This window comes from Tardiphaga sp. P9-11 (assembly GCF_008329525.1).
Taxonomy (GTDB): Bacteria; Pseudomonadota; Alphaproteobacteria; order Rhizobiales; family Xanthobacteraceae; genus Tardiphaga.
The window spans coordinates 226,376-284,046 of the sequence record NZ_NPKQ01000006.1 but is presented as its reverse complement, the minus strand read 5'-3'; the positions used below and the strand labels follow the sequence as shown (position 1 = coordinate 284,046).

Genomic DNA, 57,671 nt, shown 5'->3' with positions numbered 1-57,671 from the left:
CAGCGACTTCACTTCCGATGCGACGACGGCGAAGCCGCGGCCGGCTTCGCCGGCGCGCGCCGCTTCGATGGTTGCATTCAGTGCCAGCAGGTTGGTTTGCGAGGCGATATCGTTGATCAATCCGACTACTTCGCCGATCCGGTTGGCAGTCGCGGCCAGACCCTGAACGGTGGTGTCGGTTTGCTGTGCCTGTCCGACTGCACGGCTGGCGATGCCTGCCGCATGCGTCGCCTGACGGCTGATGTCGTTGATCGAGGCACTCAGCTCCTCGGCCGCGGCGGCAACGTTCTGCACATTCTCTGAGGCTTCGCCGGAGGCGCGCGCAGCATCTTGCACGCGGGCATTGGTCTGGCTGGACACAGCGGCCATGCCATCGGATGTCGTGCTCATCTGATCGGAGGCGCTGCCCAGGGCGCCGAGCGTGTCGCGCATCTGGATCTCGAACATGCCGATATACTGTTCGACAGCCTGCTGGCGCTGGCTGGCATTGGTATTGCGGTGACGCTCCTGCGCCTCGATCTCGGCCTTTTCCATCGCCTGTTTCTTGAAAGTCTCCAAGGCGCTGGCCAAGCCCCCGATTTCGTCCTGGCGGTCGGCATAGCCGGCATCGACGGCAAGGTCGCCGCCGGCCACTTTCAGCATCGCGTCGCGGATGGTGAGCAGCGGTGTGGTGACACGGCGCGTAATGGTGATCATGGCGCCAACGGCCAGCATGATGGCGGTCCCCAGCAGCACCAGTTGCAGGATCAGTGAGCGTTGCGCGGCGGACCACTGCACGAGACCGTGGTTCTTGGCTTCTTCAAGCGCGCGCTCGGCAACGACCACGGCTGTGCTCATCTTGTCGACGGTGAGCGGCGTCCATGTTGTCGCCGGTATTTCCGGCTTTTCGCCGATTGCGACGGCTTGGATCAAACGGTCGCGCAGTGCCAGATACTGCGGATCGAAATAGGATGTCTTCGCTGCAGCGAGGGCCGAGACGACACCTTGCGGCAATTGAGTACTCGATGATGCGATCTCCAGGGCATTCCATCCGGTCTCGATGCCGCCCGTCAGCTTCACATAGCTCCGCTGCAGCTCTGGCGAGATCTTGTTGACCGCGAGTGCGTTGGACACGATGACGGAGGCGTCGCCCGATGTGTTGCGCATCAGCCAGGCCATCTGCTTGATCGACAGTAACTGATCGATTACGGGGTCGTTGTGGCTCACGGCGGCGGTGAGGGCGGAAGAGATCTTCTCGAGCATGGCCAGAACGGAATCGACGTTGTCCTGGAATTCCTTGGCAAGGCCGGCGCGACGCGAAGCCTTCGGCTTGCTCATCTGATCCCAGGATTCGGTCTGCAGTGCGATCAGCGCTTGCATCAAACGGTTGAACTCAGGGACCAGCGTTGCCTTGCCCGGGAACTCGGCGGTGACCAGCAATTCGCTTGCTGATTTCATCGCCGGCATTTCTGCGCCACGGATGCGGCGGAGATAGGCCTCGGTGTCCGGCTGCATCACAACATCGGCGTTCAAGGTACGAAACGTCGTGGAGCGGTCGGTGCGAAGATTATGCATGGCCTTGAACACATGCCCGGAGGCCTCGGCGACGGTTGCCATGCGCCCGGCAACATTGAGACGCCCCCATGATTCCCATGCGCTGAGAACGAGGAAGGTTACGACACAGGCGGCCATGATGGCGATAACGGACTTGAGCAAAGCGGAAACGGTCAATCGATTAAGCACAACGAATCCCCCAAAAATAATTGGGCTATCTAAGGCGGAAATTGGTAAATATTTACGGTTCCGCCCGCATCGCTGAAGGAGTTGGTGTCGATGCTACCTTAAGTAGTTCGCGTGTTGCGCGACTTTGCCATCAATGAAGAAGTGCCGGCGGTGGGCCGGGCTTTTGGTATTTCCAGTACTTGATGACGCGGCTGATGGGCCTTGCTTAAGCCGCGCGGATCTTTCCGAGGAAATAATCACCTGCGCGCCGCGGCTGACAGGTCTCCGTCGCCAGTGTCTTCGATGCCACCTTCACATACAGCACAACGGCATCGGCCGTATCAGTATCGGCGGTACGCCGGTGACGTTGTTCGACACATGATCATCAGGTTGCGAGGATCGAAACAACGCAGGCGGCTATCATTGAAATGATGGATCTAAGCAGGGCGGAAACGGGCAAACTCTTGGACATGGCACTTCCCGAGCCAATGTAGTCAGGTAGCCGCAGAAAGGCGAAATTTCCTGCGGTATAATATGCGGCTGTTCCACACGTGGAACCCGGAGAGGTCGAGCGCGTTGATTGGGCACACGCAAGCGGCGGTGGACGTCGTTCGCTTTATCTCAATCTGGCTGGGGGATTGCACATGCTCGTCGGCGCTCTCATTACCTTTCTCGTCGTCATTCTTATTCTGTACTTGATCAATCTGTTGCCGATCGACGGCCGTGCCAAGCAGATCTGCCGCGTCGTCGTGATCATCCTCGGTGTGATATCGCTGCTGAAATACATCGCGGTGTTCTAGTGCTGCGAACCAACAAAAAAAGCCCCGGCGGTTCGCCGGGGCTTTTTTTATTGATAGAGCCGCTTGCGATCAGGCCAGCGCCTTCGCCTCGCGGCGGCGCGCAGTGAGGATGTATTCGGTGTACCCGTTCGGTTGCGTGCGGCCCTCGAAGATCAGGTCGCAGGCGGCCTTGAAGGCGACGCCGTCGAACGAGGGTGCCATGTTCTGGTAGATTGCGTCGCCCTTGTTCTGGTCGTCGACAACGACCGCCATGCGCTTCAGCGACTCCATCACCTGATCCTTGGTAATGACGCCCTGATGCAGCCAGTTGGCGAGATGCTGCGCGGAGATGCGCAGCGTGGCGCGGTCTTCCATCAGGCCGACGCCGTGAATGTCCGGCACCTTGGAGCAACCGACACCCTGGTCGATCCAGCGTACGACATAGCCGAGAATGCCCTGGCAATTGTTGTCGATCTCCTGCTTCACATCATCGGGCGCCCAGTTCGATTGCGACACCGGAATGGTCAGGATGTCGGTGAGCTTGCCGCGCGGACCGCCTTTGGCGAGATCCTTCTGACGGGTGGCGACATCGATCTGGTGATAGTGCAAGGCATGCAGGGTCGCGGCGGTGGGCGAGGGCACCCATGCGGTGGTCGCGCCGGCCTGTGGATGACCGAGTTTCTGTGTGAGCATGTCGGCCATCTTGTCGGGCGCCGCCCACATGCCCTTGCCGATCTGGGCATGGCCGGGGAGTCCGTCGATCAGGCCGACATCGACGTTCCATTCTTCATAGGCCTTGATCCACGGCGTTGCCTTCATGTCGTTCTTGCGGATCATCGGACCCGCTTCCATCGACGTATGGATTTCGTCGCCGGTGCGGTCCAGGAAGCCGGTGTTGATGAACATGATGCGCTTGGACGCATTCTGGATGCAGGCCTTGAGGTTCACCGTGGTGCGGCGCTCCTCGTCCATGATGCCGACCTTCATGGTGTTCTCGGGCAGCGACAACAGCTTCTCGACGCGGGCGAAGATTTCACAGGTCAGCGCAACTTCGTCCGGGCCATGCATCTTCGGCTTGACGATATAGACCGAGCCGGTGCGGCTATTGCGGATCGGGCCTTTGCTCTTGAGATCGTGGATCGCGATCAGGCCGGCGACGGCAGCGTCGAGCAGGCCTTCCGGGATTTCTTCGCCGGCACTGTCGAGCACCGCATCAGTGAACATGTGGTGACCGACATTGCGCATCAGCATCAGGCTGCGGCCATGCAGTGTCAGGCTCCTGCCATCCACCGTCTTGTAGACACGGTCTTCGTTGAGCGAACGCTTCAGCGTCTTGCCGCCCTTTTCGAAATCCGCCGACAGCGTGCCGTTCATCAGGCCGAGCGTGTTGCGATAGACCAGCACCTTGTCGTCGGCGTCCACTGTTGCGACGCTGTCTTCCATGTCGAGAATGGTGGAGACGGCCGATTCCATGATCATGTCGGCGACGCCGGCGGAGTCATCCTTGCCGATGGGGCTGCTGCGATCGATCTTCACCTCGATATGCAGGCCGTTATTGACCAACAGGATCGAGTCAGGCGATGCGAAATCGCCGAGATAGCCGGCGAGCTGGGCTTCGTTCTTCAGCGCGGTGAGATTGCCGCTCTTGAGCTTGGCCGAGAGTTGACCCGCAATGATGCTGTAGGCGGTGACGTCGGTGTGGCTGCCGGTGGCGAGCGGCGCGGCCTGATCGAGGAAGGCCTTGGCCTTCGCGATGACCTTGTCGCCGCGGGCCTTATTATAGCCTTTGCCGGTCTCAGAAGCATCATAGGGGATCGCATCGGTGCCGTAGAAGGCATCGTAGAGGCTGCCCCAGCGCGCATTTGCGGCATTGAGTGCGTAGCGCGCATTGGTGAGCGGCACGACGAGCTGGGGGCCGCAGATCTGGCCGATCTCGATATCGACATTGGCGGTCTCGACCGTCTTGGTCGCGGGCTCCGGGAGGAGATACCCGATCTCCTTGAGGAACACCGTATAGGCGTTCATGTCGAAGGCGCCCTTGTTGGCGCGGTGCCAGGCGTCGATCTTCTCCTGAAGCGTATCGCGGACTTTCAGCAGCTCGCGGTTCTTCGGTCCCAAGTCCTTGATAAGACCGGCGACGCCGGCCCAGAACGCATCCGGCGCAATGGCGGTCCCGGGGGCGGCTTCCTTGGCGATGAAGTCGAACAGGACGGGGGCGATCTGCAGTCCGTGGGCGTCGATGCGTTTCATGGTGTCTTTCTCGCGAGAAGCGGCAATTCTGCTCTAATTTCAGGGAGTATATGCATAAACGGCGCCAAACCGCGGCGCCCAGGGGACCTTTTAGCGCCAAGGCTACCCGGTGAGAAGTCCCCTCAAGGGATCAGTGGCCCGGCAGCCGGGCAGAAGCCTGCGCGTGGTCGGGCGAGAGGCGCTCCAGCACCAGTTTGATGACGATGGTGAGCAGCGCCACGGCGGTCAGAACTGTCGCTGCGGCGAATGCGCCCGCGACATTGTAGTCCTGATACAAAAGTTCGATCTGCAGGGGGAGCGTCGTGGTTTGGCCGCGGACATTGCCTGAGACGACGGAGACCGCGCCGAATTCGCCCATCACGCGGGCATTGCACAGGATCGCGCCATAAAGCACGGCCCAGCGCACATTCGGCAGGGTGACGCGCAGGAACGTCGCAAACCCTGACGCGCCGAGCGTGACGGCGGCTTCTTCCTCGTCGGTGCCCTGCACCTGCATCAGCGGGATCAGCTCGCGCGCCACGAACGGCGCGGTGACGAACATCGAGGCCAGCACGATGGCCGGCAGCGCGAACATCACCTTGATGCCCATGAATTCGATGATCGGACCGAAAAGGCCCTGCGTGCCGTAGACGAATAAATAGGCGACGCCGGCCACGATCGGCGAGATTGAATAGGGCAGCTCAATCAGCGAGATCAGCAGCGTACGGCCGGGAAAGTTGAACTTGGTCACTGTCCAAGCGGCGGCGAGACCGAACATGATGTTGAACGGCACGGCTATCAGTGCGGTGATGACCGTTAGCCAGATCGCATGTTGCGTGCCGGGCTCGGTTAGGCTGCTGAAAAATGCACCGATGCCTTGAGAGAGTGCCGAACTGAAGATCAGCGCCAATGGAGCGATCAGAAACAGCAACGTCAGCAGTGCAACGACCCCGAGTACGACACGCCGCGTGACCGGACCGGCGCCAACAGGCGTTACCATCCATTCCGTATGGGCGCGTTCGCTTGTCGGGCGCACCGTTATGCGTCTCCCCGGCCGAGATAGCGCAGGTTCCAGGCCTGCACAGCATTGGTGATGATGAGCATCGCAAAGGCCATTGCCAGCATCACCACGGCGATCGCGGCTGCAGCTTCGTAATTATACTCCTCAAGCCGGATGTACGTGAGCAGCGCCACGATCTCGGTTTTCATCGGCTGGTTGCCGGCGATGAAGATCACCGCTCCGAACTCGCCGAGGCTGCGCGCGAATGACAGTGAGCAGCCGGCGAGGAAGGCCGGAAAGATTGCGGGAAAGATCACGCGCCAGAGGATCTGGAGATCATTGGCGCCGAGCGAGCGACCGGCTTCCTCGACATCCGAGCCGAGATCCTCGATCACGGGCTGCACTGTGCGTACCACGAAAGGAATGCTGGTGAAGGCCATGGCGATGGCAATGCCCAGCGGGGTATAGGCGACCTGAATGCCGAGCGCATCCAGCGGTGCACCGAACCAGCCGTTCTTCGAGAATAATGCAGTGAGCGCGAGACCGGCGACGGCAGTCGGCAGCGCGAAGGGCACATCGACCAGCGCATCGAGAATGCGCTTACCAGGAAACTCATAGCGTGCCAGCACCCATGCCAGCAGCAGGCCGTAGATTGCGTTGAAAGCGGTAGCTGCAAGCGCCATCGTGACCGTGACGCGGATTGCAGAGAGCGTGCGCGGCGACGACAGGATGCCCCACAATTGTGCGAGGCCGACATCCGATGCCTTCAGGATCAGCGCGCACAGCGGCAGCAGCACGATCGCTCCGAGATAGAGGAGCGTGATGCCGAGCGAGAGCCCGAAACCTGGAATGACGCTGCGTCGCAAGGGGATCGATCCGGTGATGAAAAAGCTTCGGAGCGCACGCGGCGCTCCGAAGGCATCTCTTAGACTATTCGCTTGGAAAAGAAATCAGCGTCCACCGCCGAACAGCTGATCCAGCTTCGCGCCGGGATTGAGGTGTTCTTTGTTCAGCTTGTCCCAGCCGCCAAACTCATCCTCGACGCGATAGAGCTTCACCTCGGGGAACTTGTCCTTGTATTTTGCCATCACGCCGGCATCGGTGACGCGGTTGTAGCCCTTCGCCTCGATATTCTGGCCCTCCGGCGAATACAGGAATTCGAGATAGGCGGTGGCCAGCGCTTTCGTGCGGTGTTTCTCCGCATATTTGTCGACCATAGTGACCGGGAATTCGGCGAGCACGCTGGTCGGCGGTACGACGACTTGGTACTTGTCCTTGCCCGCGATATCGCGGATCGACGAGGTTTCTGCCTCGAAGGTGATCAACACGTCGCCGGTGCCGCGCTCGACGAAGGTCGTGGTGGCGGCGCGGCCACCGGTGTCGAACACGGGGACATTGGCGAACAGCTTCTTGATGAAGTCGTCGGCCTTGTCGGTGCCGTACTTGTTCTTCGCGAAGGCATAAGCGGCCAGATAGGTGTAGCGCGCATTGCCTGAGGTCTTCGGGTTTGGGAAAATCACCTGGACGCCCGGTTTCACCAGGTCGTCCCAGTCCTTGATACCCTTCGGGTTACCTGCACGCACGAGGAAGGCCGGCAGCGAGTAATAGGGCGAGGAATTGTTAGGCAATCGCTTCGCCCAATCCGCCGGGATCAGCTTGCCACGGTCATAGAGCACCTGCACGTCGGTGACCTGGTTGAAGGTCACCACGTCGGCCTCCAGGCCTTCGAGGATCGAGCGCGCCTGCCGCGACGACCCGTTATGCGACTGGTTGATGGTCACGTCCTGGCCGGTCTTGGCCTTCCACTGCTTGGCGAAAGCAACATTGATCTCGGCATAGAGCTCGCGCGAGATGTCGTAGGAGACATTGAGCAGCGTGTTCGGCGTCTGGGCCTGCGCGCCAGGAGTGACGATGCCAAGGCTCGTAACAAGGCCTGCTGCGAGGGTGATAATGAAGCGGTTCACGTGTAGTCCCCTGTATGTGTGCGATTGAGCGGTCGGGAGCGGCGGCTGCGGCGTTTTGCCCGGCAAACGGTCCGGAATTTGCTGCGCAACGGAGTCATCCATAGGTGCAGTTCCGCGCAATGCCTGCATCAGACGACCGTTCCCGAGAAGAAGCATCTACGGCGCTAGGTGTTTGGAGGTAATAATTCTATAGTTAGAACGCTCAGAAGAAGTAAAAATCTTCTCTTTGCGCATCTTTATCGAGAGATATATAGAATATAATTCCAGTCAACCCCGAGTTTCGGGGCAGCGGAGTGTGCATGCGCTTTCTGCCTGTCTTCCTCGATCTGCAGACCGGTCCGATCCTTCTGATTGGGCAGGGCGAGCTCGTGCGCGCCAAGCTGCGGTTGCTGTTGGCGGCCGGCGCGCGGATTCGCTGGTATGCGACGGACGGCGATCGCAACACGTCCGGGCTCGATGCCAAGGACGTAGTGCGCATCGAACATGCCGAGGGCGATCCGCTGACCGCCGATCTTTCGGGTGTCATCGCGGTGCTTTGCGCTGGCGCTGGTGAACTTGGCCACGCGGTTGCCGCGCGCGTCAAGGCGAACGGCGTGCCCGTCAATGTGATGGACGAACTCGCGCATTCCACGTTCATCTTTCCGGCCATCGTCGATCGGGGCGATGTGGTCGTCGCCGTTGGCACTGGCGGCTCGTCGCCGGTTGTGGCGCGGCGTGTGCGCGAAAAGATCGAGGCAATGCTGCCTGCGCGGATCGGCGATCTCGCCGGCTTTATCGGGCGCTGGCGCAAACCGATCAACGACAAGATTGCCGAGGCTCCGTTGCGTCGCAGGTTCTGGGAGCGCATCGTCGATGGTCCGATCGGCGCGCTGGTGCTGGCGGGGCGCGGTACCGAGGCCGAGAAGGCGCTGGCGGAAATCGCCGATCTCTCGATTTATGCTGGTGCAGAGCAGGCCGGCGTTGTCGAAGGTCATGTCACGCTGGTGGGAGCAGGGCCGGGCGATCCGGATCTCCTGACCATCAAAGCGTTGCGCGCACTGCAAGACGCCGACGTTGTATTTTACGACGAGCTGGTGTCACCCGAAGTGCTCGATCGCATCCGCCGTGATGCATCGCGCATTCCGGTAGGTCGCCGGGTCGGCAAGCCTGGCATCGGTCAGGATGCGATCCACAAGCTGCTGATCGAAGCCGCGAAAGCTGGGCAACGCGCCGTGCGCCTCAAGGGTGGAGATCCCTTCATCTTCGGGCGCGGTGGCGAGGAGATCGAAGCGCTGCGCGAAGCTGGTGTTGCTTACTCCATTATCCCCGGCATCACAGCAGGCCTTGGCGCTGCGGCTATGTTCGAGGCGCCGCTGACCTATCGCCGCGAAGCGCTGCGCATCACCTTCCTGACGGCTCACAAGGAAAAGGATGCCGACAAGGTCGAATGGTCGACTCTCACCGACGAGAAGATGACCGTTGTTGTTTATATGGGTATGACCGCTGCGCCCACGATCCGTGCTGGATTGCTCGCTGCCGGGCGCTCGCCGCAAACGCCGGTTGGCGTGTTTGCGCGCGTGACGCGTCCGGACGCGCGAGCGGCGGTGGGTGTGCTCGACGATCTCTCGGCGCTGGTCGACCAGATCGATGGCGGTCCGGCCATTCTCATCATCGGTGACGTCGTGGTGCATTCCGCGCCATGGCGCGCCACTCAGATCAACAAACTCGTTTCAGATTTATTGGTGGCTGCCGAATGACATCTCCGCTGCAACAGAAAATCAAGATCAACGGCCCCTCGGTTGTCACGGCCAACCGCACTTGGGACGGCGTGGTCATCTATCGCGACGCCCATAAAGGCTGGACCACCGACTTGGCACAGGCTGCCATCGTGCACACCGCCGATGATGCGCGTGCGCTGCTTGCTGAATCCACAGCTGATGACGTTGGCGCCATCGGTCCCTACATTGCGCCTGTCGCAGTCAACGACAACGGCGTTGTCGAACCCGGCAACCTCCGCGAACAGATTCGTCGGCAGGGTGTCACCATCGACCTTCCGGTTTCGGCTTAAGGCACCTGAATCATGTATGCTTACGATGAAATCGATCGCACGCTGATCAACGAGCGGGTCGCGGAATTCCGCGATCAGGTGAAGCGCCGCCTCGCAGGTGAGCTCACCGAAGACGAATTCAAGATGCTGCGGTTAATGAACGGCGTCTATCTTCAGCTTCACGCCTATATGTTCCGCGTCGCCATTCCCTATGGCACGCTGTCATCGCCGCAACTGCGCAAGATGGCGCATGTGGCGCGACGCTATGACCGTGGCTATGGCCACTTCACCACGCGGCAGAACATCCAGTTCAATTGGATCAAGCTGGCCGATCTGCCGGATGCGCTGGAAGATCTCGCTTCGGTCGGCATTCATGCGATGCAGACCTCGGGCAATTGCACGCGCAATGTCACCACCGATCAATGGGCAGGTGTCGCGCCGGGCGAGGTGGAGGATCCGCGCATCTGGGCGGAGTTGCTGCGGCAGTATTCCACCATGCATCCGGAATTCTCGTTCCTGCCACGCAAGTTCAAGATTGCGATCACTGCGTCGGCCCATGATCGCGCGGCGATCAAGGTGCATGACATCGGTCTGCGAATTCACAAGAACGAGGCCGGCGAGACTGGCTTCGAAGTGTTGGTCGGAGGTGGCCTCGGTCGCACGCCATTCATCGGCAAGGTGATCAAGCCGTTCGTGCACGGCCGCGACATTCTGAGCTACGTCGAGTCCATCCTGCGCGTCTACAACCAGTATGGCCGCCGCGATAATATCTATAAAGCGCGCATCAAGATTCTGGTTCATGAGCTGGGCATCGAGAAATTCGCTGCCGAAGTTGAGGATGAGTGGCTGGCGATGCGCGACAGTGCGCTGACGCTGGACAACGAGGTTGTCGAGGATATCCGCTCGCGCTTCAGCTATCCGCACTATCAGAAGCTCTCTGACACGCCGGACGAGTTAACGGCCGCGTCGGCCGATCCGCATTTTGCGCGCTGGCTCAAGAACTCGGTCGCGCCACATCAGCGGACCGGCTACGCCATCGTGACATTGTCGTTGAAGCCGGTGGGCGGCCCGCCCGGCGATGCCACGGCTGAACAGATGGACGCGGTTGCCGATCTTGCCGACAAATACTCGTTCGGGGAAATCCGCGTGGGCCATGAGCAAAATCTGGCGCTGCCGAGTGTGGCCAAGCACGACCTGCCGGCGCTGTGGCGCCAGCTCGACAAGCTCGGTCTCGCAACGCCGAACGTCAATCTGGTCACTGACATCATCGCATGCCCTGGCCTCGACTACTGTTCGCTGGCCAATACGCGTTCGATCCCGATCGCGCAGGAACTGACGCGGCGTTTCGCCAATCACGATCTCGCGGAGCTGATCGGTCGGCTGCATATCAATATCTCCGGCTGCATCAATGCCTGCGGCCATCACCATGTCGGCCATATCGGCATTCTCGGCGTCGAGAAGAATGGCGAGGAGTTCTTCCAGATCACAATAGGGGGCCGTGCGGACGAGCATGCCGTGGTCGGCACGCTAATCGGACCGGCAGTGCCTTTTGCCGAGGTTGCTGACGTCATTGAGGATATCGTAGAAGCCTACCTGGCACTGCGTGCTCGGCCGGATGAATTGTTTGTCCAGACTGTTGAACGCCTCGGCGTCGAGCCGTTCAAGGAGCGCGTTTATGCCACTCGTTAAGCAAGGCAAGATCGTTGCCGACGGCTATATTCACGTGGCCGACGATGCGGAGATTCCGGTCGACGGGGCGGCATTGATTCCGGCCGCGCGTTTTCTCGCCGACCCGGAGGTGCTGCTAAAGCGGAGCAACCCGACCGGTGTGATCTGGCCGAACAACCGCGATCCGGAAGAGCTGGTGCCTTATCTCGACAAGCTCGCGGTGGTCGCGCTGGCGTTCCCGTCGTTCCGCGATGGCCGTGCCTACAGCCAGGCGCGTCTGCTGCGTGAGCGTTACAGGTACAAGGGCGAGTTGCGTGCCACCGGCCAGGTCTTGCGCGACCAATTTGTCATCATGTTGCGCGCCGGTTTCGACTCGTTCGAAGTGAAGAAGGATGCCGACGCGGAAGCCTTCGCGGCCACGGTGAAGCGCTACACGGTGTTCTATCAGCCTACCGGCGATGGCCGCATTACGGCGCTACATCAACGCATGCAATTGCGACATTCGGAAAGCGCGCGCTAATTCGCCGCATGACGATCGTTTTCGTGACGCTGGTTAATGACAAATGACCCGCTTGCGATACGATACCCATGCGAAGGCATATTCATAGCACATTGCTGCCGTCATACCGCCAACATTGGAATCTGGTTTCGTTGACTTGGCGGTGCTTCTTCAAGATTTTGCCCCCACCTTATGACGATCGTGTTGTCAGGTTGGATGGAGATCAAAATGGTCCGTCGTGTTCTTCCCGTCATCGCGGGTCTCTTAATTGCAGCATCGGCGCATGCGGCAGACATTTCGCTGCTCAACGTGTCGTACGATCCGACGCGCGAACTATATGTCGATTTCAACAAATCGTTTGCTGCTGCGTATCAGAAGGAAACCGGCAAGAGCGTCGAAATCAAGCAGTCGCATGGCGGCTCGGGGGCGCAGGCGCGCTCTGTGATCGATGGTCTGCAAGCCGATGTGGTCACCCTCGCGCTTGCTTATGACATTGACGCAATCGCCAATAAGGGCCTGTTGGCCAGGGACTGGCAGAAGCGCCTGGCGCAGAATTCGTCGCCCTATACGTCGACCATCGTGTTCCTCGTGCGCAAGGGTAACCCCAAAGGCATCAAGGACTGGGACGATCTGATCAAGAGCGGCGTCAGCGTCATCACGCCGAATCCGAAGACCTCTGGCGGTGCGCGCTGGAACTATCTCGGCGCCTGGGGCTATGCTCTGAAGAAATATGGATCGCAGGACAAGGCCAAAGAGTTCGTCGGTAGCATCTTCAAGAACGTTCCGGTTCTCGATACCGGCGCACGGGGCTCGACCATCACTTTCGTCCAGCGCGGTGTCGGCGATGTCTTGCTGGCTTGGGAAAATGAGGCCTATCTGGCAATCCAGGAGTTCGGCAAGGACAAATTCGAGATCGTGGCGCCGTCGCTTTCAATTCTCGCCGAGCCGCCGGTCGCCGTCGTTGATACCGTCACTGACAAGAAGGGCACCAAAGTCGCTGCGGAAGCCTATCTGAAATACTGGTACACCAAGGAAGGTCAGGAGATCGCCGCGCGCAATTTCTACCGTCCGCGTGATGCCGATATTGCCAAGAAGTACGAGGCCTCCTTCGCCAAGGTTGAGTTGTTCACGATTGACGACGTGTTTGGAGGCTGGACAAAGGCGCAGAGCGAGCACTTTACCGACGGTGGTGTGTTCGACAAGATCTACAAGAACTGACCGTTCGCAACGAAACACCCAGGTCGGCATGCCGGTCTGGGGCTTTTACCGAAGCAAGGGGACATTGTGAGCGCGGCACCTAAACGAAGTGCGTTGCCGGGATTCGGTCTGAGCATGGGCCTGACCCTGACATGGCTGTCGCTCCTGATCCTGATCCCGCTGGCCGGATTGTTCGTCAAGACTGCGGATCTCAGCCTCTCGCAATTCTTCGATACCGTCACCAGCAGCCGGACGCTACACGCGCTCAGGATTTCGTTCGGATTGGCTTTCGCGGCTGCGTTGGTCAATCTGGTCGCTGGCCTGATTATCGTCTGGGCGTTGGTGCGCTACCGCTTTCCCGGTCGCCGGCTGTTCGACGCTATCGTCGACATCCCGTTCGCCCTCCCCACTGCGGTGGCAGGCATCGCGCTGACGACGCTGTTCGCGCAAAATGGATGGCTTGGCGCGCCGCTTGCGTCGCTCGGCATCAAGGTGGCGTTCACGCCGCTCGGCATTTTCCTTGCGATGGTGTTCATTGGTATTCCGTTCGTGGTCCGCACAGTGCAGCCGGTCCTGATCGATCTCGATGTCGAGATCGAAGAGGCTGCCGTCTGTCTCGGTGCGTCGCGCTGGCAGACCATCACCCGCGTGATCATTCCCAGCCTCACGCCTGCCATTCTCACCGGTTTCGCTCTGGCTTTCGCCCGCGCCGTCGGTGAATATGGCTCCGTCATCTTCATCGCCGGCAATCTTCCGAATGTGTCGGAGATCGCACCACTCTTGATCGTCATCCGGCTGTCGGAATTCCGCTACGCCGATGCGACGGCGATCGCGGTGGTGATGCTGGTCGTCTCGTTCCTGATCATCCTCCTCCTCAATCGGCTGCAGCGCTGGGCGCAGACCCGTGCGCTGGCCGTGAGTTGACCTGACATGACCATTACAATTATCAATTCGCCAGTCACCGTGGAGCGCGCCCAGTCAGTGGCACGACATGATCCACATACCGAACCATGGCTTGTGCGCGGGATCATTATCAGCGTTGCGGTGACGTTCCTGACTGTCTTCGTCGTGTTGCCGCTGATTCTGGTGTTCTCGGAAGCCTTGTCCAAGGGCGTCGGGTTCTATCTGTCGGCTTTGGCAGATTCCGAGGCGCTCGCAGCGATCTGGCTGACGCTTATCACGGCGGTGATCTCGGTCAGCCTCAATCTGGTGTTCGGCGTTGCCGCCGCCTGGGCGGTGGCCAAATTCGAATTCAGGGGCAAGACCCTGCTGGTGACGCTCATTGATCTGCCGTTCTCGGTCAGTCCGGTCATCTCCGGTCTGGTGTTCGTGTTGCTGTTTGGCGCGCAGGGTTTCTTTGGGCCATGGCTGATGTCGCATGGCATCAACATTCTGTTTGCCGTTCCGGCGATCGTACTGGCGACAACCTTCGTCACCTTCCCGTTCGTCGCCCGGGAATTGATCCCGCTGATGCAGGAGCAGGGATCGCAGGAGGAAGAGGCCGCGATCTCACTGGGTGCGAGCGGCTGGCGCACCTTTATCGTGGTGACGCTCCCCAACATCAAATGGGGTCTGCTCTACGGTGTGCTGTTGTGCAATGCGCGGGCAATGGGTGAATTTGGCGCGGTTTCGGTGGTGTCGGGCCACATTCGCGGCGAGACCAACACCATGCCGCTGCTGGTGGAAATCCTGTATAATGAATATCAACTGGTGGCGTCGTTCGCGATCGCGTCCCTGCTGGCCCTGCTGGCGCTCGTAACGCTGATCGCAAAGACCATCCTCGAAGGCCAGATCGAAGAAGGACAGCTGCACCGTGACGATTGAAGTTCGGAATATCGTAAAGCAGTACGGTGCCTTTAAGGCGCTAGATAATGTCGACCTCCGGGTCGCGGATGGTGAATTGCTCGCGCTGCTTGGGCCGTCCGGTTCCGGCAAGACGTCATTGCTGCGAATTATCGCAGGGCTTGACTGGCCGGATGCCGGTGAAGTCTCGTTCGACGGCGAGAACGCATTGGCGCGCGGCGCCGGCGAGCGTCATGTCGGTTTCGTATTTCAGCATTATGCGCTGTTCCGCCATATGAGCGTGTTCGAGAATGTTGCCTTCGGCCTGCGCGTGCAGCCGCGCGCCGTGCGCAAGAGCGAAGCGCAGATCCGAGCGCGGGTGAAGGAATTGCTCGATCTCGTGCAGCTTGACTGGCTCGCCAATCGCTACCCGAGTCAGCTGTCCGGCGGGCAGCGCCAACGCATCGCGCTAGCGCGCGCACTGGCCATCGAGCCGCGGATTCTGTTGCTAGACGAGCCGTTCGGCGCGCTCGATGCCAAGGTACGCAAGGAATTGCGCCAATGGCTGCGTACGCTCCACGAGGAAATCCACGTCACCTCGATCTTCGTCACGCATGACCAGGAGGAGGCACTCGAAGTCGCCAACCGCGTCGTGGTGATGGACAAGGGCAAGATCGAACAGATAGGCACGCCTGGTGACGTTTACGACAATCCGGCGACGGCTTTCGTGCACTCATTCATAGGCGAGTCGATCGTGCTCCCGGTCGATGTGCGCGACGGCCAGGTGAAGCTCGGCCATCGCCCGCTCAACATCGACGCGGGCAGTGCCGTCGGTCCCTCGAAACTGTTTGTTCGTCGTCACGACATGCAGATCGGTCCTGTCGGGGAGGGGGCCTTCGAAGGCACTGTGCGCCGCGTCCGCACTTTCGGCCCGATCCAGCGCGCCGATATTGCACTGTCCGACGATGATACGCTGGTGGAAATCGATGCCCCGCGCGACCGTCCGCTCACCACGGGCGATGCGATCAGCTTGCAGCCGCGCCGATACCGGATTTTTGCCGGGCAGGAGTGACGGCGCTTTCAAAAAATCCCCTTCGTTCACCTTTCAGCCACGGTTGGTGTGCAACAACGGCCCCTTGATTTGGGGGATTGCCGATGAAGCGGGTGGCTCTGGCCAGTCTGGGATTTCTGTTGCTGGCAGGGTGCGCGGGGACCGTCGATACCGTGCCGGACCAGCCCACCATGTATCTCAGCATGGCCAATGGCGGCGCAAAGCTCGACCCTGTGGCGGCGGCTTCGATGATCTCGCTTTACCGGCAGAACAACGGCCTCGGCCCGGTAGTGGTCGATCCCGCATTGATGGCGCTGGCGGAAGACCAGTCCACCGCCATGGCGAAACGAAACAAGCTCGATCACGACGTGAAGGCGCCGCTAGCCAAGCGTCTGAATGCCGGCGGTTATCCGGCGACCCTGGCGGTCGAGAACGTCTCGGCCGGCTATCACACCATGGCTGAAGCTTTCTCTGGCTGGCGGGACTCGCCGCCCCACCGGGCCAATATGCTGAAGTCCGGTGTCACAAAACTGGGCATCGCGGCGATCTATGCTCCCAACACCAAATACAAGGTGTTCTGGACCATGATCCTGGCTTCGACCGAATCTAAATAAGCCTCCCAAGATAGCCGAAGCGTGATGGTGCTCTGCACCATCTGTGATTGACGCCGCGACAAGGGAGCGGCACGGTATGGTTCCCGTCGCCGATGATCGAGTGGTCCCATGGATATATCCGATCAGCCTCAATCCCGGGCCACCAGCAAGCCCGCAGAGGCCAAGCGCGTGCTGGTGCTGCAAGGCGGCGGTGCGCTCGGCTCATATCAAGCCGGCGCCTATGAGGCGCTTTGCCACCATGACTTCGAGCCGGAATGGGTGGCCGGAATTTCCATCGGCGCCATCAACGCTGCGATCATCGCGGGAAACGAGCGCGACAAGCGGATCGGCAAGCTCAAGGAATTCTGGGAAATGGCGGCGTCGCCGGTGCCCTGGAGTCCAATGCTGACCGACGACCGCGCCCGCTCTTTTTTCTATGAGGCTGGTGCCGCTGTCATTGCGACCTTCGGCGTGCCAGGATTTTTCGCGCCGCGGATTCCGCCTGCGCCGTTGTGGCCGCCCGGCAGTCCGCAATCGCAGAGCTATTACGACACTGCACCGCTGAAGGCGACGCTGGAACGGCTGGTTGACTTCGATCGCCTCAACGATTGCAAGACGCGCCTGAGCGTCGGTGCCGTGAGCGTCACCACCGGCAACTTCACCTACTTTGACAATACGCTCTTCAAGAAAGATCGCAAAAGGATCGAGCCCGAACACATCATGGCCTCCGGCGCGCTGCCGCCGGGCTTTCCCTCGATCGTCATTGATGGCGAACATTTCTGGGATGGCGGCATCGCCTCCAACACGCCTCTGGATTTCGTACTGGACGATGTGACCAGCGATCTTCTGGTCTTCCAGGTCGATCTGTTCAGTGCGCGCGGGCCACTGCCGCAATCGATCCTGGAGGCGCAGGAGCGTGAAAAGGACATTCGCTTCTCCAGCCGCACCCGCATGAATACCGACAAGAACAAGAAGATCCACAACATCCGCAAGGCGCTGCGCGATCTGATCGGAAAATTACCGGAGGACCTGAAGCAGGACCCCGGCGTGGCGCTGCTGTCGGAAGCCGCCAAGGAAAATACCGTTACGGTGGTGCATCTGATCTATACGAGCAAGAATTACGAGTCGTCGTCGAAGGATTATAATTTCTCGCGCATCGGCATGGTCGAACACTGGAACGCCGGTGAGCGCGATGTATTCCTGTCGATGCGCCACAAGGACTGGTTCGAGCGGCCACAATCCGATGAATCGATGGTGACCCATGCGCTCACGGCCGACGACTACAATAACCTTCCGCTGCATTTGACGTCTAACAGGAGCAAGTAATGGCTAATCTCACAGGCAAGACTGCCGTCGTCACCGGGTCGACCAGCGGCATCGGGCTGGCCTATGCCCGCGCTTTCGCCAGCGCCGGCGCCAACATCGTGATCAACGGCATGGGCGCACCGGAAGACATCGAGAAAGAGCGCGCGGCGATCGAAAGCGACTTCAAGGTCAGGGCCATCCACTCGCCCGCCGACATGACAAAGCCTGCGGAAATCGCAGGGATGATCGCGCTCGGCGAAAGCACCTTCGGTTCGGTCGATATCCTCGTCAACAATGCCGGCATCCAGTTTGTGTCGCCGATCGAGGAGTTTCCCATCGAGAAGTGGGATGCGATCATCGCCATCAATCTCTCGTCGGCCTTTCATGGCATTCGCGCGGCTGTTCCCGGTATGAAGAAGCGCGGCTGGGGCCGCATCATCAATACCGCCTCGGCGCATTCGCTGGTCGCATCACCGTTCAAATCCGCCTATGTCTCCGCTAAGCACGGCATCGCCGGCCTGACCAAGACCGTGGCGCTGGAAGTGGCCACCCACAAGATCACCTGCAACTGCATCTCACCGGGCTATGTCTGGACGCCATTGGTGGAGAAGCAGATCCCCGACACGATGAAGGCGCGGGGCCTCACCAAGGAGCAGGTCATCAACGACGTGCTGCTGGCAGCACAGCCGACCAAGGAATTCGTCACCTCCGAGCAGGTGGCGGCCTTGGCGCTGTTTCTGTGCGGTGACGATGCCGCGCAGATTACGGGCACCAACCTGTCGATCGATGGCGGCTGGACGGCGGAGTAGGCAAACAACGCCGTCATGCCCGGGACAAGCCCGGGCATGACGTGGAGGTGGTAGTGCGTCCAGCGTAGGGGGAAGTTTAAGAACGCTTCCCGAACGCCAGCACGTGCAATCCCAGCCGCTGCCGCACGATCCAGAACAACAAGATCGTCTCGAACGTCAGCGCGATGGATGTCGCTGCCGCTGCGCCATGGCCACCGAATTTGGGCACCAGCATGAGACACAGCACCAGATTCATCAAGAAGGCCGACGCATAGGCTACGGCGCAGATGTGCTGGTGGCCCAGCATGTTCAGCAGACGCTCGACCGGGCCGATGGCGGCGCGGACCACGAGGCCGATGGCGGCGATGAACATGATGTCGTAACCGCTGGTGAATTGCGGGCCGAACAGCCACAGCAGCGGCTTGCCCAAAGCGAGTAGGATCAGTGTCGCGGCCAATGACGGCCAGAACGTCCATTTGATGGCATGCGTCACATAAGCGGCGAGGCGGTCCTTGTCGCCGGCGGCGTGATATTCGGTGAAGCGATGCGCCGTTGTCGCCGACATCGCGTAATGAATGAACGACACCAGCGCCAGGGTCTTCACCACAGCGAAGTACACGCCGACCTCATCGGATGAGACGAACTGCTGCAGCACCAGCACGTCGGTATAGGACAGCAGCAGATAAAAGCTCTCGACCAGCAGGATCGGCAGCGAGACCGCGAGCCATCCACGATAGTCATAGGCCTTTGGGCCAGGCTCAATATGGGTGTGAAGCCGGCGGTTGAGCACGATCATCTGGCCGGTCATCGCGACCCAGACGGCAGCGACGCTGGCCAGCATTGCGATGGTCGCACCAAGCTTAAAGCCCAGTGCGAAGGCGCCGGCGGTGAAGCCGATGATCAGCGCCTGGCGGATGATAAATTGCGGCATCAGGCCGAGGCGCATCCAGTCATGCGAACGCGCGATGCCGTCCTGCGTGTTGGCGACGACAAAAGCGGGAAGCGTCAGGCAGCCGAGATAGAGCGGCACCACGGTAGCAGCATCGATCCAGGGTGAGATGAGTTTGACGAGGCCCGCGAGCAACAGCGAGACGATGAGCGAGACGATGCCGGTCATCCAGCGGCTGCCAGAGAGAAAGCCGCGCAGCCGTGCGTAGTCACCGCTGGCGCGATATTCCGGGATGATCTTCTGGGCCGAGGCGGCGATGCCGAAATCCATCATCGAGCCGAGCAGCAACACCCAGGTCCAGACATAGACGTAGATGCCGTAATCTGACGTGCCCATCCAGCGCGCCAGCAGGATCTGCGAGAAGTAAGCGAATCCGGCCGAGATTACGCGAATGAGGAAGATGGTGCCGGCGAGACGGCGCGTGAGCGAGGCTTCGCCTGAGCCGGTGAACAGCGCGCGCAGTCTGGCCTTGAGGCCAGCGGGCTCGCTTGCGGGTGCGGAGTCTGCGTCCATCACGGCCACGACAAGGTCCTCAGCCGCAGGCGTGCGGCAGCGGTCTAGCGTAGCAAGCAGTCGTTAATATCCGGTTGGATGGAGGCGCACAGGTTGTGCGGAATTGCTACGCGCCAGCGGTATCAGGGCAGGTTGACGTTGAATTCGTAGGCGCGGTCGCTGCCGACCAGCGTCAGTTTCAGCGCGGCGCCGTCGGTCGTGGCGCCGGGTGGCACGCCATCCAGTTCGAAGCTGAAGCGCTTCACGCCTGGCGGACTCTTGGCCTCGAGTTTGGGGATCGGCAGCGCCCATTCCGGCGTCGGTCCCTCGACGAACAGGTTGGGCTCGCTGCCTTCGGGCGCAACGACGTCAACGAACACATTTCTGCCCTCTCGCTTGAGGTCGCGCACCGTCAGCGGATTGGCGTCGCCGATGGTAGCCGGCTTGGGCACCGTATCCAGTGCCGTGGTCAGCGCGCCATCTTCAGTGCTTGCCACGCTAGTAAAAGCGAGTTCAGCATTGGCGTCGACCGGGATACACAGCTTGTCGCAGACCGCGTAATTGATCGCCGCACGGAGAATCACCGCTTTGCCGGGGTCCTTGGCGATCACCCGCATCGGCAGCACCACCTGTTTCACATAGCCCAACGACAGGCCACCGGCCCCATCCTCGAATTTTTTCGGCGCCGGCCACAGGATGGTGACGGTATCCAGGTTCTCCGATTTGGAGAAATCGAAGCGTGGAGGCACCCCGGAATCACCGGGATTCCGCCAGTAGGTGTGCCAGCCGGGCTGCAGCTGGATCGCGATACCCCCCAGCATCACAGGACCGCTACGCGAGCCTGCCACAAGCCTGATCTGCGAATGACTGTCTATCTGCCAAGGTGAGGTATCCTCCGCCAGCGCGCTGCAGGTGAGGAGCAGGCCCGCGGCGCAGACAGCGACAATGTGATGCGGAACAGATGCGGTCATCGGGCGTCCTTACAGGGTAGGCCTGTCATAAAGCCAAACCTGTCTTAAGCTATTGAACTGCTTGTGATCCGGTTTTCGTATGCGTTGCGGAAGGCAGATTGACAGAACCCGGACCCAATATCAGGATAAGCAACGAAATGAGAGCGGTTTGCTGATGGAACCCACGCGCAAGCGACCTCGGAAAAGCCGTGCGAAATCCAGCGCTGGCGACACTGGCAACTACCTCGACGGGCAGTTGTTGATCGCCATGCCTGTGATGGAAGACGAGCGCTTCGCCCGTTCGGTGATTTACGTCTGTGCGCATTCGTCGGAAGGCGCCATGGGCATTATCGTCAACAGGCCTGCAGGCAGCATCGATTTCCCCGAATTACTGGTCCAACTGGACATCATTGAAAAGTCGGACAGCATCAAGCTCCCGGAAAGCGCCGAAAGCATGAAAGTGCTGAAGGGGGGCCCGGTCGAGACCGGCCGCGGTTTCGTGCTGCATTCCAGCGATTTCTTTATCAAAGACGCGACGCTACCGATCGACGATGGCGTCTGCCTCACCGCGACCGTGGATATCCTGCGCGCCATCGCCAATGGTGGTGGGCCCAAGCACGCGATCCTCGCGCTGGGTTATGCCGGCTGGGCGCCGGGCCAGCTTGAAGACGAAATCCAGGGCAACGGCTGGCTGCATTGCGCGGCCGATGAGGATCTCATCTTCGGCGGCGATATCGAGGAGAAGTACATCCGCGCTCTGCAGAAGATTGGCATAGCGCCGGGGATGTTGTCGGCCGAGGCCGGGCACGCGTAAGCATTCGTTGGACTTCTAGTTACCCAGCGGCGGCTCTACTCAGCTCGCCGCTTCCAGCCGCTCTTCCGTCAGCATGCGCATCGCCGCATCCGCATCCATCGGCTCGCCAAAGGCAAAGCCTTGGGCGTATTCGCAGCCGAGCTGATACATTTCCACGGCATCCGAGTCTGTCTCGACGCCTTCGGCGACGACGTCCATGCCGAGGTCGTGGGCCATGGCGATGATCGATTTGAGGATCACTGGGCGGGTGCCCCGTGAGGTGGTGCGGACGAAGGATTGGTCAATCTTCAGCGTATCGAACGGGAAGCGCTGCAGATAAGACAGCGACGAATGGCCGGTCCCGAAATCATCAAGCGAAAGACCCGTGCCGAGTTCGCGGATCCGGTGCAGCATCTGCGCAGCATGTTCCGGATTTTCCATCACCAGTGACTCGGTGAGTTCGAGCTTCAGCGTGCCGCGGGCGACGGATGAGCGTGACAGCACGGTGCGGATGTCATGCAGGAGGTCGTGGCGCAGCAGCTGCCGCGAGGAGACGTTGACGCTGGCGAAGATCGGTTCGCGCGAGCGCATCGCGCGCTGCCAGATCGCGAGCTGGCGTGCCGTCTGGTCCATCACGAACATGCCGAGATCGATGATCAGGCCGATCTCTTCGGCAATCGCGATGAATTCCGACGGCGACATACGGCCGAGCTTGGGATGGTCCCAGCGTGCCAGCGCCTCGAAGCCAGCGATGGAGCGATCTTCCAGCCGCACGATGGGCTGATACAGGATCGTGATTTCCTGGCGCTCGATGGCGCGGCGCAGTTCGGATTCAAGCGTCAGGCGATCCGTTTTGCGGGCGCGCATCGCAGGTTTGTAGACATCGATACGATCGCCGCCGATCCGTTTCGAATGATACATCGCGAGCTCGGCATCCTTGATAAGCTCGTCGGTCAGCGGTACCGCGGGATCAGAGAGCGCGAGGCCGATCGAGGCCGTGAGGAAGATCTCGCGGTCGTTGAAGGCAATCGGCGCGCGGATGGTCTTGCGGATGGTTTCGGCAAACGCCGTAATCTTGGCGGCGTCCTGTTCGGACATCAGGATCAGGCCGAACTGGTCGCCGGCGAGGCGGGCCAGCGTGTCCTGCGGCTTGAGAATGCGGGTGAGACGGCGCGCCAGCGTCAGCAGGATCGAATCGCCCACGGCGATGCCGACGGAATCGTTAACCTGTTTGAAGCGATCGAGATCGATCACCATGATGGTCGGCCGCATGGTCGGCACGGTCTTGGAGAAATTCGCGACGGCATTGAGGCGGTCGATGAACAGCTTGCGGTTCGGCAAGCCGGTCAGGTTGTCATGCACCGAGTCGTGCAGCATGCGCTCTTCGGCATTCTTCATCTCGGTGACGTCGGTGAGCGTGCCGACCACGCGCGAGACTTCGCCGTCGGAGCCGACCACCGGGCGCGCCTTGAGCGCGAACCACATAAAGTGACCGTCAGGGGTGCGCAGGCGGAAGTCCTGCACGAGGCGACCACGGCGCTGGTCGAGCACGCTGTCCAGCGCGGCCCGGAAGCGGTCCTGATCGAGCGGATGCAGTACTTCAAGCCAGCTCGCGGCCGGGCCCTCCAGCGTGCCGCGCTTGAGACCGAGCAGGGCCTCGGTCTCGGGACTGGTGAATACCTTGTCGGCGGAGACGTCCCAATCCCAGATCAGGTCACCGGAGCCGGTCAGCGCCAGCGCGCGGCGCTCGACGTCGGAGACAACGCCATTGGTGGCGCCGCCGCCTGCGAAAGCGTGCTGCATGACCGTGAAGCCGATTAGCATCACGATCAGAACCAGCCCGCCGAGCAGTGCAGGGCCGACAATGTCATTAGTGACGCTGCCCGCAACCGTCATGCCGGCCGCGACGACCCAGACCACGAGCAGAAACCAGGTCGGAATCAACAATACAGCGCGGTCGAAACCGTGGGTGGAGAGATAGACGATCAGCGCGAAGCCGGCGAAAGCGATCAGCACCAGCGAGATGCGCGCGATGCCCGAGGCAACCGCAGGATCGAATAGCGCCAAGCCGACGAGTGAACCGAGAAACGCCAGCCAGCCGAGCGTGATGTGCGAGTAGCGCACATGCCATCGACTGAGATTGAGATAGGCGAACAGAAACACCAGCAGAGTCGCTGCCAGGATTGCTTCGCCCGACGCGCGCCAGACACGCTCGGCGCCCGACGACATGTCCAGCACCTTGCCCCAGAAGCCGAAGTCGACGCCGATATAGACCAGCACGGCCCAGGCCAGCGCCGCGGCAGCCGGGAACATGATGCTGCCCTTCACGACGAACAGGATCGTCAGCACCAACGCCAGCAGGCCGGAAATGCCGATGACGATGCCTTGGTAAAGCGTAAAGGAGTTGACCTTGTCCTTGTAGGCTTCCGGCTCCCACAGATAGAGCTGCGGCAGTTTGTTGGTGCGCAGTTCGGCGACGAAGGTGATGACGGCACCGGGGTCGAGGGTGACGCGGAAGATGTCGGCCGTGGCCGAGTCCTGACGCTCCGGACGATCGCCAGTCGATGGCGTGATCGTCGCAATGCGCGAGAGGCCAAGATCGGGCCACAAGAGGCCGGACGACACGATGCGATAATGCGGCGCAACGATCAGACGATCGAGCTGATCGTCGGTGTTGTTGGCGAGCGCGAACACCACCCAATTCTGACCGGCTTCGCGGCCACGCACCTCGATGCGGCGGACGATGCCGTCGGTGCCGGGCGCGGTGGAGACCTGGATGCGGTCGGTGTCGCTATGCTGATATTCGAGGATGCCGGTGAGATCGATCGCAGGCGCATCACCGCGGACGCTGACAGCGTCAACAGCCTGTGCCGGTGCTGCGGCAACAACAATCATGAGGGCCAGCGCGAGGGGCGCGAGCCACCTGATCAAACGCAATGTCATTCTCCGCGATCAACAAAACATCGACCCTGCGTCACGCAGAAGCAGGGCCATTTCCCGACGCGCGATAAATGACATGAAAGCGAGATAAATCAAAGGGTTTCCGGCTGTTCTCCAGCCCTAAACCACCAACACAATTTTGCCAATATGTGCGCTGGTTTCCATGCGTTTGTGCGCATCTGCGGCCTTTTCCAGCGGGAAAGTGCTGTCCATCAGAGGCTTAACCTTGCCAGCCTTCAGCAGCGGCAGGACATTTGCCTCGATCGCCCTAACCATGGCGGCCTTGTCGGCATTGGAGCGGGGTCGCAGGGTCGAACCGGTATAGTGCAGCCGCTTCACCATGATCTTGGCGGCGTTGATAGTGGCTTTCGGGCCGTTCAGCACCGCAATCTGCACGATGCGGCCATCGATGGCGGCGGCGTCGAAGTTCTTTTCCACATAGTCCGCGCCTACCATGTCCAAGATTAGCTCGACGCCGGTCTTGGTGATCTCCTTGACGCGTTCGACGAAATCTTCCGTCTTGTAGTTGATGGCGTGATCGGCGCCGAGCTTCAAGCAGGCATCGACCTTGTCCTGCGAGCCGACGGTGACGATCACCTTGGAACCGAGCGCCTTGGCGAGCTGAATTGCCATGGTACCGATGCCGGAAGAACCACCATGGATCAACACGGTCTCGCCTGGCTGCAATCCGCCGCGCTCGAACACATTGTGCCAGACGGTCATCAGCGTTTCGGCGGTGGCGCCGGCTTCTGTCATAGAGAAGCCTTCGGGGACCGTCATCGCCTGCGCGTCCTGGGCGATGCAATATTGTGCGTAGCCACCGCCGGCGACCAGCGACATCACCTTGTCACCGAGCTTGTGTTTGGTGGCGCCTTCGCCGAGGGCGACGACTTCACCGGAGATTTCGAGGCCCGGCAGATCGCTGGCGCCGGGCGGCGGCGGGTAGGCGCCGGAGCGCTGCGCAACATCAGGGCGGTTCACGCCGGCAGCTGCGACCTTGACCAGGATTTCGCCGGGGCCGGGCTTCGGAACGGAACGCGTTTCGGGAATCAGCACCTCGGGACCACCCGGTTTGCTGATACCAACGACGGTCATTTGCGCGGGCAGCTTTTCCATGATTTGTCCTTGCGGCGTACGGGATGTTGACTGGTGATCTGATTAAACAGCCGGTGCGACGCTGGCAACATCTGGTGCATATTCGAATTTGAGACGGGGAGGGCCCCAATGGCGATCGACGACGACGATAAACCGAAGCAGACAGTCAGCCACGAGATCGGGCAGGACCTCTCGCTGCTATCGGTGGAAGAACTCGCCGAGCGGATCGCGCTGCTCAACGGCGAGATCACGCGGCTGCAATCGAGCATGACCTTGAAGCGCGCGACGCGCGATGCAGCGGATCGATTTTTTAAATCGTGAAGTATCTATCGCCCGGATAAGCGAAGCGATATCCGGGGACAACGCCGCCCGGGTTCCTTCAAATCACGGCATCGGCATTGTCTCATTCCGAGACAGATTGCGACGCTTCGCATGGCAAACGGATCGTGAAGAAAGCCCGCGCATTTACGCGCAATTAAGCTTTCTCGCATATTACTCAAATTGTCCTTGTTTGGACACCGAGTGGCTCCTGTCCACTCTGTTTGACGCCTCCCTGTTATCAACTTTATAGCCGCCGGAAACGGCGGCTCTTTTTTTGGTACTCATGTCTTCTTTTGGGGCGCCCGCGATCCTTAAATCGCGTTGGAAACCATAAATACTTCTTTAATTTTACGCCGCTGGACTCTCGCGCACGCACGCGTAATGATTTGTTCATCATAAGCCCGCCGTTCAGAGCTGGCTGCGAAACCACCTGCGTGAGGCGTTAACTATGTCGGATCGTTTGCATCGCGAACCCGCTCTTGTTCAGTTCAGCGAGCGGCTGACCAATTCCGCTGCCTTCGGCGCCTTGTTTCGCGAGGGGATGGATCTGGTCGAAGAGACCGCAGCCTATCTCGACGGTCTCGGCCGTACCGAGGCCAAGGCGCTGGATCGCTCCGTCAGCCTGACCTACGCCACCGAAAGCATGCGTCTCACCACGCGCCTTATGCAGCTTGCCTCTTGGCTCCTGCTGCACCGTGCAGTGAAGGAAGGCGAGATGACGCTGACTCAGGCCAATCGCGAAAAGACCAAGGTGAAGCTCAGCGCCGCAGATCCTAGCCCGGAAGAAATGTTGCTCAAATTGCCCGAGCAGTTGCAGATACTGATCGCACGTTCGATGGTGCTGCAGACCAAGGTTCGTCGTCTCGACATCTCGATCCACGCCGCGACCACCACGCATGCCCCGATCGGCAATCCGTTGGTGCCGCAGCTCAATCGCCTGAAGGCCGCGTTCGAACGCTGAACACGCGTTCCTCACATTCCTGAACGCTGTTCCTCGCTCGCTGCTCATGCGCTAAACATGAGCCAGGTGCAGCGGGGGCATTTGCGATGGCAGGCGATATCAGGGCATTGACCGGGGTGCGCGGCGTCGCTGCCGCTGTCATCGTGGTGTATCATTTCGGCGATGTGCAGCTCGCAACCGGCGGCACCGGCTCATTCTTCCGCATTCCCTACGGCTATCTGCTGGTCGACCTGTTCTTCATGCTGTCAGGCTATGTGATGGCGCTCACCTATCGCGACGCGTTCCTGCATCTCACTGGCAAGGCGTTTGCGCATTTCATGCTGAAGCGGGTCGCGCGGTTATACCCGGCTTACTTCATTATTGGACTGTTATATGTGGTCAAGATCGCGGCTGGTCTGTCCGGTGAGAAGCTGGAGATGTATTCAGCCTGGGACTGGACCGGCAACCTGCTGATGATGACCGGCTGGGGTCTCTACATTTTCCCGGTCATTGGCGTTGCCTGGGCCGCGAGCGCCGAAATGGGCTCCTATCTGCTGCTGCCGATCCTGATGCCCTTCACTCAGCGCGGCAGCAAATGGATCGCGGGCGTTGCCGTGATCGTGGCGTTGCTCGGCATCTATGCCGTCAGCATCAGTGGCCGCGGTTCGGGCGGGCCGCTCGACGTCGTCAACGGCAATTCACTTTATCCATTGCTGCGCGCGGTGGCGGGCTTCACGCTGGGCCTCGCGATCTTCCGCTTCGGCAGTCTGGTCGATCGCCTGTCGGCGAGCGTGCAGGACATCCTCGTGATCGCACTTCCGTTCGCGATCGTCGCCGTCGGTCTGGCCGATGCGAGCGATCGACTGATGTATCTGCTCTACATCCCGCTGGTCGCGGTCCTCTCGCGTGACGGCCGGATGGCGCAGCTGTTGTTCGGCAATGCGCTGGTTTATCGACTAGGTATCATATCCTATTCGATTTACCTGATCCACCCGCTTTTCATCAGCTTCACGGTGCGGACCTGGCGGCATTTCGGCCAGATCGAATGGGTATATGTCGCTGCATCGCTGGTTGCTTTCGCTATCATCTGGGCGCTGGCGGAAGTGAGCTATCGCTTCGTCGAAATGCCCGGCCGCAACTGGATCACGCAGCGCTTCATCCCGCGGAGAAGCGACGCGCCTGCGAAGGCGTAGGCTCATCGGCTATAATGTCGGTGCTGCGGCGCGATGCCGCAGACTGCAACGATCTCTTCTTTCAGATATCACTGCCACGTTGTGCTGAAATGTGAGCGATGACGCCGCAAGCATAGCGTCTTCTCTCGCAAAGCGTTGCTGGCATAGGGTTTCTCGACCGGGAGCTACACGTCCGGCGTCTAACCAATGCGAGTTTGGAGGAGAGATCGCGTCCGCTATCTTTGCATTGCTGTGGTGACTCCATGTCGCACGGAGACAATCGCAACGATGTGGCATTGAAGCGCGGCCACACAGAAACTCCGCGCCGGTCCAAATGGGAATTTGATGTCTTTGTCTCGTGGGCTGATCGTTGTGATTGGTGTGTTGGCAGGGCCGGCGGTAGCGGTGGCGGCTGATCCAGTGGTGATGCTGCCATCCGTGCCCTTCGTGCCCTCGGCCTCCGGTGGCTGGACCGTGACCGTCGGGATCGGCGGCGAAATGCAGCCGTCCTATGAAGGCGCGGGTAGCTCCAAGCTTGGGCCGAAGCCGATCATCTCTATACGCCGGGCGGGCACGCCGGCGCGTTTCAAGAGCATGCGGGACAATGCGAGCTTCGCCCTGATCGATGTCGGCGGCTTTCGCGCCGGTCCGGTCGGCGCCTACAAAGGCTCCCGCAAGGCCAGCGACCACAGCGAGTTGCGTGGCTTGAAGGACGTCGACTTTGCCGTTGAGCTCGGCGGCTTCGCCGAGTATTACGCTTTCGACTGGCTGCGTCTTCGCTCAGAATTGCGCCGCGGTTTCGGCGGTCATGAGGGCGTCGTCGCGGATTTCTCGGCGGATGTGATCGTGCCGATCAACGAACGCATGACCTTCGCGGCCGGCCCGCGCTACACCGCGACCAACGCAAAGTACACATCGGCCTACTTCAGCGTCAGCAATGTTGAGGCACTGGCCTCCGGCCTGCCGGTCTACGACGCCAAGGGCGGTTCAAGCTCGGTCGGTGCCGGTGCGCAGCTGCGCTACAAGCTCGATCCGCAGTGGGAAGTACGCGGCTATGTGGAATACGACAAGCTGCTCGGCAGTATCGCTGACAGCCCACTGGTGAAATTCCGGGGATCCACCAATCAGGTCACCTACGGCGTCGGCGTAGCTTATTCGTTCGACGTGGGCGTGCGCTAGCACCGCGCGCCTGCACAGCGTGGGCCAACACCGCGCTTGCTGGTTCACGCTTCTAGCGATCTCCGAGCAGATAGTACGACAACATCGTATCCAGCTCCTGTTCCAGCTCGCCATTAGCGAAGGCGTCTGGACGGAATGCGATCGCAGCATCAAGCGCCGAGCCGACCATTTTCGGAATGAAGAAGCTGCCGGCCTCGCGATTGAAGCCGGGGCGCAGCTCGTCGGCATGACTGTCGAACATGCCGCGCAACAGGCCTTGTCGCTGCGGGAAGCGATCGAATGGCCACTGAACAGGCGGGCGGCCCGAGGCCGTCTCCATCAAGACTTTCAGCAGCGGCAGGACGCGTGCGTGCTGGCTGATTGCGGTGTTCAGGCCGGAACGGAGGAACCCGCGCAGATCCAGCCCTTCGAATTCTGAAATGGTCTGCCAGATATTTTCGGACATTTGCGCTTCCGTCCGGCCATGGAGGGCTCCGAACAGTGCGTCCCGATTCGGAAAATACTGATAGAGGGAGCCGATGCTGACGCCGGCGCGTTCGGCGATCCTGTTGGTGGTGGCGCGTTCGTAGCCTTCGTCCACCAGCACGAGGGCAGCGGCGTCCAAGAGGATGCCCACGGTCGCAACGGAGCGCGCCTGACGCGGCTTCTTGCGGTGGTGCCCGGTGTTGGTCGGCATGGTCTCGTTGCGCCCCCGCGCAAGGTGATGTGGCGCACCTTATTGGGAGGGTAACGGAGGCGGTTTTAAGGTACCGGCGTGACATTGGTCGGCCAGTAACGAAAAACGCCCCTGCATGTTGCAGAGGCGTTTTGAAAGGCAGTCGGACCAGCCCGAAAGGGCCGATCTAAAAGGATCAGTCTTCCTTTTTGAGGAAGCCCGAGAACTTCTTCTGGAAGCGCGACACGCGGCCACCGCGGTCGAGAAGCTGGGTGGTGCCGCCGGTCCAGGCCGGATGCGACCGCGGATCGATGTCGAGGTTCAGCTTGTCGCCTTCCTTGCCCCAGGTCGAGCGGGTCTGATACTCGCTACCGTCAGTCATAACGACGGTAATGTTATGATAATCCGGGTGAATTTCGGCTTTCATGACGGTTCCTTCGGCGCGCCGGCGCCTGAATCTCTGTGATTTCGATGGCGGATTTGGCCGCTCTATATCGCAGGAACGTGCAGGAGACAAGGACCGCCGTGACGGATCGTCCCCTCTCGGGTCATTACTCCCGGGCAATTTACCCGCCAGGAATTGACCTAGGTCATTTGCCTCTGGGCTCGGGTCGGCCTATCTCAGGGCAACGACAAGAACGGTTATAAATCATGAGTGCAGTCGAACGGCTTGAGACCCCCCGCGCGGCCAAGCCGCCGGTTCCGCAGCCCGATCCCGTGCTGGCGGAGTCATCGCTGGCAGACGCTGTCGTGGAGCCTCCGGTACAACCCAGCCGAGCCAAATTGCGCCCGCTATTGGCGCTGGCGCCCTATGTGGCGCGGTACCGCGGACGCGCGCTTCTGGCGCTTGTGTCGCTGACCGTTGCGGCCGTGACCACGCTCGTCGTGCCGATTGCGGCGCGGCGGATGATCGACTTCGGCTTCAGCCCCGAAGGCATCGCGATGATCAACAACTATTTCAGCGTGATGATCGCTGTCGTGGTCGTGCTCGCGCTCGCCAGTGCCGCCCGCTACTACCTCGTGATGACCATCGGCGAGCGTATTGTTGCCGATTTGCGCCGCGACGTGTTTGCACATCTCACCGCGCTGTCGCCGTCCTTCTTCGATACGTCGCGCTCCGGCGAACTGGTGTCGCGGCTCACCGCGGATACCACCCAGATCAAGTCGGCAGTCGGAGCGTCTGTCTCTATCGCGCTGCGCAATCTCGTGCTGTTTCTCGGCGCCGCTGCCATGATGGTGGTCTCGAGCCCGAAACTCTCGGGCTTCGTGCTGGCGGCAATCCCGCTGATCGTGATTCCACTGGTGGCCTTCGGGCGCTGGGTGCGTCGTCTGTCGCGCAATGCGCAGGACACGCTGGCGGAAGCCTCGGCCTATGCCGGTGAGCTCGTCGGCTCGATCCGGACCGTGCAGGCCTATACTAACGAGAATCTGGCCAATGCGCGCTTCGGCAAGGAAGTCGAGCAGGCCTATGAAGCCGCCCGCGGCTCGACGCGCGCGCGCGCGGTGCTGACCGCGATCATCATCTTCATCGTGTTCTCGAGCGTCGTCGGCATTCTCTGGGTCGGCTCGCACGATGTCCTGACGGGCTCGTTGACGCCCGGCCGGCTCGGCCAGTTCGTGCTCTACGCGGCGTTTGCAGCCTCCAGCCTCGGCCAGCTCAGCGAAGTCTGGGGTGAGATCTCGGCTGCCTCGGGCGCGGCTGAGCGTCTGTTCGAAATCCTCAATGTCAAATCCGCCGTGGTCGCCCCGGTCGCGCCGCGTGCTCTGCCGCAACCCGCACGCGGTGACGTCGTGTTCGACAACGTTTCCTTTGCATATCCGACCCGCCCGGAGATCCTGTCGGCGGCTGGCGTGTCGCTGTCGGTGAAGGCGGGCGAGAAGGTTGCCATCGTCGGCCCGTCCGGCGCCGGCAAGAGCACGCTGTTTCATTTGCTACTGCGCTTCTACGATCCCAAGGGCGGTGCCATCTCCGTCGACGGCGTGCCGATCCGCGACGTCGATCCGCGCGAACTGCGCAAGCGCATCGCATTGGTGCCGCAGGACTCCGTCGTGTTCGCTGCAACCGCCCGCGAGAATATTCGCTTCGGTCGTCCCGACGCGACGGATGCCGAAGTCGAGCACGCCGCGTCGCTGGCCCATGCCACCGAATTTATTCGCCGCCTGCCTGATGGATTCGACGCGCAACTCGGCGAGCGTGGCGTCACGCTCTCCGGCGGCCAGCGTCAACGCATTGCGATCGCGCGTGCCATCCTGCGCGACGCACCGCTGCTGTTGCTCGACGAAGCGACCTCCGCGCTCGATGCCGAATCCGAAACACTGGTGCAGACCGCGTTGGAAGAGCTGATGAAGCACCGCACCACGCTGGTGATCGCCCATCGCCTCGCCACCGTGTTGTCCTGCGACCGTATCCTCGTCATGGATCATGGCCGTATCGTCGAGCAGGGCACACATGCATCGCTGGTCGCCGCGAACGGGCTTTATGCACGACTGGCGCGGTTGCAGTTCGGGGTGTGAGTGTCGACGATGGGAAGCTTGCTACGGCTTCCATTCCATCAGGTCAACGGCACGGCCTGACGTGTTCACTTCATCGCCCGTTTTGACGAAGCCGTTGCGTACATAGAATTTGATAGCGCGGGCATTATCGGCATTGACCTTCAGCGTCACGCCGGTGGGCGACAGCCGCTTGGCGTCATCGACAAGCAATCGGGCGACATCAGATCCCCATTGGGGCGGGCTGACTACGAGCTGGTCGAGATAGCCGGTGCGGTCGATGGTGACGAAGCCGACCATCGCGCCGTCCTGCTCCGCGATCACGATCTGCGCCACTGGCACCAGTTCGGTGCGCCATCGCTCGCGCCACCATTCTACGCGGGCATCGAAATTAATCGACGGATAGGCCTGCCGCCATGTCTCCAGCCACAAGGTGATGGACGCGTCTTCATCGTTCTCGCGATAGGGACGCAACTTAAATGCCTCAGACATGCCCTCAGCGCTCGGTGAGCTTGAGTTCGATGCGGCGGTTGCGCTTGTAGGCTTCTTCGGTCTGCGCCGTATCCAGCGGCTGGTTTTCGGCAAAGCCGGCAGCGACGAGGCGCTGCGCGGGGACGCCGAGCGAGATCAGATACTGCACCACCGAGATCGCGCGCGCCGATGACAGCTCCCAGTTCGACTTGAACAGCGGGCTGTTGAGGATCGGCCGCGAGTCGGTATGGCCGTCGACGCGCATCACCCAGGCGATTTCGGCGGGGATTTGCTTGTCGAGTTCGATCAGGGCGCTCGCGACCTTGTCCAGCTCGGCGCGGCCTTCGGGGAGCAAAGCCGCTTGGCCGACATCGAAGAACACTTCCGACTGAAACACGAAGCGATCGCCGACCACGCGAATGTCAGGGCGGTTGCCGAGGATAGCGCGCAGGCGCCCGAAGAATTCGGAGCGATAGCGCGACAGTTCCTGAACGCGCTGCGCCAGCGCGACGTTGAGGCGCTGGCCGAGATCGACGATCCGCCCCTGCGATTCCTTGTCGCGCTTCTCGGAGGCTTCCAGCGCTTCTTCGAGTGCCGCGAGCTGGCGGCGCAGCGCCGAGATTTGCTGGTTCAGCACCTCGACCTGCGCCAGCGCACGCGCGGAGAGTTGCTTCTCGGAATCCAGCGCCTTGTTGAGTTCAGTGTTGCGGCCTGCGGCATCGGAGCCGGCCCCGGAGAGACCGTCATACAGCCCCTTGATCCGGTCACGCTCGGACTCGGCAGCCGAAAGTCCGGCACGCATCTGCGACAGCTGTTCGTCGAGATTGAGCTTGCCGAGCTTCTCCAGCGACAGCAGGTCGTTCAGCTGTGCCAGCTTCGCGGTGAGCTGCTCCAGCGCCTTGTCCTTGCCGGTGACTTCCTGTGACAAATAGAACTGTACCACGAGGAAGATCGACAGCAGGAAGACGATGGCCAGCACGAGTGTCGACAGTGCATCGACAAAGCCCGGCCAGTAGTTGAATTCGGAAGAGCCGCGGCGATTGCGTGCCAATGCCATGGGCTAGTTCTTCTCTGGCTGGCGCGCGATGCGCTCCAGCAGCTTCTTGATTTCGCGGCTCTGCTCACCCTGTCCATCCGCCCATTCGCGGATCATTTCCTGCTCGCTGCGCATATGCGCGACGAGGCTCTGGATCGCATCGGCGAGATTGGCCATAGCGGTCGTGGTGCCGCGGTTGTTGTTGCCGTCCTCGATGGAGCGCCGCAGCCGCTCTATGGCATCCTGCAATTCTGGCGAGGTTCCCGATGTCGCAATAGGGGCTGCCATCTCGCCGGAATATTCCTTCACGGTGGAGGCGAGCCAGTCCTCCAGATCCGTATAGAAACGATTCTGCGCCTGGCTGGATTGCAGGTCGAGGAAACCGAGGATCAGAGATCCCGCAAGGCCGAACAGCGATGACGAAAACGAGATGCCCATGCCGGCGAGCGGCGCAGCGAGGCCTTCCTTCAGGGTGTCGAAAAGCGAGCCGGCGTCGCCGCCGACCTTGAGGCCTTCGATCACCTTGCCGACGGAGCCAACGGTCTCGATCAGACCCCAGAAGGTGCCGAGCAGGCCCAGAAACACCAGCAGGCCGGTCATGTAGCGCGAGATGTCGCGGGATTCGTCAAGGCGCGTTGCGATCGAATCCAGCAGATGCCGCATGGTCTGCTGCGAGATGGTCATGCGGCCGGTGCGCTCGCCGCCGAGAATTGCGGCCATCGGCGCCAGTAGGGTCGGGCGACGGTCCAGCGCGAGGCCGGGATCGGAAATCCGGAAACTGTTGACCCAGGAGACTTCCGGATAGAGCCGGATGACCTGCCGGAACGACAGGATAATGCCGATCGCCAGCACCGCGCCGATGAGCGCGTTGAGCCCTGGGTTGGCGAAGAAGGCGAGAACGATCTGCTTGTAGAGCACGGTCATGATCAGACCGCAGAGCACCAGGAACACCAGCATCCGGACCAGGAAGATTCGGGGCGATGACAGTTTGGTCAGTTCGATCTCCATCGCGGAGCGGGACGAGGGGCCTGGCGCCATGTGCGGTTCATCTGCCTGCGAGGAAAGGTTCGGTGGGCAATATGGCACAGCCCCGCGACAAAAAAAGATCGGATACCGCCGGAATCACCGATGTCACCGGGAACTTCCAGTTGAAACCCGGCCAGACCTGCCACGGTTTTGCAAAAGACCCTTTTGTTGAGCCGTTTACGGGACCCTGCATGACGTTTCTATACTTGCGAACGCCGGGTCGATACGATCTGGACTTCTCGCTCGGTGCTGTCGGCACAGGCAGTGCGCCATGGCCGGTGGCCGGGGCATCATCTCATCCAACGATATGCAGGCCTACTCCCTATCGAGAAGGAGTGGGCGTGGAGCGGCACGCATTGCGCGAACGGCGAATGATTGGTTCGACAACTTCGATCGCTCTCGCGACGAGGTCGAACCTATCCTGGGTCCAATCGATGGATGCGATACAGCGCTGTGGATGCGAGCTGGCGCTGGTTCTTTCTCGCGACGGCAGGCCTGTTTGTCCAGGCGGATGGAAGCGAATGGGCGTGAGTCACTACCGGATGACCGCCGTTAACCAAACTAGCGTGGGTTCCATCCGATTCACGTTCGCGTGAGTCTCCAAAGCTGTTGCGAGTTCAATGCGATAGACCGTGTGGCAATGCGCCGCCTCGATATGTATTGCGCCGCAGCACTGCGGTTTTTATTCTGCGTAATCAAATCGGTTCGATTAATCCGGCTACGCGCATGACGACCATAATGAGGTCCAGCGTATCCGTTGATGCATGTTCGAATGCGCAACCTGGGATACCAAAGTAAATGACGATGTTGAACGCACGCTCTGCAGGCTTCGCGCTTCTGCTGGCGGGACTCGCGCCCGTGCTTGCAGGATGTAACGAACCGAAGGACGCGGTGGCGTCAGCGCCGCCGCAGGTGAGCGAGCCTGAGGTCAGCATTATTTCCGTTAGCCAACAGCGACGAGCACTGGTTCGCGAATTGCCCGGGCGTATCGCACCGACGCGTGTCGCGGACGTGCGCTCGCGTGTATCGGGCATCATCATCGAGCGTGCGTTTCATCAGGGCACCGAGGTGAAGGCGGGCGATACGTTGTATCGCATCGATCCGAAGCCGTTCGAGGTGGAATTGCAGTCTGCAAAGGCGTCGCTGCACAAGGCGGAAGCGGCCTATGACCTCGCGTCGATGCAGGCCAAGCGCGTGTCGGGTCTTGCACTGCAGAAAGCAGTCTCCGAAGCGGAAGCTGAGAAAGCAGTCGGTGCGCAGCGTCAGGCTGAAGCCGAGATTGCGTCCAAGAAGGCCGATGTGGCCCGGGCGCGCCTGAATCTGGATTACGCAACCATCCGTGCACCGATCGATGGCATTGTCGGAGCCGCTCTGGTGACCGAAGGTGCATTGCTTGCACAGAACGACAATACCAATCTTGCCACCATTCAGCAGCTCGATCCGATCTATGCCGACTTCACGCAGTCGGTGTCCGAACTGAACAACTTGCGCCGCTCCTTCGAGACCGGTGATCTCGAGCGGATCGCCCCCGGTGCTGCCAAGGTGCGGCTGATGCTGGATGACGGTACGCTCTATTCGCTGCCGGGGAAGCTGCTGTTTTCTGAAGCCAAGGTGGACACTTTCACCGGTCAGGTGACCTTGCGCGGCGAATTCCCCAATCCCAAGCGCGAGCTCCTGCCTGGCATGTATGTGCGTGTGCAGATCGAGCAGGGCATCGATACCGACGCCATTGCAGTTCCGCAACAGGCGGTTCAGCGCAATGGCGGCGGCGGCGCCGAAGTGTTCGTTGTCAAGGATGACGGTCGTGTCGCCGTTCAGATGGTGCGCACTGGCGCCGTGCAGGACGGCCAGTGGTTCGTGACCGAAGGTCTCAAGGGTGGCGAGCGCGTTGTCGTTGAAGGCTTCCAGAAATTTGCTGCCGGCGACAAGGTCAAGGCGACCGCCTGGACTGATGTGAATGCCACTGCGGGCCTTCCGCCCGAGGGGCAGAAAACCACTCAAGCGCGTCCCTGAGTAAATCGATATGGCTAGTTTCTTCATCGACAGGCCGATTTTTGCCTGGGTCGTCGCGCTTTTCATTTGTCTGTTCGGCGCCATCGCGATTCCGCAGCTGCCGATTGCGCAGTATCCGATCATCGCGCCGCCATCGATTTCGATCTCGACCAGCTATCCGGGCGCGTCGCCGGAGAATCTCTACAACAGCGTGACGCGGCTGATTGAAGAGGAGCTCAACGGTGCTGCCGGCATTCTGAACTTCGAATCGACGAGCGACTCGCTAGGTGCTGTCGAAATCATCGCCAACTTCCAACCCGGTACCGATACCAGCCAGGCGTCGGTCGAAGTGCAGAACCGCCTGAAGCGCGTGGAAGCGCGTCTGCCGCGTGCCGTGATTCAACAGGGTATCCTGGTCGAGGAAGCCTCTGCTGCGGTTCTGAACATCATCACGCTGCGCTCCACCGATAACAGCCTCGATGAAGTCGGCCTCGGCGACTTCATGATCCGGAACATCCTCGGTGAAATTCGTCGTATCCCCGGCGTCGGCCGTGCCTCACTTTATTCCACCGAGCGCTCGCTGCGCGTCTGGGTCGATCCCGCCAAACTGGTCGGCTATCAACTCACTTCCGACGACGTCAACAAGGCGATCACTGCGCAGAACGCCCAGGTCGCCTCCGGCAGCGTTGGCGCCGAGCCGTCGACCGCGACCACCAAGACCTCGTCGCTGGTGCTCGTGAAGGGCCAGCTCTCCACGCCGGAAGAATTCGGCGCCATCGTGCTGCGCGCCAATTCCGACGGATCAACCGTGCGGCTGCGCGACGTTGCCCGTATCGAGATCGGCGGCCTCAGCTACCAGTTCACCACGCGTCTGAACGGCCAGCCGACGGCCGGCCTGTCGGTGCTGATGTCCCCGAAGGGCAATGCGCTGGCGACGGCCTCCGCGATCGAAGCCAAGATGAAGGAGCTGTCGAACTTCTTCCCTGCCAACATCGCCTATGACATTCCGTACAACGTCACGCCGGTGGTCGAAGCATCGATCATGAAGGTGGTGATGACGTTGATCGAGGCGGTTGTCCTCGTCTTCATCGTGATGTTCATCTTCCTGCAGAACTTCCGCTACACGCTGATCCCGACCATCGTCGTGCCCATCGCGCTGCTCGGCACTTGTACGATGCTGTTGTTGGCCGGCTATTCGATCAACATGCTGACCATGTTCGGCATGGTGCTGGCTGTCGGTATTCTCGTCGACGATGCCATCGTCGTGGTCGAGAACGTCGAGCGCATCATGAGCGAGGAGGGGCTTCCGCCGAAGGAAGCCACCAAGAAGGCGATGGGCCAGATCTCCGGCGCCATCATCGGTGTCACGCTGGTGATGATCGGCGTGTTCGTGCCGATGGCGTTCTTTCCGGGTTCGGTCGGCATCATCTATCGCCAGTTCTCGGTCACCATGGTTGCCTCGATCGCGTTCTCCGCGCTGCTGGCGCTGTCGCTGACGCCGGCGCTTTGCGCAACCTTCCTGAAGCCTGTCAAGGAAGGACACGGCCATGCCAAGAAGGGCGTGTTCGGCTGGTTCAATCGCAAGCTCGACGCCACTCGCGATGGCTATTCAAGGACAGTGGGCTGGTCGATCCAGCGCACCGGACGCTTGCTGATCGTCTATGTCGCGTTGCTGGTGGGACTGACCTGGGGGTTCATGCGGATGCCCGGCGGCTTTCTGCCGATCGACGATCAGGGCTTCATCACCACCGACGTGCAGACTCCATCGGACTCCTCGTTCGCTCGCACCGAGGGCGCCATCGAAAAGGTCGAGGAATATCTGAAGAAGCGTTCCGGCATCGAGAGCGTCGTGTTCCTCACCGGCTTCAGCTTCCTCGGGCAAGGGATGAACACCGCGCAGGCCTTTATCACCCTGAAGGACTGGGCTGAACGCCCGCCCGGCGATTCCGCCGCGGCGCTTGTCAACGATATCAATCGGGAATTGTCGTCGATCCGCGACGCCAAGATCTCCGCTTTGCAGCCGCCGCCGATCGATAACCTCGGCAACTCTTCGGGCTTCAGCTTCCGCCTTCAGGACCGTGGCCAGAAGGGGTTCGTCGCGCTTAATGCTGCATCCGACAAGCTGATTGCGGACGCCAATGCCAGCCCGGTGCTGCAGAAGGTATTCGTCGAAGGCCTTCCGCCGGCGCCATTGGTCAATCTGATGATCGACCGCGAAAAGGCCGGCGCCTTCGGCGTCACCTTCGAGGACATCAACAGCACGATCTCGACCAATCTCGGTTCGAACTACATCAACGACTTCCCGAACCGTGGCCGTATGCAGCGCGTCGTGGTGCAGTCCGAGGCCGCCAACCGGATGAACGCGGCCGACATCCTGAACTACAATGTCAAGAACAGCCGCGGACAGCTGGTGCCGTTCTCGTCCTTTGCGACGGTGGAATGGGCGAAGGGACCGACCCAGATCGCGGGTTTCAACTTCTATCCCGCGGTGCGCATCTCGGGCGAAGCACGGTCCGGTTTTACCTCGGGCGACGCCATCAAGGAGATGGAGCGTCTGGCTGGCTTGTTGCCGCGGGGGTTCGGCTTCGAATGGACCGGCCAGTCGCTGCAGGAGAAGCTGTCCGGCTCGCAGGCGCCGTTCCTGCTCGCGCTGTCGGCGCTGGTGGTTTTCCTGGTGCTCGCAGCGCTTTATGAGAGCTGGACGATCCCGGTGGCCGTGCTGATGACGGTGCCGCTCGGCATCGTTGGTGCCGTGCTGGCAGCGAATTTGCGCGGCCTGCCGAACGACGTGTACTTCACGGTCGGTCTGATTACGATCATCGGCCTCGCCGCCAAGAATGCTATTCTGATTATCGAATTCGCCAAGGACCTGCGCACGCAAGGCAAGTCGCTGGTGGATGCCACGATGGAAGCCTGCTTCCTGCGCTTCCGTCCGATTGTGATGACCGGTCTCGCCTTTATCTGCGGTGTGTTGCCGATGGTCGTTGCATCGGGCGCCGGCGGTGCCAGCCAGCAGGCGCTTGGTACGTCGGTCACCGGCGGCATGATCGCGGTGGTGATCCTGGCGCTGCTGATGGTGCCGGTGTTCTTCGTGTCGGTGCAGCGGCTGTTCTCGCCGGACAAGGCGCCGAAGATGGAAGAGGCAAAGCAGGACGAGCCGACCGCGTCGCCGTCCGTGTCGCACAGCTAAGGCAGTCAAATAAAAAGCCCGGATGGCGCAACGCCATCCGGGCTTTTTCTATTCGAGCGATCAATCTTATTTTGTCAGCGGCCGCAGGATCTTCGTCAGAGCGCCGTGCACGAACTCGTTGCCGGCAACGACGTTGCCGGTCGTCAGCACATCACCGCCATTGATATCGCCAACAGTACCGCCGGCTTCCTTGATCAGGATCAGGCCGGCAGCGATATCCCAAGGCTGCAAGTTGCGCTCCCAATAGCCATCGAGGCGACCGGCTGCGACGAAGGCCAGATCGAGCGAGGCCGCGCCGAAGCGGCGCAGGCCGGCGACCTTCGGCTGCAACGCGGCCATTTCGTTGCGTGACAATTCGAAGTCGCCGCGGCCGATATGCGGCAGGCCGCAGGCGATGACGCATTCGTTGAGCTGCTTGCGGCCGGCGACGCGTAAGCGGGTGTCGTTGAGGAATGCGCCCGAGCCCTTTTCGGCCATGTAGAGTTCGTCATTGGCCGGATTGTAGATCAGGCCGGCAATCACCTGACCTTCGCGCGCCAGACCGATCGAGACGGCGAATTGCGGGATGCCGTGCAGGAAGTTGGTGGTGCCATCGAGCGGATCGACGATCCAGGTATGGCTCTTGTCAGTACCCTCGCGGTTGCCGCCTTCTTCGCCGAGGAAGCCATAGCCCGGGCGGGCCTTGTTGAGGTCGGTATAGAGCATCTCTTCGGCCCGCTTGTCGGCGAGGCTGACGAAATTGGCGGGGCCCTTCATCGAGACCTGCAGATTCTCGATCTCGCCGAGGTCGCGTTTCAGGCTGCGGCCGGCGCGGCGTGCGGCTTTCACCATCACGTTCATAAGGGCTGAATTGATCATGCGTTCGTCTCACGACGACCTGACGGCAGGTCTGATTGGGGTTGCTGGGGCGATGGGTGCCCTGCGGGCGGCATCCCGTCAAGGCAAGATCGCTACAGGGGTCATTTCTGGGTCGTGCCCAGCCACTTCTTGGCGGCTTCCTGGGCCTTGGTCTTTTCCTCGGGGGTGGCCTGAGCCAGAAGCTCGTCGAGCATCAGGTCGCCCTTTCCGGCGGTTTTGGCCACGATGTGCCATTTCAGGCCTTCCAGCCGGTCCTCGGTATTGGTGCGCAGCGCCAGCACCCGGGCGAGACGGTTCTGGGCGATCGGGCTGTTCTGCTTGGAGGCCTTGCGGAGCAAGGCGATGGCCGCAGCCTCGTTCTTGGGGGTCCCCGTGCCGTTATAGAGCGCAATGGCATATTCGACCTCGGCATCGACATTGTCGGCCAGCGACGCCGCCTGAAGCAGGCGAACGGCCTTGTCGATACTCTTCTCGACCCCGGTGCCTTCCTTGTAGAACGTCGCCAGCGCGTATTGCGCTTCCGGATTGCCGGCATCGGCGGCGACGCGGAGCAGTTCGGCGGAGCGCTTGACGTCCTGCGGCAGGGTCTGCCCGTCGAGATAGAGCAGTGCCAGATTATAGGCGGCTTTGGAATTGCCGAGCTTGGCCGACGACGCCAGCAGCTTCACGGCCTCATCGCGTTTGCCGACATTGCCACGATCCGACAGCCGCAGCATCGCCAGTGCGAACATGGCCTCGCGGTCGCCGCGCTCCGACGCGCGCTGATACCATTCAGCGGCTTTCGCATAGTCGCGCTTGACGCCCAGTGCATTGGCGTAGAGTTCGCCAAGCATGGTCATCGCCTTCGGATCGTTGTTCTCCTGCGCGCGCTTGCTCGCGAGGTCGAAAGCGGTCTTGTACTGGCCGCGCTGATAGGCGCCATAAACCAGATCTGCATTGGGGTCCGTCGAAGCAGCTTCTGCAGGCTGCGCGGGCTTTTCAGCGGGTGGCGCAGGGGCTTTCTTCGCTGCTGTTGGCGCTTTCGCCGGTGCCGGCGCCTTTTTTGGTGCTGCCTTGCTTGCAGCCGGTGGCGGCGTCTGCACGCCCGGCGGCGTCAGCGAAATCTGCGCGGTCGCGCTGGCTGCCCAAGTCAGGCAACCGGCAATCACAGTGAGGGAACGCAGAACTTTCATTCCCGCGTTATTCCTGTTCGACTTTGGACTGCCCCGAGACGAGCGCCGCGTATCCCTGCTGGATCGCCTTCGCTGCGTCCATCAAGGCAGCAGCAGCGCCACGCGCGTCGTTCCAGACGACGTCGCCGACCAGCACGAAGTCGGCGCCTGCGGCTGCGAATTCCTTGGCTTCGCCGAGCGTCGTGGCGAAGCCCACGCAAGGCGGTTCGAACAATTCGGCCCACCACTGCAGGCGCTCGGTGATCGCTTCGGTCGACGGGCGCTGGCCGTTTGGGTCGGGCTCGCCGAACAGCACATAGTCGGCGCCGGCTTCGCCCGCAGCCATCGCGTTATGGCGTGTCGACAATCCGCCGCAGCCGGCGATGCGATCGGGTTTCAGCGAGGGTAGTGCATCCTGCAGGGGAGCAAGACCGGGCAGATGCGCACCATCGGCGCCGCCACGCGCGACAAGTTCGACATTGCCTTCGACCAGCATCGCTGCACCGGCGTTCTGGATGACCGGCGCCAGCGTCTTGATGCGTGTGATCATGGTACGCTGATCGGTCGTCGCCAGTCGCACCAGGACGGCAGCGACGTCCGCCTTGCCCAAGAGAGCTGGAAGGCTGGCCGCGAGCGTTGACGGATCTTCGACGATGGGCGTTGCGAGATAGAGACGCGGCATCGGCGGCGGAGGGACTGGTTTGGAAGCCAAGACTATAGCGCCTTCTGTTCTTGATCGGTCGACCACTCGCCCTTGCTGGCCAGCGAATTCATATGTGCACGATGGGTGAAGGCCTGCTGACCGGCAGGCACATTGTTAGCTTTGCCGGACCAGGCCTTTTGCGGCGCCGCCTGAAGCGCACGGCCATAGGAGAATGTCAGTGGCCAAGGCAGGCCGCCGATCCGGTTCATGGCGTCGAGATGCGCTGTGGCATCCTCATCCGACTGACCGCCAGAGAGGAATGCAATGCCGGGCACGGATGCGGGCACGCAGTTCTTGAGCATGCGCACGGTCTTCTCCGCGACTTCGGCAACACCGGCTTGTGTCTTCGACTTCTTGCCCGAGATCGCCATGTTGGGCTTCAGGATCATGCCTTCGAGCGCCACGCGCTGGACCCGCAGTTCCTGGAAGGTCTTGTTGAGTACGCGTTGCGTCACCTCGACGCAGCGGTCGATGTCGTGATCGCCGTCCATCAGCACTTCAGGCTCGACGATCGGCACGATCTGCGCGGCTTGGCATAGTGCTGCATAGCGGGCGAGCGCATGGGCGTTGACTGAGATTGCGGTCATTGAGGGAATGCCGGCACCGATATCGATCACCGCGCGCCACTTTGCGAAGCGCGCACCGCGCGCGTAATATTTGGCAAGACGTTCGGCGAGCTTGTCGAGACCGGCTGTGATCAATTCACCGGGGCAGTTCGGCAGTGCCTGTGTGCCTTCATCAACCTTGATGCCGGGAATGGCGCCGGCTTCCTCGATCAGCCGCACCAGTGGCGTGCCGTCTTTGGCGTTTTGCCAGATCGTCTCGTCGTAGAGGATCACGCCCGAGATGTAGCTGCTCATGGCCTCGCGCGAGCGGAACAGCATCTCGCGATAGTCGCGGCGGCTGTCCTCGGTGGATTCCACGCCGATCGCATCGAAGCGCTTCTTGATCGTGCCGCCGGACTCATCCGCGGCAAGCAAGCCCTTGCCCGGCGCGGTCATGGCGCGGGCGATTTTGTTGAGTTCGGCGAGATTCATGGGCATGTCCTGAGCGGGCTAGTCCTGCAGGCCAATCTAGACCGTTCTCGGGCAAAATCCGAGCATCTGGCCGATCAATGGGCCCGTCCGCATCCGATTCCGGCAAAAAATTCAGCCTGCCATATGCTGTATGGCAGGCTGAATGACAGTCAATTGGCAGTTTGGGCTCAGGCGATCTTCGCGTTCAGCTCGCCCGATGCGTAGCGCTTGGCCATTTCGGCCGTGGTCAGCACCTTTTTGATCTTGCTGGCCTGGCCGGCGGTATTGAATTCCTGCAGGCGTTGCGTGCAGAGCTTCACCATGGCTTCCATCGCCGGCTTCAGATATTTGCGCGGATCGAATTCGCTCGGGTTTTCGCTCAGCACCTTGCGGATTTGACCGGTCATGGCCATGCGGTTGTCGGTATCGATGTTGATCTTGCGCACACCATGCTTGATGCCGCGCTGGATTTCCGACACCGGGACGCCCCAGGTCGGCTTCATCTGACCGCCGAATTTGTTGATGATGTCCTGCAGGTCCTGCGGCACCGACGACGAGCCGTGCATCACCAGATGCGTGTTGGGCAGCTTGCGGTGAATTTCCTCGATCACGTTCATGGCGAGGATGTCGCCGTCCGGCTTGCGGGTGAACTTGTAGGCTCCGTGTGAGGTGCCCATGGCGATCGCCAGCGCGTCGACCTGGGTCTCCTTGACGAATTTCACGGCTTCGTCGGGATTGGTCAGCAACTGGTCATGGCTGAGCTGGCCTTCGGCGCCGTGGCCGTCTTCGGCCTCGCCCATGCCGCTCTCCAGCGAGCCGAGCACACCGAGCTCGCCTTCCACCGAGATGCCGCCGAGATGTGCCATGTCGGTCACGGTCTTCGTCACGCCGACATTGTAGTCCCAGTCTGCCGCAGTCTTGCCGTCCGCCTTCAGCGAACCGTCCATCATCACCGAGGTGAAGCCGGCCTGGATCGCCGTCATGCAGGTTGCGGCTTCATTGCCGTGGTCGAGATGTACGCAGACGGGAATGTGCGGATAGATTTCTGTGACGGCGTCCATCATGTGCTTGAGCATGATGTCGTTGGCGTAGGAGCGCGCACCGCGCGAGGCCTGAATAATCACCGGCGCATCGACGGAGTTGGCCGCGTCCATGATGGCGAGGGCCTGCTCCATATTGTTGATGTTGAAGGCCGGCACTCCGTAATCGTGTTCTGCCGCGTGATCGAGCAGTTGACGCAACGTAATACGGGCCATGCAGGAAGCTCCTTGTAAATTGGGACAGGCGCAAACGCCGCGCCGAGGGATATATGGCTCTTAGCGCGAGGAGACGGCGAATCCAAGACGCCATCAGCCGCGCATACAGCCTGCGTTAATCGCCACGATGGCCCAGCGTTCCAGCTAATGGAATTCCCGGTAACTAATGTTCGCGAGCTTCGAGTGCCGCGGCGTGCACTTCCACTTCAGTCACGCGCTCGTCGAAATCGCCAGCAGTCGCACGAATCATTACGAGCATGCCGGCGTCGTCCCGACGCTACTTACGGCCTATTTCTTCCAGCCGACCAAGACGCCGTTCAACCGAGTTACGAAACGACGAAATATCAGCGCGGATCGCGATGAGGATGTCTGTCGTGATGTTGATCGGTTCGTCTGCGATGGCAGGAACATAACATAAACGTCGTGCACCTGCAAGTCCTGCGGGCAAAAACGTGCCGCTGCTACTTCTTCAACACTTCCACACCCGGCAGTGGCTTGCCTTCCATCCATTCGAGGAAAGCGCCGCCTGCGGTCGAGATGTAAGAGAAGTCATCGGCGACGCCGGCATGATTGAGCGCAGCGACAGTATCGCCGCCGCCCGCTACTGAAATCAGTTTCTTCGCCTTGGTGCGCGCGGCTGCGTGTTTGGCGCCGGCAACCGTGCCGCGGTCGAATGGAGTCATTTCAAATGCGCCGACCGGGCCATTCCAGACCAGGGTGGCGGCGTCGTCGATGGCTGCGTTGATGCGTTCGATCGACTGCGGACCGACGTCGAGGATCATGCCTTCATCGGGGATCGCATCGAGACCGTAAGCATGCGACGGCGTATTGGCCGCGAAGTGAAATGCGACGACCGCATCCACCGGCAGAATGATGGCGCAGCCGGAAGCTTCGGCCTTGTCGATAATACGCAGCGCGGTCGGAGCGAGATCTTTCTCGCACAGCGATTTGCCGACCTTGACGCCTTGCGCATGCAGGAAGGTATTGGCCATGCCGCCGCCGATGACGAGCGCATCGACCTTGGTGACAAGGTTTTCCAGCAGGTCGATCTTCGACGACACCTTGGCACCGCCGACGATAGCGATCACCGGCTTGGTCGGCGCGTCCAGCGCCTTGCCGAGGGCGTCCAACTCGGCCTGCATGGTGCGGCCGGCATAGGCGGGTAACTTGTGACCGAGGCCTTCGGTGGAGGCGTGGGCGCGATGCGCCGCCGAGAATGCGTCATTGACCCAGATGTCGCCGAGCTTGGCGAGTTCGGCGACGAAAGCCGGATCGTTCTTTTCTTCGCCAGGATGAAAGCGGGTGTTTTCGAGGCAGAGAATGTCGCCATCTTTCAATGCCGTGACAGCCTTGGTTGCAGCTTCGCCGATGCAGTCATCGACGAATGCCACCGGCTTTTTAATGACATGCGTGAGTGCTTCAGCAACCGGCTTCAAGGAGTCCTTGACATCGCGACCCTTGGGGCGACCGAAATGCGCGAGCAGGATGACCTTGCCGCCCTTGTCGGAAATTTCGGTGATGGTCGGCGCGATGCGTTCAAGCCGTGTTGCGTCGGTAACCTTGCCACTATCCATGGGCACGTTGAGATCGACGCGCACGAGAACGCGTTTGCCCTTCACATCGACGTCGTCGAGGGTACGGAAAGAATTGGTCATGGTGTTGTGTCCCAAACGCAGGTCAGCGCAGAGCGGGGCGCCGCAAAGCGGGGACCGCTACATTCGTTGGCTCCCGGGCGCGGCGTCTTGCGCTGCGCCCGGGATTCCGCTCTTGCCTTAGAGCAGCTTGCCCATCGCAACGGCGGTGTCGGCCATGCGGTTGGAGAAGCCCCATTCGTTGTCGTACCAGGACAGCACGCGGACCAGCGTGCCGTTCTGCACCTTGGTCTGATCGAAGGCGAAGGTCGACGAATGCGGATCGTGGTTGAAGTCGATCGACACGTTCGGATGGCTGGTGGTGCCAAGCACGCCCTTCAGCTCGCCGGCCGCAGCCTTCTTGATGGCTTCGTTGATCTCTTCCTTGGTGGTCGACTTCTTGGCGATGATCTTGAGATCCACCACCGAGACGTTCGGGGTCGGCACGCGGATCGAGACGCCGTCGAGCTTGCCGGCCAGTTCGGGCATCACGAGGCCGATGGCTTTCGCGGCGCCGGTCGAGGTCGGAATCATCGACATGGCAGCGGCGCGGCCGCGATAGAGATCGCTGTGAAGCGTGTCCAGCGTCGGCTGGTCGCCAGTGTAAGCATGGATCGTGGTCATGAAGCCGGTTTCGATACCGACGGTCTCGTTCAGCACCTTGGCGACAGGCGCCAGGCAGTTGGTGGTGCACGAACCGTTGGAGACGACCAGATGATCCTTGGTGAGGGTCCTGTGATTGACGCCGTAGACGATCGTAGCATCAGCACCATCGGACGGAGCCGAAACCAGCACGCGCTTGGCGCCTGCGGTCAGATGCGACGTCGCCTTCGCCTTGGCGCTGAAGATGCCGGTGCATTCGAGCGCGATATCGATGCCGAGATCCTTCCAGGGCAGCGTGTTCGGATCGCGCACCGCAGTGACCTTGATCTTGTTGCCGTTGCCAAGCTGGATGCTGTCGCCGTCAACGGTGACTTCGCCGGGGAAGCGGCCATGCACGCTATCGAAGCGCAGCAGGTGGGCGTTGGTTTCAACCGGGCCAAGATCGTTGATGGCGACGACTTCGATGTCGGTGCGCTTGGACTCGTAGATCGCCCGCAGGACGTTGCGGCCGATGCGGCCAAAACCGTTGATCGAAACCCGGACTGCCATTCAACTTCTCCCTTTATTAGGCTCAAACCTCGCGTGAGGGCCTTCATATAGTGTCATGTGACGGGCGTTTCATGCCCTGAATGGAACGCTGGTGCAATGTGTCAAATTTACCAGCGTTCCGATAGAGTTAAGCCGCATTGTGCTTGCGTGTAGCAGTCTCCACAACGGCCTCGGCCGTGATACCGAATAGCTTGTAGAGCTCCTTGGCGGGCGCGCTCGAGCCAAAGCCCTTCATACCGATGAAGGTGCCATCATGGCCGATCACCGCATCCCAGCCGAACCGGACGGCGGCCTCGACCGCGATCTTGATCGGCGCGTCGCCAATGATCGCCTTCTGGCGCTCTTCAGGCTGCTCCAGCAGCAGTTCGAGCGAGGGGACCGATACGACCCGCGTTGCGATGCCCTTGTCGGCGAGCTGCTTCTGCGCCGCGACGGCGATCTCGACTTCCGAGCCCGACGCGAAGATCGACACGGCGGCCTTGCCGTTGGCTGGGACCAGCTCATAGCCGCCGGTGGCGCAGAGATTGGCGTCATGATGCGTGGTGCGTACCGGCGTCAGGTTCTGGCGCGACAATGCCAGCATGGTCGGGCCGTTGGTCTTCTCCATGGCGAGCTGCCAGCATTCGGCGGTCTCGACGGTGTCCGCCGGGCGGAACACGCGCATGTTAGGCATCGCGCGCATCGCCGCCAGATGCTCAACCGGCTGATGGGTCGGGCCGTCTTCGCCGAGGCCGATCGAGTCATGGGTCATGATGTAGATGACTGGGATCTGCGCCAGCGCCGAGATGCGCATCGCCGGGCGCGCATAGTCGGTGAAGCACATGAAGGTGGCGCCGGCCGGGATGAAGCCGCCATGTAGCGCGATGCCGTTCATGGCTGCGGCCATGCTCATTTCGCGGATGCCGTAGTGGATGTAGCGACCGGCGAAGTCGCCGGGCTTCACCTCAATAGCGTGCTTGGTGCGGGTGTTGTTCGACGGCGTGAGATCCGCGGACCCGATCACCATCTCTGGTACGACCTGGACCAGCGCTTCCAACGCGAGTTCGCTGGCCTTGCGGGTCGCGATGGTCTGCGGCTCATCGACCAACTTCTTCTTCAGCGTACGGATCGCATCTTCCATGGCGGCCGGACGAACGTGATCATTGCGGCGGGTGAATTCGCTGCGCTTGTCGCCCGACAGGGCATCGAAACGCTTCTGCCAATCCGCACGCGCCGATGCGCCCTGCTTACCGACATTGCGCCAGGCCTGCAGGATGTCATCGGGCACTTCGAACGGGCCGTAGTTCCAGTCCAGCGCCTTCTTGGCGCCGGCGAGTTCTTCGGCGCCGAGTGGTTCGCCATGGGCCTTCGAAGTGCCAGCGCGGGTCGGCGCGCCAAAGCCGATGGTGGTCTTGCAGGCGATCATCGACGGACGGTCGGACGCCTGCGCCTGCTTGATCGCTGCGGCAATAGCGGCTTGGTCGTGACCGTCAATATGCACGGCATTCCAGCCATGAGCCTTGAAACGCGCGACCTGATCGACGCTGTCGGCGAGCGACAGCGGGCCGTCGATCGAGATGCCGTTGTCGTCGTACAGGAAGATCAGTTTTGACAGCTTGAGATGACCGGCGAGCGCCATCGCTTCATGGCTGATGCCTTCCATCAGGTCGCCATCGGAGCACAGCACGTAAGTGTAGTGATCGACCACATCGCCATATTCGGCCGCCAGCATGCGCTCGGCGAGCGCGAATCCGACCGCGGTCGCCACGCCCTGGCCGAGCGGGCCGGTGGTGGTCTCGACGCCTGAGGTGTGGAAATTCTCGGGGTGGCCTGGGGTCTTCGAATGCAACTGACGGAAATTCTTCAGCTGGTCGAGCGTCATCTCACTGTTGCCCGTCAGATAGAGCAGGGCATAGAGCAGCATCGAGCCGTGGCCAGCCGAGAGGATGAAACGGTCGCGGTCCGGCCATTTCGGATCGGCGGCGTCAAATTTGAGGAACTGGGTGAACAGTACGGTGGCGACGTCGGCGGCGCCCATCGGCAGCCCAGGGTGACCGGATTTGGCCTTTTCCACGCCGTCCATGGCGAGGGCACGAATCGCGTTGGCCATTTTCGAGTGATCAACCTGCGCCATGTCGGTTTCCGTTTAAATTGAAGGGAATGGAATATTCTGCGTCCGCGAGAGGGGCGGTCTGCAGCGAGATGTTGGGATCGCTTTGGAGAAACTGGTGGATAGCATCTGGGTTCCTGGGAGTCCAAGGTCTCCCGGACAGTTCTGGTCTGTGGATATCTACCGGCGGTTTTTGTCGGCTTTGCGGTGCATAGCTTTTAAGCGGCGTTGCGTCCGGCTCGCTTGCAACCTAAGTTTCAGGGCCTAAAGGCTTGCGGAGCCGTGGTTTTTGAGCTCCGGTCCCATCACACCGAAGGTCCCGCGTAACCCAGTATGATCGAACGCCCCGCCCATCTCTCGGCCTCCGACCCCGCGAATAACGGCGCGGCGGAGATTGACGCGGCAACGCGACGGCTGATGGGCGCGCTGGATGCGCTGGAAAGCGCTGTGGAGCGTCGCCGCGAGGCTGATCGCGACGAAGATGAACTTGCGACGCGCATTCAGGCGCTTGGCGCAGACCGGTCGCGGCTGGCGGATGAACTCGACGGTACGTTGGTGAAATCGCGCCGGCTGGAGCGTGCCAATCGCGACATCGCCGACAAGCTCGACACTGCCATCGGCACCATTCGCGCGGTGCTGGCGACTGACAACGCGCATGAGTAAAGCGAAATGAGCCACGTCAACGTCACCATCAATGGCCGGCAATATCGCATGGCCTGCGAAGAGGGGCAGGAGACCCGGCTGCTTCGGCTGGCCGAAAGTCTCGAATCCCGTGTGGAAAACCTGCGCGGCAAGTTCGGCGAAATCGGCGATGCACGGTTGACGGTCATGGCAGCGCTGACGATTGCCGACGAACTGGTCGATGCCAATCAGCAAATCCGTGCCCTGCAGGAAGAACTCGCCGCGCTGCGCGACGTACGCGTTGTCGCTGCGGACCGCGCGCGGGCGACGCAGACGGCGGTTGCCGCGGCCCTGAATGCTGCGGCAGAGCGGATCGAGAAGACCACGCAGGTGCTCAACCGTACCATCGGTGGTGGCGTTGCTATTGGATAACGCAGGCTTTGATGCCAAGCGGGCACTGGCGCATCCGTCTCATAACCCCTACATTGCTCAGGCGAGGCTGCGTCGCGCGTCAGGAGCCATATATCCCCGGGGCCTTATCGATCCTTACGGGAACTGTCCCTGGCCAGGTCCGTGGACCTGGTCACATGGTGCCCACCTACTTTCGTAGGTGCTCCGGGATCGAGTGCTTCAACGGCCATCGTGGCTTCGCACTTTCACTTTCTTGATGGCTGCGGCCCTTTGTGTGGCGTTTGCCGTGCAATCCTGGCCGCGCTTCCAAAGATGATCGCGAAGACCGGTCCTGCGCTTCCGCAGGCTCCGCGGACAGCATATTGTGCGGCATGTCCGACACGCCGCCCACTCCGACAAAGATCGAGCTCCGCATCGCCGCGCTGGCACGCCGTACGGCGCTGAGCGAGGCCGAACGGTCGGTAGCCGCGCAAGCCATTGCAGCGCGTGGGCTGCCTTTCCCTGTCAGGGCCGGTTGCATCGTCGCCGGCTATTCTCCTATTCGCAGCGAAATCGATCCGATCCCGTTGATGCAGCATCTTGCCGTCCGGGGGGCGCGATTGGCACTCCCGGTGATCATCGCCCGTGATGAGCCCCTGATGTTCCGGATCTGGAGCCCGAATGATGCGCTGGTGCGCGGTTCATTAGGCATTCCGGAGCCAGCATCGGACGCGCCGCCACTGATCCCCGATATCCTGCTGGTACCACTCGCGGCATTCGACCGTGCCGGCCACCGCATTGGCTATGGCGCGGGGCATTACGATCGCACCTTCGCACAACTGTACGCTATCAAGCCATTTATCTCCGTGGGTGTGGCCTTCGACACCCAGGAAATCGAGGCCATTCCCATGCAACCCCACGACGTGGCGCTGGATTATGTGCTAACCGAAACCCGGACGATCGATTTTCGGAGCATCTGACTTGCGTATTCTCTTCATCGGCGACGTGGTCGGCAAAACCGGCCGCGTGGTGATCCTCGAAAAACTGCCGGGCCTAATCCGCGACTGGAAGCTCGATCTTGTCATCATCAATGGCGAGAACGCCGCTGGCGGCTTCGGTATCACCGAGGCGATCTATAATGATCTTGTCGACGCCGGCGCCGATGCGGTGACGCTCGGCAATCACGCCTGGAATCAGAAAGAGGCGCTGGTGTTCATCGAACGCGCGCCGCGTCTGATCCGTCCGTTGAACTTCCCGCGCCACACCCCGGGCCGCGGCGCTGCATTGATCGACGCCAAGAACGGTGCGCGAGCGCTGGTGATCAATGCCATGGGCCGCGTCTTCATGGAGCCGCTCAACGATCCGTTCAGCGCTGTCGGCAAGGAGATCGATGCCTGTCCGCTGGTGGAAGCCGCGGACGCCATCGTGGTGGATTTCCATGGCGAAGCCTCGAGCGAAAAGCAGGGCATGGGTTACTTCTGCGATGGCCGCGTGAGCCTCGTCGTCGGCACGCATACGCATGTGCCGACCGCCGATCATCAAATCCTGTCCGGCGGCACGGCCTACATGACCGATGCCGGCATGACCGGCGACTATGATTCCGTGATTGGCATGCAGAAGGAAGAGCCTGTCAGGCGCTTCACGACCGGCATTCCCTCCGGCCGTTTCGAGCCCGCCTTCGGCCCTGCGACCTTGTCGGGCGTTGCGGTCGAAACCGATGACAAGACCGGCCTCGCATCACGCATCGCGCCGGTGCGGCTCGGTGGCCGGCTGTCGCAGGCCGTGCCTGAGTTCTGGCTGAACTAGTTCGGCCTACTGCTCCGTCTGCTTGCGCAAATCCGCGACGTCGCTTGCCGTGATCTGCGATCCCTTGCTGCCGAAGCGCGCGGTCACGTAATTCGCGACGGCGGCGATCTCCGTATCTGAATGGCTCTTGCCGAAAGCTGGCATCGAGAGCGCGCCTTGCGGCGTATGCCGCTTGGTGCCGGAAATCACGATCTGCGCCACGTTCGTCGCGCCGGGATCGTTAACGGCCCACGCGCCGGTCAGCGTGGCCATGGGCGAGAGTGCGCTCTCGCCTGTCCAGCCATGGCAGCTCACGCAGGCGCCCTGGAAGACCGTCTTGCCAAGCGCGTTCGCTGTCATGCCGTCCCTGTGCGAGGGCGGTGCGGGTGGCGCGAGTTTTGCGGGCAGATCAGGCGAGGACATCGCCGGCACTGTGCGCAGGAATGCGACCATCGCCTTGATATCCGTCGGCGCCATCTTGCTGAAGCTGTGGTCCACGGCTTCGCCCATCGGCCCCGAAGCGGTGCCGTGACCTTTGGCATGTCCGATCGACAGATAGGAAACGACATCGTCGTCGCTCCAGCCGCCAAGGCCTGTCGTCTTGTCCGAGGTGATATTGAAGGCCCGCCATCCGGCGGTCAGAGCGCCAGCGAATTTCTTGCGGTTGTCGAGCGCGAAGCCGAGATTGCGCGGCGTGTGGCATTCGCCGCAATGCGCCAACGCCTCGACGAGATAGGCGCCCCTGTTCCATTCCGGGCTTTGCGACGTATCGGGTTCGAAGCGCGTATCGGGATTGAACAAAGCCGACCAGAACGTCATCGCCCAGCGCTGATTGAACGGAAAGGCCAGCGTATTCTCAGGCGGTGTTGCGCGCACCGGTGCGAGGCTGAACAGATAGGCCTTGACCGCGAGCGTGTCCGCATCGGTCATGTAAGTGTAGGACGTATAGGGCATCGCCGGATAGAGCCGGGCGCCGTCGTGGCGCTTGCCGCTTCGAACGGCGTCGAGAAACTGCTGGTCGGTGTAGTTGCCGATGCCTGTCTCTTTGTCCGGCGTGATGTTAGTCGAATACAGCGTGCCGAACGGCAGCTTGAACGCGAAGCCGCCGGCATATTCCTTGCCGCCGGGTGCAGTGTGACAGACCATGCAATCCGCCGCACGCGCGAGATATTCGCCTCGCTCGATCAGGCTGGCATTGGCCATTTTGGCGGGAACGCCGGTCGGATTGGCGCCCTTGTAGTCCGCCAGCGCCACTTTCGGCCCACCGGAGAACGACATCGGTCCGGGACCGCGCACATAGAGCGCGGCGCCGGCTGCAGCCACGACACCGATCACAATGACGCTGCCGAGATTGCGACGTGCGCCGGGCGTCATGACTTCTTCCTTTCGGCGATCGCATCGCGGTCGATTGGCATCCTCCGCAGCGCAACGCCAGTCGCGGCATAGATCGCATTGCGCAGTGCCGGCGGGCCGCCGATCACGCCGCACTCGCCTATACCGCCAGGCGCTTCGCCGCTCTTGATGAGGTGGACATTGATTTTCGGCATCTGGTCGATTCGAAGCATGCGATAGTCATGGAAATTGGACTGCTGCACGCGTCCCTTCTCAATGGTGATATCGCCATAGAGCGCGGCGGTGAGGCCGAACACGATGCCGCCTTCGATCTGCGCCACGATGGTGTCAGGATTGACGGCGATGCCGGTGTCGACCGCCACGTTGACCTGACGCAGACGAATTTCACCCTGCGAATCGATCTCCGCTTCGACCACAGTCGCGATCGAGGTATCGAAGGTGGGCTGGATGCTCACGCCGCGTCCGACGCGCGCCGGCAGCGGCTGCCCCCAGTTGGCCTTCTCTGCCGCTAGATCGAGGGCTGCCAGCATCCGCGGCGCCTTGCCGAGCAATTCACGCCGGAACGCGACGGGATCCTTGCCGGCCTTGCGAGCGAGCTCATCCATGAAGCTCTCGATCGCGAACACGTTGTTGTTGGGGCCAACGCCGCGCCAGAAGCCGGTCGGCACCGCCGGCGGTTCGGCACGGACATACTCACACTGGAAATGCGGGAAGTCGTACGGCTGGTCCGCAGCACTATCGATGGCATCGATGTCGATGCCCTTCTGGAACGCAGGCGGCAGCCAACGCGCGATCACGGCCGAGCCTGCGATCTTGTACTTGAAGCCGACCACTTTGCCGTTCGACAGTGTCGCCGAAATGTTGTCGCGATAGACGGGGCGATAAATGTCGTGCTGGATATCCTCTTCGCGGGTCCACACCACCTTGACCGGTCCATTGACCTGTTTGGCGATGCGCACCGCCGCCACCACCATGTCAGGCTCAAGCCTGCGGCCGAAGCCACCGCCTATCATGTGCTGGTTGACCGTCACCTTGTCGACCGGCAAGCCAGCGGCCTTGGCAGCCTCGGACTGCACCCGCGACATGATCTGCGTGCCCGTCCAGACCTCGCAGGAATCTCCCTTGAAATGCACTGTGCAATTCAAGGGCTCCATGGTTGCGTGCGCAAGGAACGGCATCTCGTAGGAGGCGTCGATCCGTTCGCCGGTGGCGAGACCCTTGGCGATGTCGCCGACCGATTTGGCGATCACGCCGTCCGTCTCGCTGGCCGCGCGCAAATGCGCCCAGATGTCCTTCGAGCTGATCTTCGCGTTGGGGCCTTCGTCCCAGGTGATATCGAGTGCTTCGAGCCCGGACCTGGCCGCCCACATGTGGTCGCCGACCACGGCCACGAGGTCGTCGAGCACCACGATCTGCCGCACGCCCGGAATCTTCTTCGCCGCGCGGTCATCGACCTTGGCGACTTTGCCGCCGAAGACCGGGCATTGCGCCAGCGTTGCGAATGTCATGCCCGGCACCATTGCGTCAATGCCGTAGACCGTCTTGCCGTTGACCTTGTCCGGCGTGTCGAAGCGCTTCAGCGGCTTGCCGATCACCGAGAAGTCTTTCGGGTCCTTAAGCGCGACGTCCTTCGGCGGCGTGAGTTTGCCGGCGGCGTCGCACAACTCGCCATAGGACAGCTTGCGGCCGCTGGCCGCATGCATCACTTGCCCGTTCGATGCCGTGCAGCTCGCAGGTTCGACCTGCCACTGTTCAGCTGCGGCTTGCACCAGCATCGCACGCGCGGTTGCACCGGCATTGCGCAGAGGTTTCCAGAATGCGCGCACCGAAGTCGATCCGCCGGTCGCCTGGATGATGAAAATGGGATTGCCATAGAGTTTGTCGCTGGGCGGCGCATGTTGCAGCGTGATCTGCGCATAGTCCGCGTCGAGTTCTTCGGCGAGGATCATGGCGATGGCCGTATAGATGCCTTGCCCCATCTCGACTTGCGGCATCACCAGCGTCGTCTTGCCGGTAGTGTCGATCCGGATGAACGCGTTGGGGGCGAATTTGCCCTCCGTCGTATCGGGAGGCTGCGTCGGCTCATTGGCCGCGCGTACCGGAAGCTGGAAGGCCAACATAAAGCCGCCGGCAAAGGCGCCAGCGAGCAGATTGCGCCGTGACAAGCCAGAAGGCTTGTTTGCAGGACTGGCCGCAACAAGCATGTTGTCTGCAAGTTTCATGACCGACTCCTAGGTTTGCCGTTCGGAGGCGGCATGTTTGATGGCTTCACGCACACGGACATAGGTGCCGCAGCGACAGATATTTCCGGACATGGCGGCATCGATGTCAGAATCGTCAGGAGTTGGCGTAGAAGCGAGGAGCGCCGCCGCTGACATGATCTGTCCGGACTGGCAGTAGCCGCATTGAATGACTTCGAGGTCCAACCAGGCTTTCTGCACCTTGGCGCCGACCGGCGTCGCGCCGACGCCTTCGATCGTCGTAATGGCCCGGCCGCTAACTGCGCTAACCGGCAGCAGACAGGAGCGCACGGCCTTGCCGTCGACATGCACGGTGCATGCCCCGCATAGCGCGACGCCGCAGCCGAATTTTGTGCCGGTCATGCCGAGAATATCGCGCAGTACCCAGAGCAGGGGCATGTCGTCAGGCGCGTCGAAGGTTTTCTGCTCGCCGTTGATATTGAGATTTGCCACAGTGAAACCCCCGATCGACCAGCCAGAATGATGCAAGAGCGAGAACGTCCAATGAGACGTCGCGTCAGCCAGTCAACGATTGCAATATAGGCGTACGGTCATCATTTCAAAAGCAGCAATATGTTGCAACTCGATGATGCAGGCGCGTGCAGTCTATGCGATCACGCCTATCCTGTAAATTATTGTTGATGAGTATCGTACGCGCAACTTCGCTGCCGCAGCACGAGATTTTTATTCAAAACGATGTGTCTTCTACGAGCAGCCGGCGTCCCGTAGATGCGGACGAGACGCCGTTTTTCAAAATACTCTCAGTAGCGCTCCGGCACATACATTTCGGCTGGCACCGGCGTGCGGTGATAGTCGGGATTGCGCATGCGAGCCGGCAGGACCACGGGCGGATGCTCGACGTCCTGGTAGGGGATTTGCTCGAGCAGATGCGCGACGCAATTCAGGCGTGCCTTCTTCTTGTCGACGGCCTGCACCACATGCCACGGCGCTTCCGGAATATGCGTGTGCTCGAGCATCGCCTCCTTTGCCTTGGTGTATTGCTCCCAGCGGGTGCGCGCCTCGACGTCCATTGGGCTGAGCTTCCACTGCTTCAGCGGGTCGGCGATACGCATGGAGAAGCGCAGATGCTGCGCTTCGTCGGTGATCGAGAACCAGTATTTGATCAGGATGATGCCCGAGCGCACCAGCATAC

50 protein-coding genes and 1 other RNA gene (2 of these 51 running past the window's edge) are annotated in these 57,671 nt (G+C 61.2%); 25 read left to right on the top strand and 26 right to left on the bottom strand.

Translation table 11 applies throughout. The features are described from left to right. Positions 1–1,722 carry the 5' portion of a methyl-accepting chemotaxis protein gene (locus CIW50_RS20825; RefSeq protein ID WP_149533090.1) on the bottom strand. Its footprint begins 372 nt before the window's first position, so only the first 1,722 of its 2,094 coding nucleotides appear in the window; the start codon lies at positions 1,720–1,722; its stop codon lies beyond the left edge, outside the window. A 623-nt stretch (positions 1,723–2,345) separates the two neighbouring features. Between CIW50_RS20825 and CIW50_RS20820 the strand changes: the two genes are divergently transcribed. Beyond that, on the top strand, positions 2,346–2,501 hold the full coding sequence (locus tag CIW50_RS20820) for a Thivi_2564 family membrane protein (protein ID WP_149533089.1): 156 nt from the start codon (positions 2,346–2,348) through the stop codon (positions 2,499–2,501). Positions 2,502–2,570: 69 nt separating this feature from the next. Here CIW50_RS20820 and CIW50_RS20815 read toward each other — a convergent pair whose 3' ends face one another. The 4 genes from CIW50_RS20815 to cysP all read right to left on the bottom strand — a co-directional run bounded on the left by CIW50_RS20815 (position 2,571) and on the right by cysP (position 7,673). Further along, positions 2,571–4,730, bottom strand: coding sequence for a malate synthase G (locus CIW50_RS20815; protein ID WP_149533088.1), 2,160 nt, complete (start codon positions 4,728–4,730; stop codon positions 2,571–2,573). Positions 4,731–4,860: 130 nt separating this feature from the next. After that, the gene (gene cysW / locus CIW50_RS20810; RefSeq protein ID WP_149533114.1) at positions 4,861–5,709 is read right to left on the bottom strand and encodes a sulfate ABC transporter permease subunit CysW; all 849 of its coding nucleotides are present in this window, start codon (positions 5,707–5,709) and stop codon (positions 4,861–4,863) included. 38 nt (positions 5,710–5,747) lie between these two features. Then, positions 5,748–6,575, bottom strand: coding sequence for a sulfate ABC transporter permease subunit CysT (cysT, locus tag CIW50_RS20805; protein WP_149533087.1), 828 nt, complete (start codon positions 6,573–6,575; stop codon positions 5,748–5,750). Between the two features lie 84 nt (positions 6,576–6,659). Continuing rightward, the gene (cysP, locus tag CIW50_RS20800; RefSeq protein ID WP_149533086.1) at positions 6,660–7,673 is read right to left on the bottom strand and encodes a thiosulfate ABC transporter substrate-binding protein CysP; all 1,014 of its coding nucleotides are present in this window, start codon (positions 7,671–7,673) and stop codon (positions 6,660–6,662) included. Between the two features lie 299 nt (positions 7,674–7,972). Here cysP and cysG point away from each other — a divergent pair, with 299 nt between their 5' ends. The 11 genes from cysG (at position 7,973) to CIW50_RS20745 (ending at position 18,603) form a co-directional block, all read left to right on the top strand. Then, a complete protein-coding gene (cysG, locus tag CIW50_RS20795; RefSeq protein WP_149533085.1) occupies positions 7,973–9,409 on the top strand; it encodes a siroheme synthase CysG in 1,437 nt (478 codons plus the stop codon). Next, positions 9,406–9,720, top strand: a complete 315-nt coding sequence (locus CIW50_RS20790) for a DUF2849 domain-containing protein (protein WP_149533084.1) — start codon at positions 9,406–9,408, stop codon at positions 9,718–9,720. Before cysG ends, CIW50_RS20790 begins: the two co-directional genes overlap by 4 nt. 12 nt (positions 9,721–9,732) lie before the next feature. Further along, positions 9,733–11,388: a nitrite/sulfite reductase gene (locus CIW50_RS20785; protein WP_149533083.1), complete on the top strand. Its 1,656-nt coding sequence runs from the start codon at positions 9,733–9,735 to the stop codon at positions 11,386–11,388. After that, positions 11,375–11,887 (top strand): DUF934 domain-containing protein, encoded by a 513-nt coding sequence (locus CIW50_RS20780; protein WP_149533082.1) that lies wholly within the window; start codon positions 11,375–11,377, stop codon positions 11,885–11,887. The genes CIW50_RS20785 and CIW50_RS20780 overlap by 14 nt, the downstream gene beginning before the upstream one ends. 207 nt (positions 11,888–12,094) lie before the next feature. Next, complete coding sequence (locus CIW50_RS20775; protein ID WP_149533081.1) at positions 12,095–13,084, top strand: sulfate ABC transporter substrate-binding protein; 990 nt, start codon at positions 12,095–12,097, stop codon at positions 13,082–13,084. Positions 13,085–13,150: 66 nt separating this feature from the next. After that, positions 13,151–13,987: a sulfate ABC transporter permease subunit CysT gene (gene cysT, locus CIW50_RS20770; RefSeq protein ID WP_502707515.1), complete on the top strand. Its 837-nt coding sequence runs from the start codon at positions 13,151–13,153 to the stop codon at positions 13,985–13,987. A 6-nt stretch (positions 13,988–13,993) separates the two neighbouring features. Then, on the top strand, positions 13,994–14,887 hold the full coding sequence (gene cysW, locus CIW50_RS20765) for a sulfate ABC transporter permease subunit CysW (protein WP_149533079.1): 894 nt from the start codon (positions 13,994–13,996) through the stop codon (positions 14,885–14,887). Then, positions 14,877–15,917 carry a sulfate/molybdate ABC transporter ATP-binding protein gene (locus tag CIW50_RS20760; protein WP_149533078.1) on the top strand — a complete coding sequence of 347 codons (1,041 nt, stop codon included), beginning with the start codon at positions 14,877–14,879 and terminating at the stop codon, positions 15,915–15,917. Before cysW (CIW50_RS20765) ends, CIW50_RS20760 begins: the two co-directional genes overlap by 11 nt. Before the next feature lie 83 nt (positions 15,918–16,000). Further along, positions 16,001–16,510, top strand: coding sequence for a CAP domain-containing protein (locus CIW50_RS20755; RefSeq protein ID WP_149533077.1), 510 nt, complete (start codon positions 16,001–16,003; stop codon positions 16,508–16,510). 108 nt (positions 16,511–16,618) lie between these two features. After that, positions 16,619–17,815, top strand: a complete 1,197-nt coding sequence (locus CIW50_RS20750; RefSeq protein WP_149533076.1) for a DUF3734 domain-containing protein — start codon at positions 16,619–16,621, stop codon at positions 17,813–17,815. Further along, positions 17,815–18,603, top strand: a complete 789-nt coding sequence (locus CIW50_RS20745; RefSeq protein ID WP_149533075.1) for a 3-hydroxybutyrate dehydrogenase — start codon at positions 17,815–17,817, stop codon at positions 18,601–18,603. The genes CIW50_RS20750 and CIW50_RS20745 overlap by 1 nt, the downstream gene beginning before the upstream one ends. 76 nt (positions 18,604–18,679) lie before the next feature. Here CIW50_RS20745 and CIW50_RS20740 read toward each other — a convergent pair whose 3' ends face one another. Both CIW50_RS20740 and CIW50_RS20735 read right to left on the bottom strand, forming a co-directional pair. Continuing rightward, positions 18,680–20,053: a flippase gene (locus CIW50_RS20740; protein ID WP_172980402.1), complete on the bottom strand. Its 1,374-nt coding sequence runs from the start codon at positions 20,051–20,053 to the stop codon at positions 18,680–18,682. Between the two features lie 113 nt (positions 20,054–20,166). Then, positions 20,167–20,994 (bottom strand): protein-disulfide reductase DsbD domain-containing protein, encoded by an 828-nt coding sequence (locus CIW50_RS20735; RefSeq protein ID WP_149533074.1) that lies wholly within the window; start codon positions 20,992–20,994, stop codon positions 20,167–20,169. Positions 20,995–21,148: 154 nt separating this feature from the next. On the opposite strand from CIW50_RS20735, the gene CIW50_RS20730 reads away from it, so the two are divergent. Further along, entirely contained in the window at positions 21,149–21,787 is a 639-nt protein-coding gene (locus CIW50_RS20730; RefSeq protein WP_149533073.1) for a YqgE/AlgH family protein, read from the top strand. A 39-nt stretch (positions 21,788–21,826) separates the two neighbouring features. Here the strand turns inward: CIW50_RS20730 and CIW50_RS20725 are convergent, their stop codons facing one another. Further along, complete coding sequence (locus CIW50_RS20725) at positions 21,827–24,703, bottom strand: EAL domain-containing protein (protein ID WP_172980406.1); 2,877 nt, start codon at positions 24,701–24,703, stop codon at positions 21,827–21,829. Positions 24,704–24,826: 123 nt separating this feature from the next. Further along, positions 24,827–25,822, bottom strand: a complete 996-nt coding sequence (locus CIW50_RS20720; protein WP_149533072.1) for an NAD(P)H-quinone oxidoreductase — start codon at positions 25,820–25,822, stop codon at positions 24,827–24,829. A gap of 108 nt (positions 25,823–25,930) precedes the next feature. On the opposite strand from CIW50_RS20720, the gene CIW50_RS20715 reads away from it, so the two are divergent. The 4 genes from CIW50_RS20715 (at position 25,931) to CIW50_RS20700 (ending at position 29,413) form a co-directional block, all read left to right on the top strand. After that, positions 25,931–26,122 carry a DUF1192 domain-containing protein gene (locus CIW50_RS20715; RefSeq protein WP_149533071.1) on the top strand — a complete coding sequence of 64 codons (192 nt, stop codon included), beginning with the start codon at positions 25,931–25,933 and terminating at the stop codon, positions 26,120–26,122. Positions 26,123–26,570: 448 nt separating this feature from the next. Beyond that, positions 26,571–27,083, top strand: coding sequence for a protease adaptor protein RcdA (gene rcdA, locus CIW50_RS20710; RefSeq protein WP_149533070.1), 513 nt, complete (start codon positions 26,571–26,573; stop codon positions 27,081–27,083). A gap of 86 nt (positions 27,084–27,169) precedes the next feature. Beyond that, entirely contained in the window at positions 27,170–28,255 is a 1,086-nt protein-coding gene (locus CIW50_RS20705; protein ID WP_149533069.1) for an acyltransferase family protein, read from the top strand. 324 nt (positions 28,256–28,579) lie between these two features. Next, the gene (locus CIW50_RS20700; protein WP_149533068.1) at positions 28,580–29,413 is read left to right on the top strand and encodes a MipA/OmpV family protein; all 834 of its coding nucleotides are present in this window, start codon (positions 28,580–28,582) and stop codon (positions 29,411–29,413) included. A gap of 52 nt (positions 29,414–29,465) precedes the next feature. Here the strand turns inward: CIW50_RS20700 and CIW50_RS20695 are convergent, their stop codons facing one another. Then, on the bottom strand, positions 29,466–30,089 hold the full coding sequence (locus tag CIW50_RS20695) for a TetR/AcrR family transcriptional regulator (RefSeq protein ID WP_149533067.1): 624 nt from the start codon (positions 30,087–30,089) through the stop codon (positions 29,466–29,468). A 175-nt stretch (positions 30,090–30,264) separates the two neighbouring features. Next, positions 30,265–30,495, bottom strand: coding sequence for a 50S ribosomal protein L31 (gene rpmE / locus CIW50_RS20690; protein WP_068735135.1), 231 nt, complete (start codon positions 30,493–30,495; stop codon positions 30,265–30,267). A 224-nt stretch (positions 30,496–30,719) separates the two neighbouring features. Between rpmE and CIW50_RS20685 the strand changes: the two genes are divergently transcribed. After that, entirely contained in the window at positions 30,720–32,582 is a 1,863-nt protein-coding gene (locus tag CIW50_RS20685; protein WP_149533066.1) for an ABC transporter ATP-binding protein/permease, read from the top strand. Positions 32,583–32,603: 21 nt separating this feature from the next. Here CIW50_RS20685 and CIW50_RS20680 read toward each other — a convergent pair whose 3' ends face one another. From CIW50_RS20680 to CIW50_RS20670, 3 genes are read right to left on the bottom strand one after another with little or no spacing between them, the layout of a single operon-like run. Next, the gene (locus CIW50_RS20680) at positions 32,604–33,050 is read right to left on the bottom strand and encodes a GNAT family N-acetyltransferase (protein WP_149533065.1); all 447 of its coding nucleotides are present in this window, start codon (positions 33,048–33,050) and stop codon (positions 32,604–32,606) included. Positions 33,051–33,054: 4 nt separating this feature from the next. Continuing rightward, positions 33,055–34,086, bottom strand: a complete 1,032-nt coding sequence (locus CIW50_RS20675; protein WP_149533064.1) for a peptidoglycan -binding protein — start codon at positions 34,084–34,086, stop codon at positions 33,055–33,057. Positions 34,087–34,089: 3 nt separating this feature from the next. Then, positions 34,090–35,103 carry a flagellar motor protein MotA gene (locus tag CIW50_RS20670; protein WP_149533063.1) on the bottom strand — a complete coding sequence of 338 codons (1,014 nt, stop codon included), beginning with the start codon at positions 35,101–35,103 and terminating at the stop codon, positions 34,090–34,092. Between the two features lie 786 nt (positions 35,104–35,889). Here CIW50_RS20670 and CIW50_RS20665 point away from each other — a divergent pair. Next, positions 35,890–37,104, top strand: a complete 1,215-nt coding sequence (locus tag CIW50_RS20665) for an efflux RND transporter periplasmic adaptor subunit (RefSeq protein WP_149533062.1) — start codon at positions 35,890–35,892, stop codon at positions 37,102–37,104. Between the two features lie 10 nt (positions 37,105–37,114). Continuing rightward, positions 37,115–40,273, top strand: a complete 3,159-nt coding sequence (locus tag CIW50_RS20660; protein WP_149533061.1) for a multidrug efflux RND transporter permease subunit — start codon at positions 37,115–37,117, stop codon at positions 40,271–40,273. A gap of 66 nt (positions 40,274–40,339) precedes the next feature. On the opposite strand, the gene CIW50_RS20655 is transcribed toward CIW50_RS20660, so the two are convergent. The 8 genes from CIW50_RS20655 to tkt form a co-directional block, all read right to left on the bottom strand. Beyond that, on the bottom strand, positions 40,340–41,131 hold the full coding sequence (locus CIW50_RS20655; protein WP_089265396.1) for an inositol monophosphatase family protein: 792 nt from the start codon (positions 41,129–41,131) through the stop codon (positions 40,340–40,342). A gap of 101 nt (positions 41,132–41,232) precedes the next feature. After that, positions 41,233–42,303: a tetratricopeptide repeat protein gene (locus CIW50_RS20650; protein ID WP_149533060.1), complete on the bottom strand. Its 1,071-nt coding sequence runs from the start codon at positions 42,301–42,303 to the stop codon at positions 41,233–41,235. 7 nt (positions 42,304–42,310) lie between these two features. Next, positions 42,311–42,994: a thiamine phosphate synthase gene (locus CIW50_RS20645; protein WP_149533059.1), complete on the bottom strand. Its 684-nt coding sequence runs from the start codon at positions 42,992–42,994 to the stop codon at positions 42,311–42,313. A 2-nt stretch (positions 42,995–42,996) separates the two neighbouring features. After that, the gene (locus CIW50_RS20640) at positions 42,997–44,022 is read right to left on the bottom strand and encodes a class I fructose-bisphosphate aldolase (protein WP_149533058.1); all 1,026 of its coding nucleotides are present in this window, start codon (positions 44,020–44,022) and stop codon (positions 42,997–42,999) included. A gap of 167 nt (positions 44,023–44,189) precedes the next feature. Then, positions 44,190–45,257, bottom strand: coding sequence for a class II fructose-bisphosphate aldolase (fba, locus tag CIW50_RS20635; protein WP_149533057.1), 1,068 nt, complete (start codon positions 45,255–45,257; stop codon positions 44,190–44,192). Positions 45,258–45,718: 461 nt separating this feature from the next. Then, the gene (locus CIW50_RS20630) at positions 45,719–46,912 is read right to left on the bottom strand and encodes a phosphoglycerate kinase (protein ID WP_149533056.1); all 1,194 of its coding nucleotides are present in this window, start codon (positions 46,910–46,912) and stop codon (positions 45,719–45,721) included. Between the two features lie 117 nt (positions 46,913–47,029). Then, positions 47,030–48,040: a type I glyceraldehyde-3-phosphate dehydrogenase gene (gap, locus tag CIW50_RS20625; protein ID WP_149533055.1), complete on the bottom strand. Its 1,011-nt coding sequence runs from the start codon at positions 48,038–48,040 to the stop codon at positions 47,030–47,032. 127 nt (positions 48,041–48,167) lie between these two features. Next, entirely contained in the window at positions 48,168–50,153 is a 1,986-nt protein-coding gene (tkt, locus tag CIW50_RS20620) for a transketolase (RefSeq protein ID WP_149533054.1), read from the bottom strand. Positions 50,154–50,462: 309 nt separating this feature from the next. Here tkt and CIW50_RS20615 point away from each other — a divergent pair, with 309 nt between their 5' ends. The 5 genes from CIW50_RS20615 (at position 50,463) to CIW50_RS20595 (ending at position 52,946) form a co-directional block, all read left to right on the top strand. Further along, positions 50,463–50,792, top strand: a complete 330-nt coding sequence (locus CIW50_RS20615; protein ID WP_149533053.1) for a DUF4164 domain-containing protein — start codon at positions 50,463–50,465, stop codon at positions 50,790–50,792. A 6-nt stretch (positions 50,793–50,798) separates the two neighbouring features. After that, the gene (locus CIW50_RS20610) at positions 50,799–51,182 is read left to right on the top strand and encodes a cell division protein ZapA (protein ID WP_068735170.1); all 384 of its coding nucleotides are present in this window, start codon (positions 50,799–50,801) and stop codon (positions 51,180–51,182) included. A gap of 61 nt (positions 51,183–51,243) precedes the next feature. Then, positions 51,244–51,403: non-coding RNA, 6S RNA (gene ssrS, locus CIW50_RS20605), on the top strand. A 129-nt stretch (positions 51,404–51,532) separates the two neighbouring features. After that, entirely contained in the window at positions 51,533–52,120 is a 588-nt protein-coding gene (locus CIW50_RS20600) for a 5-formyltetrahydrofolate cyclo-ligase (protein WP_149533052.1), read from the top strand. A gap of 1 nt (position 52,121) precedes the next feature. Next, positions 52,122–52,946, top strand: coding sequence for a TIGR00282 family metallophosphoesterase (locus CIW50_RS20595; protein WP_149533051.1), 825 nt, complete (start codon positions 52,122–52,124; stop codon positions 52,944–52,946). Positions 52,947–52,952: 6 nt separating this feature from the next. Here the strand turns inward: CIW50_RS20595 and CIW50_RS20590 are convergent, their stop codons facing one another. From CIW50_RS20590 to ppk2, 4 genes are all read right to left on the bottom strand, one after another. Next, positions 52,953–54,299: a c-type cytochrome gene (locus CIW50_RS20590; protein WP_149533050.1), complete on the bottom strand. Its 1,347-nt coding sequence runs from the start codon at positions 54,297–54,299 to the stop codon at positions 52,953–52,955. Continuing rightward, entirely contained in the window at positions 54,296–56,500 is a 2,205-nt protein-coding gene (locus CIW50_RS20585) for a xanthine dehydrogenase family protein molybdopterin-binding subunit (RefSeq protein ID WP_246664376.1), read from the bottom strand. Before CIW50_RS20585 ends, CIW50_RS20590 begins: the two co-directional genes overlap by 4 nt. A gap of 9 nt (positions 56,501–56,509) precedes the next feature. After that, a complete protein-coding gene (locus CIW50_RS20580; RefSeq protein ID WP_149533049.1) occupies positions 56,510–56,971 on the bottom strand; it encodes a (2Fe-2S)-binding protein in 462 nt (153 codons plus the stop codon). 308 nt (positions 56,972–57,279) lie between these two features. Further along, on the bottom strand, positions 57,280–57,671 hold the final stretch of the coding sequence (gene ppk2, locus CIW50_RS20575; protein ID WP_149533048.1) for a polyphosphate kinase 2. 535 nt of this gene lie beyond the right edge of the window; 392 of the gene's 927 nt are visible here — the last part of the coding sequence; the start codon falls outside the window, past its right edge; it ends in the stop codon at positions 57,280–57,282.

Excerpts from the sequence above, each read along its gene's own strand:
- CIW50_RS20820 (WP_149533089.1), top strand. The coding sequence starts at position 2,346 with ATGCTCGTCGGCGCTCTCATTACCTTTCTCGTCGTCATTCTTATTCTG.
- CIW50_RS20815 (WP_149533088.1), bottom strand. The coding sequence starts at position 4,730 with ATGAAACGCATCGACGCCCACGGACTGCAGATCGCCCCCGTCCTGTTC.
- cysW (WP_149533114.1), bottom strand. The coding sequence starts at position 5,709 with ATGGTAACGCCTGTTGGCGCCGGTCCGGTCACGCGGCGTGTCGTACTC.
- cysG (WP_149533085.1), top strand. The coding sequence starts at position 7,973 with ATGCGCTTTCTGCCTGTCTTCCTCGATCTGCAGACCGGTCCGATCCTT.
- CIW50_RS20790 (WP_149533084.1), top strand. The coding sequence starts at position 9,406 with ATGACATCTCCGCTGCAACAGAAAATCAAGATCAACGGCCCCTCGGTT.
- CIW50_RS20785 (WP_149533083.1), top strand. The coding sequence starts at position 9,733 with ATGTATGCTTACGATGAAATCGATCGCACGCTGATCAACGAGCGGGTC.
- CIW50_RS20780 (WP_149533082.1), top strand. The coding sequence starts at position 11,375 with ATGCCACTCGTTAAGCAAGGCAAGATCGTTGCCGACGGCTATATTCAC.
- CIW50_RS20775 (WP_149533081.1), top strand. The coding sequence starts at position 12,095 with ATGGTCCGTCGTGTTCTTCCCGTCATCGCGGGTCTCTTAATTGCAGCA.
- cysW (WP_149533079.1), top strand. The coding sequence starts at position 13,994 with ATGACCATTACAATTATCAATTCGCCAGTCACCGTGGAGCGCGCCCAG.
- CIW50_RS20755 (WP_149533077.1), top strand. The coding sequence starts at position 16,001 with ATGAAGCGGGTGGCTCTGGCCAGTCTGGGATTTCTGTTGCTGGCAGGG.
- CIW50_RS20750 (WP_149533076.1), top strand. The coding sequence starts at position 16,619 with ATGGATATATCCGATCAGCCTCAATCCCGGGCCACCAGCAAGCCCGCA.
- CIW50_RS20745 (WP_149533075.1), top strand. The coding sequence starts at position 17,815 with ATGGCTAATCTCACAGGCAAGACTGCCGTCGTCACCGGGTCGACCAGC.
- CIW50_RS20735 (WP_149533074.1), bottom strand. The coding sequence starts at position 20,994 with ATGACCGCATCTGTTCCGCATCACATTGTCGCTGTCTGCGCCGCGGGC.
- CIW50_RS20730 (WP_149533073.1), top strand. The coding sequence starts at position 21,149 with ATGGAACCCACGCGCAAGCGACCTCGGAAAAGCCGTGCGAAATCCAGC.
- CIW50_RS20720 (WP_149533072.1), bottom strand. The coding sequence starts at position 25,822 with ATGGAAAAGCTGCCCGCGCAAATGACCGTCGTTGGTATCAGCAAACCG.
- CIW50_RS20715 (WP_149533071.1), top strand. The coding sequence starts at position 25,931 with ATGGCGATCGACGACGACGATAAACCGAAGCAGACAGTCAGCCACGAG.
- rcdA (WP_149533070.1), top strand. The coding sequence starts at position 26,571 with ATGTCGGATCGTTTGCATCGCGAACCCGCTCTTGTTCAGTTCAGCGAG.
- CIW50_RS20705 (WP_149533069.1), top strand. The coding sequence starts at position 27,170 with ATGGCAGGCGATATCAGGGCATTGACCGGGGTGCGCGGCGTCGCTGCC.
- CIW50_RS20700 (WP_149533068.1), top strand. The coding sequence starts at position 28,580 with ATGTCTTTGTCTCGTGGGCTGATCGTTGTGATTGGTGTGTTGGCAGGG.
- CIW50_RS20695 (WP_149533067.1), bottom strand. The coding sequence starts at position 30,089 with ATGCCGACCAACACCGGGCACCACCGCAAGAAGCCGCGTCAGGCGCGC.
- rpmE (WP_068735135.1), bottom strand. The coding sequence starts at position 30,495 with ATGAAAGCCGAAATTCACCCGGATTATCATAACATTACCGTCGTTATG.
- CIW50_RS20685 (WP_149533066.1), top strand. The coding sequence starts at position 30,720 with ATGAGTGCAGTCGAACGGCTTGAGACCCCCCGCGCGGCCAAGCCGCCG.
- CIW50_RS20680 (WP_149533065.1), bottom strand. The coding sequence starts at position 33,050 with ATGTCTGAGGCATTTAAGTTGCGTCCCTATCGCGAGAACGATGAAGAC.
- CIW50_RS20675 (WP_149533064.1), bottom strand. The coding sequence starts at position 34,086 with ATGGCATTGGCACGCAATCGCCGCGGCTCTTCCGAATTCAACTACTGG.
- CIW50_RS20670 (WP_149533063.1), bottom strand. The coding sequence starts at position 35,103 with ATGGCGCCAGGCCCCTCGTCCCGCTCCGCGATGGAGATCGAACTGACC.
- CIW50_RS20665 (WP_149533062.1), top strand. The coding sequence starts at position 35,890 with ATGACGATGTTGAACGCACGCTCTGCAGGCTTCGCGCTTCTGCTGGCG.
- CIW50_RS20660 (WP_149533061.1), top strand. The coding sequence starts at position 37,115 with ATGGCTAGTTTCTTCATCGACAGGCCGATTTTTGCCTGGGTCGTCGCG.
- CIW50_RS20655 (WP_089265396.1), bottom strand. The coding sequence starts at position 41,131 with ATGATCAATTCAGCCCTTATGAACGTGATGGTGAAAGCCGCACGCCGC.
- CIW50_RS20650 (WP_149533060.1), bottom strand. The coding sequence starts at position 42,303 with ATGAAAGTTCTGCGTTCCCTCACTGTGATTGCCGGTTGCCTGACTTGG.
- CIW50_RS20640 (WP_149533058.1), bottom strand. The coding sequence starts at position 44,022 with ATGAATCTCGCCGAACTCAACAAAATCGCCCGCGCCATGACCGCGCCG.
- fba (WP_149533057.1), bottom strand. The coding sequence starts at position 45,257 with ATGGCCCGTATTACGTTGCGTCAACTGCTCGATCACGCGGCAGAACAC.
- CIW50_RS20630 (WP_149533056.1), bottom strand. The coding sequence starts at position 46,912 with ATGACCAATTCTTTCCGTACCCTCGACGACGTCGATGTGAAGGGCAAA.
- gap (WP_149533055.1), bottom strand. The coding sequence starts at position 48,040 with ATGGCAGTCCGGGTTTCGATCAACGGTTTTGGCCGCATCGGCCGCAAC.
- tkt (WP_149533054.1), bottom strand. The coding sequence starts at position 50,153 with ATGGCGCAGGTTGATCACTCGAAAATGGCCAACGCGATTCGTGCCCTC.
- CIW50_RS20615 (WP_149533053.1), top strand. The coding sequence starts at position 50,463 with ATGATCGAACGCCCCGCCCATCTCTCGGCCTCCGACCCCGCGAATAAC.
- CIW50_RS20610 (WP_068735170.1), top strand. The coding sequence starts at position 50,799 with ATGAGCCACGTCAACGTCACCATCAATGGCCGGCAATATCGCATGGCC.
- CIW50_RS20600 (WP_149533052.1), top strand. The coding sequence starts at position 51,533 with ATGTCCGACACGCCGCCCACTCCGACAAAGATCGAGCTCCGCATCGCC.
- CIW50_RS20590 (WP_149533050.1), bottom strand. The coding sequence starts at position 54,299 with ATGACGCCCGGCGCACGTCGCAATCTCGGCAGCGTCATTGTGATCGGT.
- CIW50_RS20585 (WP_246664376.1), bottom strand. The coding sequence starts at position 56,500 with ATGAAACTTGCAGACAACATGCTTGTTGCGGCCAGTCCTGCAAACAAG.